This is a genomic window from Marinoscillum furvescens DSM 4134, assembly GCF_003386095.1.
Classification (GTDB): domain Bacteria; phylum Bacteroidota; class Bacteroidia; order Cytophagales; family Cyclobacteriaceae; genus Marinoscillum; species Marinoscillum furvescens.
The window spans coordinates 1-57,671 of sequence record NZ_QREG01000027.1; the positions used below are offsets into that span (position 1 = coordinate 1).

General features: G+C 46.7%; 42 protein-coding genes (1 of these 42 running past the window's edge). 20 read left to right on the forward strand and 22 right to left on the reverse strand.

All coding sequences use genetic code 11. The annotated features are described in order from the left end of the window. Nucleotides 1-446 precede the first annotated feature (446 nt). Nucleotides 447-785 carry a hypothetical protein gene (locus C7460_RS23885; RefSeq protein ID WP_170148120.1) on the forward strand — a complete coding sequence of 113 codons (339 nt, stop codon included), beginning with the start codon at nucleotides 447-449 and terminating at the stop codon, nucleotides 783-785. Here the strand turns inward: C7460_RS23885 and C7460_RS20530 are convergent. From C7460_RS20530 to C7460_RS20555, 5 genes are all read right to left on the reverse strand, one after another. Next, on the reverse strand, nucleotides 778-1,176 hold the full coding sequence (locus tag C7460_RS20530; RefSeq protein ID WP_221409596.1) for a hypothetical protein: 399 nt from the start codon (nucleotides 1,174-1,176) through the stop codon (nucleotides 778-780). The two genes, C7460_RS23885 and C7460_RS20530, sit on opposite strands and share 8 nt — an antisense overlap. 35 nt (nucleotides 1,177-1,211) lie before the next feature. Further along, nucleotides 1,212-1,934: a DUF6090 family protein gene (locus tag C7460_RS20535; protein ID WP_115870022.1), complete on the reverse strand. Its 723-nt coding sequence runs from the start codon at nucleotides 1,932-1,934 to the stop codon at nucleotides 1,212-1,214. A 198-nt stretch (nucleotides 1,935-2,132) separates the two neighbouring features. Further along, nucleotides 2,133-2,972, reverse strand: a complete 840-nt coding sequence (locus C7460_RS20540; protein ID WP_147303036.1) for an energy transducer TonB — start codon at nucleotides 2,970-2,972, stop codon at nucleotides 2,133-2,135. A 438-nt stretch (nucleotides 2,973-3,410) separates the two neighbouring features. Then, nucleotides 3,411-3,872: a hypothetical protein gene (locus C7460_RS20550; protein ID WP_115870025.1), complete on the reverse strand. Its 462-nt coding sequence runs from the start codon at nucleotides 3,870-3,872 to the stop codon at nucleotides 3,411-3,413. Nucleotides 3,873-3,995: 123 nt separating this feature from the next. Further along, the gene (locus tag C7460_RS20555; protein ID WP_115870026.1) at nucleotides 3,996-5,462 is read right to left on the reverse strand and encodes a helix-turn-helix domain-containing protein; all 1,467 of its coding nucleotides are present in this window, start codon (nucleotides 5,460-5,462) and stop codon (nucleotides 3,996-3,998) included. Between the two features lie 108 nt (nucleotides 5,463-5,570). Between C7460_RS20555 and C7460_RS20560 the strand changes: the two genes are divergently transcribed. Continuing rightward, nucleotides 5,571-7,466, forward strand: a complete 1,896-nt coding sequence (locus C7460_RS20560) for an aldolase/citrate lyase/malate synthase family protein (protein ID WP_115870027.1) — start codon at nucleotides 5,571-5,573, stop codon at nucleotides 7,464-7,466. An 11-nt stretch (nucleotides 7,467-7,477) separates the two neighbouring features. Further along, the gene (locus C7460_RS20565) at nucleotides 7,478-9,763 is read left to right on the forward strand and encodes an isocitrate lyase/phosphoenolpyruvate mutase family protein (RefSeq protein WP_115870028.1); all 2,286 of its coding nucleotides are present in this window, start codon (nucleotides 7,478-7,480) and stop codon (nucleotides 9,761-9,763) included. 174 nt (nucleotides 9,764-9,937) lie between these two features. Here the strand turns inward: C7460_RS20565 and C7460_RS20570 are convergent, their stop codons facing one another. Further along, nucleotides 9,938-10,648 carry an FAD-binding oxidoreductase gene (locus C7460_RS20570; protein ID WP_115870029.1) on the reverse strand — a complete coding sequence of 237 codons (711 nt, stop codon included), beginning with the start codon at nucleotides 10,646-10,648 and terminating at the stop codon, nucleotides 9,938-9,940. Nucleotides 10,649-10,653: 5 nt separating this feature from the next. Next, nucleotides 10,654-11,400 carry an SDR family oxidoreductase gene (locus C7460_RS20575; RefSeq protein ID WP_115870030.1) on the reverse strand — a complete coding sequence of 249 codons (747 nt, stop codon included), beginning with the start codon at nucleotides 11,398-11,400 and terminating at the stop codon, nucleotides 10,654-10,656. 20 nt (nucleotides 11,401-11,420) lie between these two features. On the opposite strand from C7460_RS20575, the gene C7460_RS20580 reads away from it, so the two are divergent. Beyond that, nucleotides 11,421-11,693 (forward strand): hypothetical protein, encoded by a 273-nt coding sequence (locus C7460_RS20580; protein WP_221409597.1) that lies wholly within the window; start codon nucleotides 11,421-11,423, stop codon nucleotides 11,691-11,693. Here the strand turns inward: C7460_RS20580 and C7460_RS20585 are convergent. From C7460_RS20585 to C7460_RS20625, 8 genes are all read right to left on the reverse strand, one after another. Continuing rightward, the gene (locus C7460_RS20585) at nucleotides 11,671-12,228 is read right to left on the reverse strand and encodes a Crp/Fnr family transcriptional regulator (RefSeq protein WP_115870032.1); all 558 of its coding nucleotides are present in this window, start codon (nucleotides 12,226-12,228) and stop codon (nucleotides 11,671-11,673) included. The genes C7460_RS20580 and C7460_RS20585 overlap by 23 nt on opposite strands. A 145-nt stretch (nucleotides 12,229-12,373) precedes the next feature. Beyond that, entirely contained in the window at nucleotides 12,374-12,844 is a 471-nt protein-coding gene (locus C7460_RS20590) for a hypothetical protein (protein WP_115870033.1), read from the reverse strand. Nucleotides 12,845-12,921: 77 nt separating this feature from the next. Then, a complete protein-coding gene (locus C7460_RS20595) occupies nucleotides 12,922-13,290 on the reverse strand; it encodes a helix-turn-helix domain-containing protein (protein WP_115870034.1) in 369 nt (122 codons plus the stop codon). Between the two features lie 3 nt (nucleotides 13,291-13,293). Further along, nucleotides 13,294-13,590 carry a type II toxin-antitoxin system HigB family toxin gene (locus C7460_RS20600; RefSeq protein ID WP_115870035.1) on the reverse strand — a complete coding sequence of 99 codons (297 nt, stop codon included), beginning with the start codon at nucleotides 13,588-13,590 and terminating at the stop codon, nucleotides 13,294-13,296. 233 nt (nucleotides 13,591-13,823) lie between these two features. After that, complete coding sequence (locus C7460_RS20605) at nucleotides 13,824-14,363, reverse strand: hypothetical protein (RefSeq protein ID WP_147303037.1); 540 nt, start codon at nucleotides 14,361-14,363, stop codon at nucleotides 13,824-13,826. Between the two features lie 768 nt (nucleotides 14,364-15,131). Next, complete coding sequence (locus tag C7460_RS20610) at nucleotides 15,132-15,797, reverse strand: hypothetical protein (RefSeq protein WP_115870037.1); 666 nt, start codon at nucleotides 15,795-15,797, stop codon at nucleotides 15,132-15,134. Nucleotides 15,798-16,888: 1,091 nt separating this feature from the next. Then, on the reverse strand, nucleotides 16,889-17,497 hold the full coding sequence (locus tag C7460_RS20620) for a hypothetical protein (RefSeq protein WP_115870039.1): 609 nt from the start codon (nucleotides 17,495-17,497) through the stop codon (nucleotides 16,889-16,891). Continuing rightward, a complete protein-coding gene (locus C7460_RS20625) occupies nucleotides 17,487-18,032 on the reverse strand; it encodes a hypothetical protein (RefSeq protein ID WP_115870040.1) in 546 nt (181 codons plus the stop codon). Before C7460_RS20625 ends, C7460_RS20620 begins: the two co-directional genes overlap by 11 nt. A gap of 326 nt (nucleotides 18,033-18,358) precedes the next feature. On the opposite strand from C7460_RS20625, the gene C7460_RS20630 reads away from it, so the two are divergent. Continuing rightward, nucleotides 18,359-18,667, forward strand: coding sequence for a hypothetical protein (locus C7460_RS20630; protein ID WP_147303038.1), 309 nt, complete (start codon nucleotides 18,359-18,361; stop codon nucleotides 18,665-18,667). 830 nt (nucleotides 18,668-19,497) lie between these two features. On the opposite strand, the gene C7460_RS20640 is transcribed toward C7460_RS20630, so the two are convergent. Next, nucleotides 19,498-20,118 carry a hypothetical protein gene (locus C7460_RS20640; protein WP_115870043.1) on the reverse strand — a complete coding sequence of 207 codons (621 nt, stop codon included), beginning with the start codon at nucleotides 20,116-20,118 and terminating at the stop codon, nucleotides 19,498-19,500. Nucleotides 20,119-20,636: 518 nt separating this feature from the next. Between C7460_RS20640 and C7460_RS20645 the strand changes: the two genes are divergently transcribed. Then, nucleotides 20,637-21,332, forward strand: coding sequence for an AraC family transcriptional regulator (locus tag C7460_RS20645; RefSeq protein WP_115870044.1), 696 nt, complete (start codon nucleotides 20,637-20,639; stop codon nucleotides 21,330-21,332). A 77-nt stretch (nucleotides 21,333-21,409) separates the two neighbouring features. Here C7460_RS20645 and C7460_RS20650 read toward each other — a convergent pair whose 3' ends face one another. Continuing rightward, nucleotides 21,410-23,194, reverse strand: coding sequence for a carbohydrate-binding protein (locus C7460_RS20650; protein ID WP_115870045.1), 1,785 nt, complete (start codon nucleotides 23,192-23,194; stop codon nucleotides 21,410-21,412). 806 nt (nucleotides 23,195-24,000) lie between these two features. Between C7460_RS20650 and C7460_RS20655 the strand changes: the two genes are divergently transcribed. The 13 genes from C7460_RS20655 to C7460_RS20715 all read left to right on the forward strand — a co-directional run bounded on the left by C7460_RS20655 (nucleotide 24,001) and on the right by C7460_RS20715 (nucleotide 49,558). Further along, the gene (locus C7460_RS20655; protein ID WP_115870046.1) at nucleotides 24,001-25,755 is read left to right on the forward strand and encodes a DUF5060 domain-containing protein; all 1,755 of its coding nucleotides are present in this window, start codon (nucleotides 24,001-24,003) and stop codon (nucleotides 25,753-25,755) included. A 6-nt stretch (nucleotides 25,756-25,761) separates the two neighbouring features. After that, the gene (locus C7460_RS20660) at nucleotides 25,762-27,867 is read left to right on the forward strand and encodes a hypothetical protein (protein WP_115870047.1); all 2,106 of its coding nucleotides are present in this window, start codon (nucleotides 25,762-25,764) and stop codon (nucleotides 27,865-27,867) included. A gap of 348 nt (nucleotides 27,868-28,215) precedes the next feature. Then, nucleotides 28,216-30,060: a family 16 glycoside hydrolase gene (locus tag C7460_RS20665; RefSeq protein WP_170148121.1), complete on the forward strand. Its 1,845-nt coding sequence runs from the start codon at nucleotides 28,216-28,218 to the stop codon at nucleotides 30,058-30,060. 56 nt (nucleotides 30,061-30,116) lie between these two features. Then, nucleotides 30,117-32,030 (forward strand): plastocyanin/azurin family copper-binding protein, encoded by a 1,914-nt coding sequence (locus C7460_RS20670; RefSeq protein ID WP_115870049.1) that lies wholly within the window; start codon nucleotides 30,117-30,119, stop codon nucleotides 32,028-32,030. An 18-nt stretch (nucleotides 32,031-32,048) separates the two neighbouring features. Next, entirely contained in the window at nucleotides 32,049-33,584 is a 1,536-nt protein-coding gene (locus C7460_RS23890; protein ID WP_170148122.1) for a ThuA domain-containing protein, read from the forward strand. A gap of 18 nt (nucleotides 33,585-33,602) precedes the next feature. Beyond that, entirely contained in the window at nucleotides 33,603-35,231 is a 1,629-nt protein-coding gene (locus C7460_RS20680) for a glycoside hydrolase family 43 protein (protein WP_115870050.1), read from the forward strand. A 105-nt stretch (nucleotides 35,232-35,336) separates the two neighbouring features. After that, a complete protein-coding gene (locus C7460_RS20685; RefSeq protein WP_115870051.1) occupies nucleotides 35,337-36,473 on the forward strand; it encodes a glycoside hydrolase family protein in 1,137 nt (378 codons plus the stop codon). Nucleotides 36,474-36,801: 328 nt separating this feature from the next. After that, a complete protein-coding gene (locus C7460_RS20690; RefSeq protein ID WP_115870052.1) occupies nucleotides 36,802-39,213 on the forward strand; it encodes an Ig-like domain-containing protein in 2,412 nt (803 codons plus the stop codon). A gap of 193 nt (nucleotides 39,214-39,406) precedes the next feature. Then, nucleotides 39,407-40,003 carry an RNA polymerase sigma-70 factor gene (locus C7460_RS20695; RefSeq protein WP_170148123.1) on the forward strand — a complete coding sequence of 199 codons (597 nt, stop codon included), beginning with the start codon at nucleotides 39,407-39,409 and terminating at the stop codon, nucleotides 40,001-40,003. A 105-nt stretch (nucleotides 40,004-40,108) separates the two neighbouring features. Next, nucleotides 40,109-41,122: a FecR family protein gene (locus C7460_RS20700; RefSeq protein WP_115870054.1), complete on the forward strand. Its 1,014-nt coding sequence runs from the start codon at nucleotides 40,109-40,111 to the stop codon at nucleotides 41,120-41,122. Between the two features lie 127 nt (nucleotides 41,123-41,249). Further along, nucleotides 41,250-44,642: a SusC/RagA family TonB-linked outer membrane protein gene (locus tag C7460_RS20705; protein WP_245986501.1), complete on the forward strand. Its 3,393-nt coding sequence runs from the start codon at nucleotides 41,250-41,252 to the stop codon at nucleotides 44,640-44,642. Between the two features lie 20 nt (nucleotides 44,643-44,662). Continuing rightward, nucleotides 44,663-46,219 carry a RagB/SusD family nutrient uptake outer membrane protein gene (locus tag C7460_RS20710; RefSeq protein ID WP_115870055.1) on the forward strand — a complete coding sequence of 519 codons (1,557 nt, stop codon included), beginning with the start codon at nucleotides 44,663-44,665 and terminating at the stop codon, nucleotides 46,217-46,219. A gap of 87 nt (nucleotides 46,220-46,306) precedes the next feature. Next, entirely contained in the window at nucleotides 46,307-49,558 is a 3,252-nt protein-coding gene (locus tag C7460_RS20715; RefSeq protein WP_115870056.1) for a VCBS repeat-containing protein, read from the forward strand. On the opposite strand, the gene C7460_RS20720 is transcribed toward C7460_RS20715, so the two are convergent. The 3 genes from C7460_RS20720 to C7460_RS20730 form a co-directional block, all read right to left on the reverse strand. Further along, entirely contained in the window at nucleotides 49,545-50,891 is a 1,347-nt protein-coding gene (locus tag C7460_RS20720) for a M28 family peptidase (protein WP_115870057.1), read from the reverse strand. The genes C7460_RS20715 and C7460_RS20720 overlap by 14 nt on opposite strands. 172 nt (nucleotides 50,892-51,063) lie before the next feature. Further along, nucleotides 51,064-53,952, reverse strand: coding sequence for a glycoside hydrolase family 2 protein (locus C7460_RS20725; protein ID WP_245986503.1), 2,889 nt, complete (start codon nucleotides 53,950-53,952; stop codon nucleotides 51,064-51,066). A 92-nt stretch (nucleotides 53,953-54,044) separates the two neighbouring features. Further along, nucleotides 54,045-55,103 (reverse strand): LacI family DNA-binding transcriptional regulator, encoded by a 1,059-nt coding sequence (locus C7460_RS20730; RefSeq protein WP_115870058.1) that lies wholly within the window; start codon nucleotides 55,101-55,103, stop codon nucleotides 54,045-54,047. A 221-nt stretch (nucleotides 55,104-55,324) separates the two neighbouring features. Between C7460_RS20730 and C7460_RS20735 the strand changes: the two genes are divergently transcribed. Beyond that, nucleotides 55,325-56,017 (forward strand): TVP38/TMEM64 family protein, encoded by a 693-nt coding sequence (locus C7460_RS20735; RefSeq protein WP_115870079.1) that lies wholly within the window; start codon nucleotides 55,325-55,327, stop codon nucleotides 56,015-56,017. On the opposite strand, the gene C7460_RS20740 is transcribed toward C7460_RS20735, so the two are convergent. Further along, nucleotides 56,018-57,289: a TRAP transporter large permease gene (locus C7460_RS20740; RefSeq protein WP_115870059.1), complete on the reverse strand. Its 1,272-nt coding sequence runs from the start codon at nucleotides 57,287-57,289 to the stop codon at nucleotides 56,018-56,020. After that, nucleotides 57,286-57,671, reverse strand: partial view of a TRAP transporter small permease gene (locus C7460_RS20745; RefSeq protein WP_115870060.1) — the 3' portion only. The gene runs 64 nt beyond the window's last position; 386 of the gene's 450 nt are visible here — the last part of the coding sequence; its start codon lies off the right edge, out of view; it ends in the stop codon at nucleotides 57,286-57,288. Before C7460_RS20745 ends, C7460_RS20740 begins: the two co-directional genes overlap by 4 nt.

Below are 57,671 nucleotides of genomic sequence, written 5' to 3' on the forward strand. Positions count from 1 at the left end.
AGCTTGCAAGGTATGACACCACAACAGGTACACACCTCTGTAGCCATGGAAAAACCGACAAAAACAAACAGGACTACAAGACAGAGTGTGAAGAGCGGATAGGATTAGCATCTGAACCGTCAAATTCTGTTAGGACTAATGTATTGGTAGTAAAGCACCAACGGGATTAGTCGATAGCATGTAAAGAAGATTTAGTACAACCATTTAAACCGTAAAGCCAATGAAGGATTAATCAATCAACAGTAAAACCAAAGCAGGACATTATCCTGGCCTGTATACTTCATCTGGGATTACCGTAATCCAGGTAAAGTACAATTAGGATTATCACTTATTGATGTAAACAATTATTAGAATTAAGTAAAAACCTGTCAAGTAATTTTAGGACGGGTCCCCAACATCAGCAACCCTGTCAAGTAATTTTAGGACGGGTCCATCCGCTCACGGCAATGACCCATCCGCACGCGACAACCATCCATCCGCACCCGGCAATCACTCATCCGCATCCGGCAATCATCCATCCGCACGCGGCAAACACTCATCCGCACCCGAAAATCATTCATCCGCTCCCGGCAATGACTCATCCGCATAAGAAAATCATTCATCCGCACTCGGCAATCATCCATCCGCTGATTTTGGATACGGAAGAAACAACATGTGACCTTTTGCTCACCCCATCACTTTTCATTCATTTACCACCGTACTTCGCAGGTATGGCTGCACTATCAGATTCGATGGTCCATAGCAGGCTGACGATCCACCACCGGCCATCATATTGGGTCAGCTGATAGCTATTGATGCCGGTTTCCTCCACCCCTCCGAGTCCTTGCCATAAAACGTCTGAAACACCTGAGCAATGCCATTGTATTGATCTACCACCTTATGGAGTTCTTTTTCCAGATACCCTTGTTCGTAGTAAGGATTTTTCAGCAGCACGAGAAACTCATCGAGAGATACCGTTTCTGCCTGTGCAGGATCAGCTACGGTGAATATGGCAGCCGGATGAAACAAATTCCGAATGGCTGCTGTATCCATTTGCTCCCCCTGCTCTATGGTGATTTGATCAAGCAGCTCATCGATTATGCCATCAATAGATGCTTCTGGAGCTTCAGCTGTGTCCTGAGCCCAGACACGTATGGCCAGACTCAAGAAAAGCAGGGTGTAGAGGATGTATTTCATTTTGTTATGGGTTGTATAAGTGCTCCTTTTGTGCATCAGTTGATCCCTAGTTCTTTTTCAATCATGCGTATCAAGTGGCTTATTCTGCTGTTGGCGTTCTTCGAATTGTTCCCCACATAGCCCATCGTAATGCCTCGAAAACGCACCGTTTCTTGAAAAACCCGATCTTCCATCAAAGCATCATAGTCATAAGGAACGGCATGAAACCACCGGTCCATTTTTAGTCTGGAAGTTAGCACAGGCAAGACCATTTGGTTGTGATTGTCTATTGCAAACTCTTTTTCAGTCTTTTGAATAAGCTCATAGGAAATGGCATGGAGATTTGTCAAGGCAATTCGAATGCTATCATTGCTGATTAAGTCAAACCCAATTGATTTAAGGTTTTCGAATGCCGAGGTGTTGAAGGTGGCAAATCCATGGGTATAAAGATTTCCGAAATGAACAGCGAGCGAATCATTCCAGGGAATCTTTCTTTCTAGGGATGCATTGATGATGGCCGCAGATCTTTCCACCCGTTGATACCACGCTACGTTTACCGCATTATCCAACGAGTCATTGCGTAGGTTTATTAGCAATTCGCGAAGGACTTGTTTTTCTTGAGCTGCCCTGGAGACGGATTCATGCCAATTATTGATTTGAAGGGCTATGAGTATCCCAATCACTACCAGGATAATCTCCCCAATAGCATAAATCACATACTGACTGAGTTTATTTTCAGCGAGTAGTTTGTGTCTAATTTTTCGAAAGAATTTGATCATTAGCAGATGAAAGATGGAAATAATGAAACGCCACAGCAATATCAAATGAGCATCGCTTCAGGCCATATATCTAAACTAATGAAATCTACAACTCGCAGCAAGTGGGTATCTCACAGCATTCAAAGCGGCCGAAAATGGGAGGTCTGGCGTGGTGGTGTACTCCTTCGTGTTTAGAGAGGCAGTATATCCTTCATCTAGTTATATTGCTTTATTCTTAAAGTATACTCTAAATTCGTATGTTGTATTGACCGGTTCGCCACGAATGATTCCGGGTTTCCATCGACTATAGTTCTTTTTGATTTCCCCAACAGCCAATGGAAAAAGTTTATCATACAAGACCTTGTCAGACTCCAGCCTTCTTAAAGAGTCTATTTCAAATTTTGTCACATCACCATTCTTATCTATTGTAATATCAACGTCCACAAATGTTGGATACTTGTCGCTTGGAAACATTGATTCAATTTTATTCTCTGGGACTTGTACATCCGTTTCTATAATAATTCCGAGGAACATAATCCCACCGCCAATTTCCCTTTCTATGACTGAATGATCAGGCAGCAGTTCTGGTTCTTCATCGCAATACCAATGCCAAATGGTATCATTTCTTACTTCTTCGAAATAGAGGCTATCAGCACGTTCATGGATTCGTTTTTTAAAGTCAGCCCCAAACTGTTCAGCAATTAGCCTATCCATGTACAGGCTGTAGCACCCTTGAGTTTGCCCGCCATAGACAACACAATATTCACCTTCTGGTCTAAATATTAAGCCTTGCTCCTCGATCAGGTTTTTAAGTTGCCTTGAGTACCGCCTGTTACCTTGATCCAAGCCTAAAAGGTCATTCATTGCTATTTTCCCTTCCTCTGCATCCCGTTTAGCTCTTGCAAGGTCGCTTAAACAAACTGTGTCTGTTGGTTTTGGATTCTCAATGTAGTTTATCATTTCCAGATAGACCGAACCCAATTCAGTTCGTTCGAGAGTATTCGTTGAAGTCTTGCAGGATACAATGGATAAAAAGAAGATTAATGTGAAATACCTCATAATGCTTCAGACAAATTAAATGAGTGCGCTTCACACTTGCAATCTTAGCAATAGCTAAGCCTTTACCGTCCACCTCCCGAGCCAGAAAGCCAGCTGGAGAGCTAATAGAAGGGCCAGCACCAAGGATAGGTCGTGCTTCAGCATTTTTCTCTCTACTTTTTCTTGATAAAAAGTAGCAAAAATCAAGGGCTGAGTCCATTTTTTAACGCTTTTCCAAATGAAAATCAGCAAATAAATAAACTCGCATTTACGTTTGCGAAATGGTTTTGACATTGGGTAAGTGCTCAGACAGTATTTATTTGTAATCTGATTTCCATCCGGAAAACCTAAAATGGACCAATGCCCGTCCTTCTATTAAACCCTATTGCACCACAGGTTTTCGGATTGCCCCATAGTATTTTATGTTTGAAAGCTTCCTCTTGAGGAAACACTTCTTAACTAGAGATCCTTTACAATAGGTTTATCTTTATTTAGAAGTACGACTTTTCCATCAATCTTCTCATATATATAAGTAAAAATTTTATGGATATCGAGGAGTTTATTATCAACTTTCACATTAATACAGTCTGCATCTCCATCAGGTAAGTGAGCAGTGCCATCCCAAGCCATTAAGAATAAAATGTTTTTAGGTTCAGCATACTTCTTTTGGATAATATTCTGAATAGTGGTCGCATGTTCACGATGATCAATAGTTGTTTTGTTAGGATCATGATAAACTACCAATTCAAAATTGTTGCTAGAGGTAAGAATGCCTCCAAAAGGAAGAAATGAGTCAGTGGTTTCTATTTCTGACGCTGCTAATTGTATAGCCTGATGAGAGAATAATGTTATTTTCTCAAGTTCAGCTGCTAATCGCACTTCTTTATCCTTACGTTTTCTCGAAAAATTGAATATTCCCATTTTCTATTTTCTATTGCCGTTAACACCCAAACATAACGCACCTATACCCTCCATCCAATTAGACTCTTCCAAAATAATGGTTTAATCAACACACATCAACCCTTGTGGCACCACTCCTCCCACCTACAGCTTCCCTAGCTCTGCCTCCAGCTGTGCCTGATGGTTTTGCTCCTCAATGTAACGCGGCGGAGCCACGCGGTTGTCACAGTCGGCCAGCGAGCACCGCTCACAGGTAGTGTTAACCACCTTCTTTTTGAGGGCTGGGTCTTTCATAAAATTAAATGTACCCCGCAGTTTTTCATTCATGAGCATCCCGAGGGTGATGCTCCCCGCCTGCTCACCAAAATTGCCATCGGAGTTGGCTACCGTAATACAGAAATAGGACTTATTGGTGCCCCAGTACTCCGATATTTGCGAGTCGATCAGGTAGTCTTGCTTAAGGTTTTTGATGCTTTTGATCGCGCTGATCGACATCCATCGGTGACACAGGTGCTCTCCCAGCTCTGTATGATATGGCTGGTGCAGCTGCGAGAGGTGCAACTCTTTGGTGATATTGTACCGAATAAGGTCATCGGTGCTGCCCAGGCGAATAAAAAACAGGTCGTTGAGCCCAAAATGGTGAGGCAGGATATTGGTAAATCGCTGCAGCAGGGTCTCTGGCGTCACCTGATACTTGCTCAGGAGTTTGCCAATGAGGTCCGGAGACCACTCCGTAGCCCGACTGATAAGCTCTATATCTTTCACCAGCTCTACTGCGTCCATGATCAGCGCCGCAGCGAAATAAGACGCCTTAAAATTGCCCAGCAGTTTATCGAAGGAAGCCTCCTTATTGAGTAAGGTCTCCATCGGGCGCTCAGTGATCTTCAGGTAGTGAAACCCGATCTCTTTGCAGAGTATAAACAGCTCCTGCCCTTCACTCAGTCCCTCGTTGAGGTACAGCACCTTTTTGGCTGGTTGATAGTACGACCGAAAATTCCTAAGACGCTTGTTTTTAGACAGCCCCACCCGATCGATGGTCACATCATAGTCCTTTTGCAGGATATCTGCCAGCGCATCATAGGTAACCGGCTGTCGGCTAGGCAGCCCCTTTTCCGTTCGCAGCTGACTGGCAGCAGCTTCCAGTTCTGGAAAGTAATTGTCGTGCATGTCCTGATACGAGCGCAGTGCAATCCTAAAAAAGTCCTCCTTCTCAATCTGGTAGCTCCGAATCATCTTCAGGATGGTGCTGATAAATGCCCCAAATCGGTCTGGCGAAGTACTGAACACATCGATGAGTTTCTCCAGGCTGATGCCAAACTCATTGAGTGGAAATACCTTGAAAAAACCGGAATTGAGCAGCTCAATCACCGGCTGCAAGCGCTTGTCCGTGCGGGTGCTCACCAGCTCATCGTACTCCAGGTCAAACACCCGGGCCAGGGACGTAAGCTTATCTGGCTTGGGGTACTTCTTGCCCTTCTCTATGTCATTGAGATAGGAAACCGACAGCCCGGTCTCCGCCGAAAGCTGCTGGTACGAAATCTTTTTGCTGAGCCGCAAATACCTGAGCTTAAAGCCCAAAATGAGTTTTACTACATCACTATCACTGATCATAAGCGCTTTATCTGAAGTCCAGCAAAAATAGAAGAAAAAAAGTAAAATAAATTATTAGCGGAATTTCCGCTATTGGATAATATTTCTATATTTGACAAAAATTCTCTTATGTCACAACTATCTATCCCCCCCGAACTACTGATGTCTTACCAGGACATCTACAGCGATGAAGTGCTACAAGCACTGGAAGCTCTAGCTCCATTGGATGCCCAGCAAAAGCAGCTAATGGATACGCGAAACCAGCGTCGTGCCTTACGTATTGCTCATGGCGATGCCCCCGATTTTCTCAGCCCGGAGGCGGTCATTGGCCCCAAAAAGCTTAAGGTCTCAGCCATTAGGGCCGGAGATTTTGAGTCTAGCCCCATCCCTGCGGACCTTCAGCGCCAATGGATACAGGGTACCGGACCGGCAGCCCGCCCCCATGCGCCGCTGGCTTCCAGCCTGCGCAACGTGGCCTATGCTCTCCTGTCGGGAGCTGATGGCTGGATGTTTGATGGTGAGGATGCCCTGGGCCAAATCCAGGCCATGTCGCTGGCCAACCAGCGCAACCTCAAGCTGGCCATAGCGCGTGATGAGCAGTTTTTGGCTGTAGCCGAAAAGGTCGCCATAGAGATGAATAGCTGGGCTGAGGACTTTCTGGGCAGGCGCATCATTACCGACTGGAAGCGCCAGCTGGATTTTACCACCCTGATTTTCCGGGCACGCGGCCTCCACCTCGACGACCGACACATTACCTGTGCAGATGGCAGCTCTTTTTCGGCATCCATCACCGACGTGGTGTTGTTCATCGTCAACAATTACCAGAAACTCCAGCAGCGGGGCGCCTCACTGGTCTTGTATTTGCCCAAAATTCAAACTGCGGAAGAGGCTGCCTTTTGGAATCAAATCCTGGAAACGCTGGAAGACCACCTGGGCATGGGCCACGGCACGATCAAGACATACGTACTGGTAGAGCAGCTGGAGGCAGCCTTCCAACTGCTGGAAATCAGAGCAGCACTGGGACCGCATTTTGTGGGCTTCAACACTGGCCGCTGGGACTATATCAACAGCGTGGCTGATGCCATGGCCGGTGATCCTGAGTTTATCAACCCCAACATTGAGTCCATCGGGATGACCTATGCCTACATGGCTGCCTATGAAGACCGGGTGCGCAAGGCTGTAAACACTCCGGATCGCCACGGCAACTACAGCTTGTGGCAAGGTGGTATGGAGCCAAACATCCCTGTAGGCTCTGCTGCAGGTGTGGAGCAAAGCATGGACAAAGCGATGGCCGGCGCCCAACGCGAGCAAGCAGCCGGTGCCTCGGGCAAGTGGGTAGCACACTGGAAGATGGTACACATCATCCGCCCCGTATGGGAAAAACACGGACAAAACAACCAGCTGGGTCGCTCTTTTGGTGCGCTGACACATACCCCAGAAGACCGCCAGCAGCTCATACGCCTGGAGGATGCGCCGCTCACCATCCGGGGAGCACGCAACCTGATCAGCGTGGCCCTACAGTATGGCAATGCCTTTCTGAGGGGATACCAGGCTGCAGCACTCAAGCCGGCAGATTTCTTCGGCAATGAAGACATCCTGTACCTCATGGAGGACATGGCTACTGGCGAAATCCGCGTGAGCGTACTCTGGGAATGGATCCAAAAAGGTGCCCGATTGACGGCAACAGATACCGCCTTTCAGCTGGCCCCGGGAGCACCCTTTACCGAAGAGCTGTTTTTGACACTGCTGGAAGAAGAATATGACAAACTCCTGCTAGCCGGGGATAAAGACGTACACGAGTCGTCCAAAACCACGAGTCTGCCCATTGCCAGGGAAATCGTCAAGGTGTTTGTCACCAGCAGAACGAAAGCACCCTGGTACATCGACCTCCTCAACCTAAACCTAAACAATGAGGACCTGATGACGGCCAAAGAACGGATCAGCTACTACTACAGTGAGCTGCTTTCCGGCAAACGGATCACCGAAAATCTAGACTTAAAAATCAATACAACGAATGCCATCTAAATCCAAAAATCATGAATCACGAGAAAAAAGCGATCGCAGAGGCTACTACCTCCATGCAGGAATTCTTTGACCTACCCCGTTTCAAAGGTATCAAGCGCCTCTATGGCCCCAAGCAGGTCATCGAGCAGCAAGGCACCATCCCCAACGACTATACGGTGGCAAAATCTGCTGCGGTCTCGTTTTACAACCGCCTCAGGGCCCTTTTTGAAACCAAAAAACAGATCACCACTTTTGGTCCGTATACCCCCAGCCAGGCAGTGATGATGAAGCGCGCAGGCATAGAGGGCATCTATCTGGGCGGATGGGCTACATCGGCCAAAGGCTCCGCAGATGAGGATCCGGGTGCCGACCTGGCCAGCTATCCGCTAAGTCAGGTACCGAACGAAGCGGCAGGAATCGTACGTGCCCTGCTCACTGCAGACAAAAATCAGCAGTACCACCGCATGAAAATGACGGAGCAAGAGCTGGAAGCAACGCCTGCCATTGACTTTCAGCCCTACATCATTGCGGATGCGGACACCGGCCATGGAGGTGATGCGCACGTGCGCAACCTTATCCGCAGGTTTGTAGAGGTAGGCGTTACCGGCTACCACATCGAAGACCAAAAGCCCGGCACCAAAAAATGTGGCCACCAGGGTGGAAAGGTACTGGTATCCTGCGACGAACAAATCAAAAGAATCAATGCCGCCCGCCTGCAGCTGGACATCATGCGTGTGCAGGGCCTCATCGTAGCGCGTACCGATGCAGAGGCTGCTTCCCTGATCGAAAGCATCGCTGATGAGCGTGATCAACCGTTCGTTTTGGGGGCTACCAACCTGGACATCCCCTCCTATAAGACGGCATTTCTACGGTTGCAGCAGTTTCTCCATGCGCTGGGAGCTGCGGATATCAAAGGCCACGAGCTGTATGACATCAGCACTGAGGAGCAGTCCAAAGCCCGCAGCTGGCTGCATACATCCGGGATATTGGATTTTGCCAGGGAGCTAAAAGATGAGCTCACCAGTGAAGAGCTGGGGACTTTCGAAAAAGCCTACAACCAGATCTATGACCGATTTGTGAAGCAATGGGAAGAAGATGCCGCCGTAATGACCTACCGCAGCGCAGTAGCCAACCTGCTGGAAGAGCTGGGCAAAGAGGGTGAAGAGCTGGGCATGTGCCATCAGGAGTGGTTGCAGTTTGCTAAAACTGCGTCTTTGGCAGCTGTGCGCCAGAAAGCCATGGAGCTGGGCGTAGACGTAACCTGGGACTGTGACCTGGCACGGACACCGGAAGGTTATTATCAGGTGAAAGGGGGCATTCCGTTTGCTATCGCCAAATCACTGGCCGTGGCACCGTATGCAGATTTCCTTTGGATGGAAACCAAAACCGCAGACCTGAAAGATGCGGAGACTTTTGCCCGAGCCATACACAAGGTATACCCTGACAAAATGCTGGCCTACAACCTGTCGCCATCGTTTAACTGGGATACCACCGGCATGACGGAAGAAGAAATGAAGCAGTTTCCCGAGGAACTGGGCAAGCTGGGTTTTGTCTTCAACTTTATCACCTATGGAGGCCACCAGATAGACGGGCTGGCATCGGATGAGTTTGCCAATTCGCTGCAAACGGAGGGGATGCTGGCACTGGCCAAAGTACAGCGCAAGCTAAGGCTGCTGGATTCGCCTTACAAAACGCCGCAAACCCATGTGGGTGGTCCACGCCTGGATGGGGCGCTGGCCTCCAGTTCTGGGCGCACGGCCACTACCCGCGCGATGGGCAAAGGGTCTACGCAGTTTCAACACCTAAAGCATACGGAGCTACCGACCAGCATGCTGCAAGACTGGATCAACCGCTGGAGAGCACATCACCAGATCGCTGACGACCTCACGGTACGTTTGCGGCCGCTGGTGCCGGGCTCTTCCCTACTGGAGCTGAGCGTTATGGAGGGCTTGCAAAAGGTTGCCAATGTGATCTTTGCGCCAGTAGCGGACAGAAACAGGAAGCAAATCCTTTCCATCAGAGACCAAAATCTCTACCGGAAAGAGCTGCGCCAAAAGCGACTGATGACGCTCCTGCACCTGTACCTGCTCAACCGCTACGGGTCCGACATCATTCACTATCTCACCCCTACGGAAGACAACCTCCGACAGTGTGAGGGCATGAAACAGATGCAGCTATTTGGTAACTACAGCGATGATATCGATCAGATTATCGTTGCTGAAGTAAACACAGCGGCCGTGAGCGAATTTGTGTCGGACGGCACGCTGGCCAGTGCGCTAATTCAAAAACGCGACATCTCCCTGGCGCAGGCAGTGTAAATCTTCACAGCAGGGTGTACTCACTTTCAATCTTCCGCTTCCCTTGGATTGAAGGTAGTCTCCCTGCTTTTTTCATCGCTTAGACCAGGCAATCTTCTTATGCTTAAAGCTTAAAATCAGCACTTTAACGGCTATTGCATGGGCGCATAGGATGAAACCATTTACAAAACTCCCTTACAACCCCTTCTTTCCTTCCAGCCAGTAGCCTTTGCTATAGATCTCACCGGCAAATCGGTTTGCTTTCAGCAGGCTTCTTACCAACTGAACCGATCTTCCGTTTCCTGTGAGTAGGCATCTCGTATTTTTAATATGCTGACGCTCCACCTGAGGTAGAATTAATGCAGCGGTATTTCTCTCAACAGCTCCTTTGGAAAACACCTCAAAATTATCCAGCCCCAATGCCTCGGGAATATGCTTGTTTTCCTCATCAAGCTCGAGGTAAAACTGATACTGGTGGTGATTGCATCTATAGCGTGAATGCAACGAACATGCCAGCCCCAGGGACGTTTCGTCACCAAAGAATAGCTGATTTTTGATGGCTTTGCTGTAGCAGGTCTTTCCGCGCGGAAAGTCCATGAAGAGCACATCTCCTTTCGACAAAGAACTGATCAATTTACTGCCCACACCCAGATTGTTTAGGTAATAAAGCACCATAAACTCACCATTTTCCTTGTCATAATTGAACACCGTATAGTTTCTTAGGTCCGTTTTACTCACCCGTATAGCATTGCCATTACCCGGTTGGAAATCCATAGATCCAACATCACCCCGAAACTGGCACAACCTGAGATTAGCACTCAGTTTTTCATCCTGGACCAACTCTATAGGCTTAAGTATCCTGCCTTCAGCTATGTCACCTACCCATTTGGGAATTTTAGAAATCATAGCTCCTATTTTTCGTTTGTGATTTCATTTACTTTTTTGAAAGCAAACCCCGGTGCTACCCTGGAGATCACATAGAGGAGCTTTGCACCGCCAACACGGATTTCTGACTTTCCCTTTACCAACCCTTTTATCATTTTCGTCACGGCCTCTTCACAGGATATGGCAATCTTTGGCGGGCTGCCTTTATGCCAGGGAGTTTTGACTGCAGGAAACATCACTTCGATTACCTCCACATTAGATGCTTCCGTCTGTTTTCTCAAGACTTGCGTAAAGGAATGCAAGGCAGCTTTGGTGGCATTGTAAAAAGGGTAGTCGGCGCGTGGAGTGTATATTAAGCCGGTAGTGACATTGATGATGGATGCCTGCTCGTTTTGCTGAAGCATGGGGTACAACAAATGAATCAATCGGATGGGAGCAAGAAAATTTGTACGCATTTCCTGCTCTGCCTTCTCAGTGATATTAGCTGTTTGGAGAAATGGCTCTTTGTGTACGATGGCAGCATTGTTGATCAATACATTCAATGTAGGATGCTCCTTTTGTATCCATTTCACCATCTGGTCACATTGATTTTCATCAGAGAGATCACATGGATACACCACTAGTTTGGGTAGCTCAGCCTGAGCTTTGAGCAATGCCTTCTCCGACCGACCGCAGATGATGACTTTGTTTTTGGCTACCAACTGTCTACTTAGCTCCAGACCTATGCCCGAACTGCCCCCGGTTATTAAAATCGTATTATTCGTTAAGTCCATTTGTATGGTTTTATAGTAATGTGATGATTGAATTTGAGCGGTTTCAGCACCAGCCAGAAGTCCGTATTCCAATAGCTGGAAATCTATTCAAGGCACGTCTGGAAATACCCACCAAATCTGCTCGCCGGTTTATTCTGGAGAAGGAGACCCTCAGGGCCTTTTGGGAGATCGAAGTAGACGGGTCCTTCTTGCTTTTTACTGACATAATAACTTTTGATGATGCTGTATCACAAAAGTATTTTCACCAAAAAGCCTGTGCATTGACCTATGTTAAGTCTGCAGTTTTTTTCTGATCCTGCTCAGTGATTCGGGTTTGATACCCAGGTAGGAAGCGATGATGGTTTGCTTTATCCGTTGGTCCAGACCGGGATAATCCTTTAAAAAGTTGAGGTAGCGCTGCTCAGCACTCAAGAGCAACAACTCACGCTCTCGCTGCTCCTTGACCATAAAGCCTTTTTCTATAAACCGAAGGCAAAACTGCACCCAGTATGGATCACTAGCCAGTAAGTCTTTCAGCTTGCTGTAGGGTATACTCAGTATCCTGGAAGGCTCTAGAGCCTGTATGAAAAAATGAGAAGGAGACGAGGAAATCATCGCTGAATAGGAGCTAATGAAATTGTTTTCAAGAATCAGCCCTTTGGTGTATTCATCACCCTGATGAGACAAATAGTAGTACCTGAACAGGCCTGAAAGCACAAAGCCCATCTTTTTGGGGATATCGCCTTTACTGATATAATGTTCACCCGGTGTGACATCCACAATCTGCCCGATGTGGATCAGTTCTTCTGCCCTCTCAGGAGGCGCTATATTATAGAGTGATTCGAGCATGGCACAGTAAAAATAACTTCCAAATCAGAGAAAGTGAGCATATCTGAATTGAATAGCAGGCACTATGCTAGCGAAACCATCAAGCATGCTCTAAGAATCACAAAGAATTTAATGAGAGTACTTATTGAAAGTTTGATTGCGTTCTTCAGATGTTTAACTCTTTCTTTTTTCGTCTGATAAAGGATCCCATAAATGATAAGTCAGCAGTTCCGATTCCTGTATCCATATATGTTGGCTGTGTGGTAAAAAGGTAATACCCTTCTTCATTCTTTATCTTGAGCTTATACAGAGGGGGAAATACAAACCAAAATTTGCGTATAGATTCGACATTTGTCCAATTAACTAGTTTTTCAGGCTCATAATCTAGAATAGTAATGTTTTGCCCTCCGAGCTTTACACTCAAAAAGTGTGGAGAAAAAAGTAAATAACGAATTACACTGAGTATACAAACACCTCCTAATTTCACATAGTCGTACATTTCAAAGTTGGCAGGTTTCCCGTTTACAGTTACGCTTTCGGGGAATAGGTACCCCATCGCACCACCAAAAACTGACAGCATTGCAAACAGTAAAAAGAAATTTTTGAAAAAGAAGGTATACCCAGAATTGCTTTTCATTTACATAAGAGATTACAGCAAAGAGTGCGCCTGGTTTTAATTAAAAGGCTACGGGCGGCGGCATGGATTGGGTTGCCCTATTTTACTATTTGATAATCTCTAATTAAAAGACTTGCCGACAGGTTCAGCCTTTTGGTGAGATACCGAATCATATCCAGTGTCAGTTTTCTTTTTCTACTCAGCATTTCAGACACTCTACTTTTCCCTCCAAATTCTTTTACAATATCAACTTGTTTAAGGTGCAATTCCTCCATTCTGATTTTAATAGCTTCGATGGGATCAGGCGCATCAATAGGGAAATGTTTTTTTTCATACTCATCAATCAGAAGCCCAAGTATGTCAGCTTCATCACTTTCTGGAGTTCCCGCTTTGGCATCAAAAATTTCATCTAGTCTATCAAGAGCTTGTTGATAATCATTTTCTGATTTAATAGGTCTAATAGTCATGATTCAAATAGTGTTAGCATCAATTTTCTCGTATTCGGCATGTGTGCCTATAAACCGAACGAAAAGCCATTGTTTTTCAAAATTAATTTTAGCTACAAGTCGATAGTCATTTCCTTTGATGTTAAAGACAACTCTACCACTTTTTAATATTGAAGCATTCGCATACGTTTTCTTCACTTCATTGGGACTATCCCAGCTTGAACTCATTGCAGTATCATACCATGTTTTGAGGTATTGTTCCGTTTCGGCATGCTTCTCCCAAAATTTCCGTAGCGTACGTTTAGCAAATATCCTTTCCAAGCCACATTGTTTAACACAAAGGTAGAAAACAAAGTTCTATAAATCAGAACCTGCATTAATCTTTTACTTACACACATTTCCAAACAACCATCCTCCAGCGACAAAGCCATACACCAACAGCTATTTTCCGATTGGTTGACCCGATTTTAATATTTGATAATCTCTAAAGCTATAATACAAGGACCCAGTCAAAGAGTGAGTTATTGAATTCACTCCGTTATCCCGATTGACATCTACTCCTTGCAAGGTTTTCCATACCCCGGCCAGATAGCGCAATTACCATCACGATACCCACCCACATAAAGCCATCGACCTTGCTCTCTAACTAAAAAATCGCTCCATCGAGTGCGAATAGTTGTTTGATCTCCTTTTTTCACGATTGCTCCGGTAGAAGCAGTAAATGGCTCGCCTATCCACTCTACCCGTGCCTCCACAAGATAATGAACTGCGCAAAACCCATTATCGAATACTTCCATGTCTATAAGCGATAGTTCAAAACTTACGTAACGCTCATCCTTCTGCCATTCGTCAAAAAAATTTCTCAAATCTTTTACTTCCAAAAGACCGGAACTGCTAAACCCCCACCGTTTCCATTCTGGATGATGCTGCCCAATAAAACCTTCCGCATCAACCTCACTCCATGCTGTCCACCGATCATGCACTGCAGCCCAAACTGAATCATTTTGGTTGGTAAGCACTGAATCATTTTGCGCAACACCTACTGATCGAATGAAAATGAACACAATAAAAAGAAGAATACAAGGATATTTCATATGCTTAGAATTGGTTGTTTAACGGTAAGTAATATAATTAAACTTAACCCTTTTATCAGAATAATGAAGATCCCAGCAAAGTCTGGAAGCGGTGTGACTATTTAAAGATTCGAATTCATGCCCCTCCCACCTCAACAATGCAATGTGCGCTTAATAATTGTACGGAGCTTGGCCTTTGTTGGTCTTGTAACCTATAAAAATTCGATCCCCGTGCCTTTGTTGGTCTGGTGACCAACAAACAGGATGAAACGAATTTACCCCAGCGAAACAGCTGCTATCAAAGTGAAAATCCGCATTAAGTCGTGAATCGACTCTGCCAGACCCCACTTCCGAAGTGGGGAGGGGTACTTCCGAAGTACCCCCTCTCACCTCAGAAGTACCCCCTCCCACCTCAAACATGCAACGATGTACCTAATAGGTGCAAGTGCGGAGCTAAAAGGTGCAAGCTTTCAGTAAAAAGGTGCATCGTCGGACCAAAAAGGTGCAAGCTCGAGGTAAATAGGTGCAACGCCGGAGCTCTGAGGTGCGAGCGCGGAGCTAAAAGGTGGGGCAATGCGCTTTTGAAGTGGGGCCATGTGCCTGAAAGGCTTGGCTCCAAAAGTAGTAGGTAGTCCAAGGTAAGCCTACAGCTGACGTTTCATGGTCATTTTTTTTGAACGTTACGCGAGCTAAAGTGCACATATATTGCTCCAGAAAAACTAATCTAGTCACCTGCCCCGCCCGCACAACTTAACCATTGGGTAAAGACATCCTCGAGTCCAACAAACCTTACCTACTGGCAGTGCTTTCCAAGCGGTTGACCAAGTCCATAATCCTTTGCTTTCTAGTAATTAATTCGCTTCCACTAGTACTCACCGTAGAGATGGTCCTCAAATTAGGAAACGTCAATTTGCCGTTTGTCAGCGAGTACATCCAAATCAAATCCAGATAGTTTAAGGCGATGTTCAATTTCTCCAGTAAGGAAGCATTACTTACTTTAAAACCTAATTTCTCCCCACTTCGCTGACTCAAAAAGTAAGAGCTCCCCCTAATCGTGGTATGATTCGATAAGCCTTCATGCTCCATTTGATGAATGATTTTGAGAAGAGCGCTCAGGTAATTATGAAGCATTTTATTTCTCCAGGCGATACCCGGTTTTACGTGCGACATATCCATTAGGTAGTCAAATGAGGTGCCGTTGTGCAAGTCAATATATCGCTTGTTATTTCCAAACGAAACCACCATCGGTGAATAGTAGGTATAAAGGTTCAAAACTGTAAAGAGCGGTGTAATAAGAAATTGGATGATTGGCACCATTAGAAAAATCAAGACCATCCAGATTTTTGACTCACTTACGGTCTGTATCCAATAAAAGGAGAGCAGCAGCAGGAGTATTCCAAATGACAGGGACACAAACCATTGAAGAACTACATTGAGTTGATTAAATCGTTTCATTGATCAAGCTTAAAAGTGACGAAGGATTGGGATGTGCGTCCCGCTGAGTAAAAACAGTAAAATAGTGAAATCTGCCGCGCCCGCCAAGGGGGCGCTCCCGAAGTATCCAAGTGGCTCCGCGCCTGGGTCGGCATAGGCAGCTTCTGAAAGTCAAAAAATCCTGCGAACTGAGCTTTGTAGAAAGCAAATTGGTTTCCTCAGTGGCAGATTCTCGGTCGAGTTTCACCGAAACTGGCTAGAAGCACGTTCGCACATGCGGCTATACACCATGTTAGCGAGATGTTAAAATTTTGCTAGAATTGAGACGATCACCATAGTCACGACACCTCCGATAAATTTCAACTTCAACCCATAGGCGTGCAAATCCACAATATCTCCTTCTTGATGTCTGTCCTTTCCCTCCAATACCTCTTTGAAAGTTGGTCTTTTCGTGTCGTTCACAGAGTTCCAGATGTTCAGCCAAACCCAAAAGTAAAAAGCTCCTAGATAGTCAAAAAAGTACATGGTTAGAAAGGTATGCTGCGTAATATAGTGTTGACAAGAAATATGGAATCAATTACAATTATCGTCATCAAGGAGGATCTTAGGTATTTCTGGTTGTAAGTTAATCCACGATATGGTATAAGAGACACCAATGTTCCGAGAATGAATCCAAGAATAGGTATTGAGAATAGTAAAGTTGTTAGTGCAGCTGAGTTGACGGACTGCTTGTCGACATATTCACCAGCCAAGTTCACCGACCCTTGATTAAGGATTGAGGTTAGGGCGAATGTTAACACGCTTAAAACAGCTATGATCATCAAATGCTTGTTCCTCTGTACTTTTGTATACATCTTTCTGCGTTTCGGGAATTCTCGCTAACGCTCAACTATCGGTTTGTGTGCCCACAGTTGGCAAGTACAGCTAAAATAGCGGAAGTGCACCAGAAGCACAACGGTAACTACAAGGCACTGCGTTCAGAAAGTAAAATTCCAGAACCACAGACCTTTAGACCTTTCCAAAAGTGATGAAGTATCAGAAGGTGCACTTCCGTGGACAAGTCCCGATGAGGTTGGCAAAGAAGCCGTTTGGCACATAACCGATAGTGTCTGTTAGATGCCGACTTTGCCTTTAAATACCCCGTTTCGGTAATCAGTAAGCACTTTTTCTAGAGATTTAGCGATATTGGAAGCAGATGCAAAATAATACTTGATAATTGCCCATTTGTGAGTGGTTACCTGTTCAAAGAAATATCTTGATTCAACAAAAGTATTGCTTATCGCTTCTAAAGAGCTTTTAAAGCTGTCAAAATCTACGGAGTTAAATGGAGGTGTTTCCGGTGGTTCTGGAACTGAATCCGAGGTTAGAAATCCAGTTTCTAAAAGAATAGAATCGTCCTTTTTAATCGATGCATATTCTTGTTCGATTGCCGCTTTAAGAAATTCAGGAAAATCATTATAAAGGTCTGTTAGTTGATGACCGAATTTTATTCCTTTTTCTCGCCCTGCTAACATGAAAGCCTTTAGGTAAATCTCAATAGAAAGGCCAATCAAAATGTTAGCTGTAATTATTTTTCCAATAGGAACTTCATGATTTTCTTTTTTCAGGATTGACTGAATTTTCATGTCCAATTGCATGGCATAGTTGTGCAGTTCCTCTGCTTCTTCAATTGCTATTGGAAGAGAGTTTCTATTTATTGATTTTTTTGCATTACCAGTCATCTGTTAATGCAGTTTGATTTTTGGCACATCTATTAAATCCATCAGTTACGAATACTTTGTATCCGTTCTTGGCGAGATTTATGAGTCTGTTGAAAAAGCCATTTATTTCTCCTTCTTCATTATACAAGTTGTTCATGCAATCTTGAAGTGTAAATGCCTGTGGATCGTAGAGTTTCGAGCCATCATATACAAATAAGACTTCTAACATTGTTATACGATACTTATTGTCTTTGATATCAATAACAAATTCGAAGCTAGTAACCTCATGAGGAAAAACCCAAGTTGGTTCAGGGTTCTCAATACTCAACTTGACTTTTATTTTCGATTCTGTATCAAGAGTCAGATGTTCTGATAGTTCAAGCTCGTTTAGGACGCAAGATTTTAATCTTTTATAGATTTCTTTTTGACTCGTTTGAGTAATGCTGATAGTTTCTTGGATGTAGGCTCCAATTGTTTCATCAGTTTGAATCTCCTGAGCACTAATGAGTTGCTGTGATAGTACAAAAATGATGGTTAAAGCAGTTAGAGATTTCATACAAAAGTATTTTCGGGAGGTGTTGGCATCTAACATCTAGAATAAAGTGCACTTATGCACTATATCCGCATTGTACCCTTCGAAGATAATGGTTTTTAAGCAATTGCAAGCACCGATACTGCTTAACCAAAGCAAGACTAAATTCTTGCTGAAAGACAGCAATCCATAGATGTGATAGCGGGTCATACTGAGCTTGTCGAAGTATGAGCCTATCGAAGCATAAGACACGCCCTATTGCCTGTATAAGCCAACATCAGCTACCCTGTCAAGTAATTTTAGGACGGGTCCGCGGAAGCCTTCAACCAACGGACGGGAGCGTCCAACCAATGCACGGAAGACTCCAACCAATAGGCGGAAGACTCCAACCAACGGACGGAAGACTCCAACCAATAGACGGAAGCCTCCAACTAACGGGCGGAAGCCTCCAACCAATAGACGGAAGCGCCCAACCAACGGATGGAAGCGCCCAACCAACGCACGGAAGCCTTCAACCAACGCAGGGAAGCCTTCAACCAACGCAGGGAAGACTCCAACCAACGGACGGGAGACTCCAACCAACGGACGGAAGACTCCAAACCACGGGCGGAAGACTCCAACCAATAGACGGAAGCCTTCAACCAACGCCGGAGCTCTGAGGTGCAAGTGCGGAGCTAAAAGGTGGGGCAATGTGCTTTTGAAGTGGGTTGGAGCACTATTGAAGTGGGGTGTCTATAGTTACTAAAATCACTTTTTGGTAGGGGTTGTGGGGCAGCTATGTATGTTACAATCCGTTTTATTCAATTAGCTGGAAGAGGTTCGCATAAAAGACAATTACCAGTAAAAATCCGAACCCTGCTGTTAGCAAAACCCGTCTAGTTCGTTGGGAAGGGGTTTCGTTATCAAATCGGTCTATTATTCTGTCATAACGTTTTTTAGATATGATGTTAAGAATGACAATTAGACTTACCGAAATCATGCTTACTTCTAGAGTCCAATCTAATTCAGAAGTTTGAAACTCATAAAGTTGGTTGATGAGCAGTAATGAGAAAGCTGTTAGAAAGTTGAAAAGCAGTAGCGCCCCCAAAACTCCTAGATATATTGCGAAAGAGCGTTGCTTAAAATGCCTAGTGTTCGGTTTGTAGAAGAAGTAAAATATCAGATTAATCGGGTTCCAAATCATATGCGGCTATCCAGCATGGATTCTAACGCCTACCTAGTAGGAGTGCGCCTACGCGGCCCGGCCCCAAGCTTGGCAAGTTCCGATAAAACTAATGAATCTGTCTGCACCCGGCAAGGGGGTGCTTCCAAAGTATCAAGAATGCACTGCGCCTGCCGGCATAGGCAGGTTATGAAAGATAAAAATCCTGCGAGCAGAAGTAGGTAGTGCCGAAGGCATGCCTATGGCAAAAGCTCTGACCTTTCTCAGCGGCAAATTCATGGTGATAGGCGCTCTGAAGCTTGTAAAGTGGCAGTTGGCGCATTCGTGCTAGCGCTTGTTACCAGCTTTAACTTTTGCAATATCCAGCCTGTTCAGAAACGCAGTGATTAGTTGTTGCATTTCGTTGCTCAATTGTCCAGAATTAGCTCGTAGTTCAGGTAGTCGGACTGGCTCATCTTGTTCATTAGAACCGATTTCTTTCCAGATGATTTCGTTGTATCCGTATTCCCATAGTTGCCTAATGTTAGGTTTGTTCCTAAGTGTTCTGATTTCCAGATCGCCAGTTTGCTCGTCGAAATCACCGCATAAATTAATGAAATTGATGGCTTCAGTAATTGTCCTTTTATTGAAGGTTCTGGTTTGAATAGAATCCTCAAGAACCTCCAATTCAAAAAGTGTTGAGCTACAATCCATTTCACATACCTTGTTCAGCCAAGTTAAAGTGTTCACCGGATCTGGAAGAGTGGGTTTTACTTTCAAGGTTACTTCCAGTAGAGTTTCATAATCTTCTGAGGCAATGATTTTGTTTTGTTGATTAACCACGAATTTGTCCTGATCTTGGTCTGTTGAGTCAGTTAGCCAGATAACAAAGACAGGTTGAGAAAGTGAATTTGATGAAATGCAAATTACCCATGTTAAGTGTTGTTGGCATATGTCGTCAAAGTTCATGAGTAAGTTTCTCTATGGAGTATTGCTACTAACAAAAGTGTCTAGCACACTTAGTGCACTAAAACCTATTCTATCTTCCCAAATCTAATCGGTTTTTACTAATCCAAACCATTTCTTGCCACACATGCATGAAACCCCTAAGGATTTGTATCCCAAGCCTGTACATCACGTGAATCCGTGCTATTTCCCACCAAATGCCAAGTGAACGAACAGCAAAGCTTCCGACGCACATTTAGGGTCTCCCCAACCCTGTCAAGTAATTTTCGGCTGTAGCCACGAAAAACAAGCACTTCGCCAGCGCCTCAACTTTCATATGCTATATTGTACTTAAATTTAAGCACACAAGCGCCATACACACAACATAGCATACTATAGAAGCAATTCTCGAACATATCGCCTATTCGGATCGGGAGGCCGTACACGCCTTTATCTATCAAGACAAGGACTTTGACGCTCCCTGGCATTTCCACCCGGAGTATGAGCTTACGTTTATCCTGGAGAGCTCGGGCATCCGCTATGTGGGCAACAACATCTCAGATTTCAAACCCGGAGACCTGGTCATGCTCGGGGCCAACTTGCCCCACTGCTGGAAAAACCTACAGGGATATCACGCTGGCGCCTCCTCCATAGTGATCCAGTGGCGCGGAGACATCTTTCCGGACATACCTGCATTTGCAGGCATCCAAAAGCTACAGCAGCAGGCCCAGCGTGGCTTGTACCTGGCACCGAAGCATCGTACAGCAGTCAGTGAGCAGATGAAAGCGGTGGTCAGCAGCGAAAACCTCACTCAGTACCTGCGGTTTGTCGAGCTGTTGGATTTTATCGCTGAGCAAGTCACCTACACACCCATAGCCGGAGCGAGCTATACGTACGACTTTTCCAGCCGCACTACCTCACGCATAGAGCAGGTACAGACTTACGTCAAAGAGCACTTTGCCCGCAAGATCAAACTCAGCGAAGTAGCCGACCACCTCAACATGAGCGAGCAGTCCTTTTCGCGCTTTTTCAGCAAAGCCATGCAGCGGCCGTTTTTTGTGTTTCTCAACGAATACCGCGTCAATATGGCCAGCCGACTGATACTGGAAACAGACTTTCAGATGGCACAGATTGCCTACCAGTGTGGCTACGAAAGCCTCCCCTTTTTCTACAAACAGTTCAAAAAATTCAAAGGCTACTCCCCACTGGAGTTCCGAAAAATGTATCAAAAAATTTAAGGCATAAAAAAGCCATCTCGCAAAGCACCTGGCAGCACCTCTCTACGAGACGGCCTCATCGGAAAAATCCCTACACCCTATGGTGTCACCATCAGCTTTTGCTGATAGGTCCCTTCGCTATTTTGCAAAACCACGTGATACATCCCGGGCCTTAGTCCTTCTACACTGATGGCCCCTTCCTTGTATTCAGGCAGCGTGATTACCACTGCGCCTGCTGCATTGTACAAGCGCACATGCAGTGGCTGGTCCGTAGCTATGGCAAACTGCCCAGCAGCGGGGTTTGGAAACAGCTTTGGCTGCGGAGGTCGCTCCTCCTCTAGCACATCAGTCGTGCGAGACGTCATAGGTCCTACCCTCGTGAGCGTGATCTTATCCATATTCCACTGCCAGGCTGCCGTACCTGCAGTGAGCTTGAGCTGGTGATTGCCCGCCGTGAAGTTGGCCGTCTGGCTGGCGACCAAATCCTGGTAAGTACCCCATCCTCCTGTGGCAGGTAAGCTCGTCGTAAAAAATGGAATGCCCGACACCTCAAAGGCCACGGAAGTCCCCGTGACGGGAGTAGCGTAGCGGTATTTCACTTCGTAGGCACCCTCCTCTGGTATCGTGATCGGGTAAGTCACCCAGTCGCCCCCATTTACAAAGTTGATGATGGTGCCAGCATCATTTACTCCATATCCAGGGCCACCACTGCTACTGTCGTCATAAGTGCCACCTGTACTTCCAAACGACTCAGCTTGTATGATCACCTCACTGCCTGTACCTCCTCCAGTGTTAGGCACTGGCTTGTATACTCTGAGCCAGTCTACTTTCATTCGATTTTTGGTAGGATCATTCAGCTCAGCTGTGGTCGGCGTTCTTCCGGCTTGTACATGCCAGTCTTGCGATTCTACATTGATAATGATGTCCAGGTCTTTGGTAAATCCATTGCCATTCTGGTAGTTGTAAGGGTCTATGACACTTACGCTGGATGTATTGCTCGCTGCCTGGAGGGTGTTAAAAGAATACGTGGATCCCGTCGCATATTGCACCACTTTTTGGTATCCATTCTCAAAGTCCAGCTGACCATTGGTCATGGTAGGGTACGTGTAGTACCAGGTGCCATTCACTTTGGATGCAAAGGCCTTGTCATACAGCACGCGCACCAGCTCACCGTCTACGTAATACTCAAAATGCTTCGGTCCTACCCAGTACACTCCCACACGCACATACTTTCGATTGCCTCCATTCCAGCAGTAGTCCCCCCAGCTGCTCACACCGGCTTTTTCCCACCAGCTGTTAAAATCCCGCGGCTGGTAGTCCTGGAAAGGATTGCGCACAAATGAGTGATGGCTGATGTGTATAAACTTGGCAAAGAAGGCATTGCCATTGGAAGCCCCGCCATAGCATTCGATAATGTCGATCTCCTGCGTATCGTCCGGGCTGAGCAGCCACACATCAGAGGCCAGCGTAATGTTGGCCACACTCACACTGGCCTCCACATACACGGGGTAGTTTACGCGGTGGTTTCCAGTGATGCACCCCGCATTCACACCTTCCACTCCCATTTTGGCCGTACTGGGATTGCGCGAGGCGCGCAGCACCAGATCGCTACCATCTACAGACACATGATCGTACTGCCAGTAGGTAGTTCCAGGCCCATCCCACTGGTTGTGGTAAAAATTATACCATTTTCCACTCCCAAAGTTGGACCACTGGTTGGTGGCATTGAAGGTATAGTTAAAATCATCCGACGGATCCGACTGCAGCTGCCATTGGTTGCCCACTCCGGGGTAGGCCGGCACGGGTATTCCAGCCCAGTCCTGAGCCTTCAGGTAGCTGGAGCTAAAAAGCAGCACATAGATAATTGCTAGTAGTTTTTTCATTGGTAAACATGATTTAGGTTATAAAAATTGACTTTAGGGTACTCCGTCCCAAACAGGAAACCATGCGCTTCCTGCCATCCGAAGTACCTTACTAAAGATCACCCACCTCATTTGCATCACGATAGCTAGCCACTAGACACTAACTCAACAAAAATCACACAGCCATCAACCACATTCCAATATCACTAAACACCACCCCGGGATAGTATGCATTTTTACAACATTTCCAATACACCACACTAGACGCTATCATTTTCACAACAAAGCACACTACAGCACCTCACCACACACCATTTGCGCAATGAGTTTCTATATTATCTTCATAACTTTTGATTTTTGTTTAATGAAGATCCTCTATTGAAGAGTTAGGCTAGTAATAGTTGTTGATTTAGGTATCTTGAATTGATTTTTCAAAACAGGAGCGGCATTGAAGGTTTTCCGTAAAGATTTGTGAGCGAATTTGTGGGTTAAGACAAAAATCTGTTTGAAATCCTGTTGTAAACAGGATGAGTTATTTTTGTCTCCCAAATTTGCTTGTAAATCTCGGTAAAAGCTTCACAGCCTTGGGTTTTTGGTACTTTTGGGCTAAGCCAAAAGTACGAAAGATAATAATTAAGAACTTTCTTTTCGAATATTGATCATAGGGAGTCTCAGTGTGAAAATCAGGAAGCTCTATCATTTTTACAACAAAGCACACTACAGCACCTCACCGCACACCATTTGCGCAATGGGTTTCTTTTGATTTCATAAATATGTGATTCAAATTGGGGCCGTTAGATTCAGATTTTTTAAATATTCCCAATTTCATGAAGAAACTCCTGACCCTTTTACTGGTGCTATACATCAGCCTTGGAGCTGACGCTCAAAGCATCACTGGCACCCTGCAGACCTGGCACAAAGTCACCCTGACGTTCGATGGCCCCCAAACCAGCGAATACGACACGCTCAACCCCTTTCTACACTACAGATTGGAAGCTACTTTTTCCAATGGAGAGCAATCGATCCGCATTCCGGGCTTTTATGCTGCCGATGGCAATGCTGCCGAAACGAGCGCCAAAGCGGGCAACAAGTGGCAAGTGCGCTTCGCTGCCCCTTCCGCCGGTCAGTGGACCTATACCATCTCTTTCCGCAAGGGAAAACACATCGCCATCATTGCAAACCCTACCTATGGCACTCCGGTAGCATTTGATGGTGCCACAGGCACACTCACCATCGCACCTTCAGACAAACCCGAAACGGATCTGCGCCGCAAAGGTCGGCTCGTATATACAGGTGAGCCCTACTTTCGTTTTGCAGGCACCAACGAGCTGTACCTAAAAGGTGGAGCCAATAGCCCCGAAAACCTGCTGGGCTACTATGAATTTGACGATACACCCGCCAGTCACCGCTTTGAAGCGCATGCTGGAGACTACAAGCCCGGAGACCCTACCTGGAAAAATGGAAAAGGCAAAAACCTGATAGGTGCACTCAACTACCTCTCCACCACAGGCATGAATGCCGTGTATTTCCTCACCATGAATGTAATGGGCGATGGCAAGGATGTGTGGCCCTGGACGGATCAGCACGAGCGCTACCGATTTGACTGCTCCAAGCTCGACCAGTGGGAAGTCATCTTTGACCACATGGACAATCTTGGCCTGATAAAGCACGTGATCACTCAGGAGACCGAAAATGAAAACCTGCTGGACATAGGCCAAACGGGCATACAGCGAAAGCTCTACTACCGGGAGCTGGTGGCCAGGTTTGCGCACCACCCGGGCATCGTGTGGAACATGGGCGAGGAAAACGGCATCACTCACTGGTCGCCTATCGGCCAAACCGACAAGCTCCGAAAAGACATGATCGGCTACATGCGCCAACTAGACACCTATGGCAACCCGGTGGTGATCCACACCCTCCCATCGCTCAAAGACCATGACCGCACTATGACACCACTACTCGGTGACAAATCTGCACTGGAGGGTGTATCCTTTCAGATTCATCACCTGCACGACGCATACGCCACTACCAAAAAGTGGCGCCAACTGTCTGCCGACTCTTCCAGGCAATGGGTGATTTGGATCGATGAAATAGGCCCTGCGGGCAAAGGAGTTTTACCAGATGATTTTCCCGGCCAGCAAGACACCGTACGCAAATACGTCATCTGGGCCAACCTCATGGCCGGAGGTGCTGGCGTAGAGCATTACTTTGGCTACAAATACGCCCACAACGACCTCAAGTGCGAAGACTGGCGAAGTAGAGACCGCATCTGGCAGCACACAGCACATGCACTTGGCTTCTTTAAAAAACTGCCTCTGAAAGACATGCAACCAAACACCACAGTACTTGCCGATCACAAGGGCTGGTGCTTAAGTGGTGATGGCAGCTTTGTTATTTACCTGCCCAATGGAGGAAACCCTACAGCCAAACTGCCAGAAGGACGCTACCACATGCAGTGGTACAATCCCAGAACGGGAGCGTTTACAGGCAAAAAAGCTCGAATCAAAAGCGATGGAGAAGTCTTACTCACTCCACCTGCAGACCAGTCTGCTGATTGGGCAGTCTTATTCACTAAAGATTAAGCGATCATGAGTTATCTCCAGCATACCAAAGTTTTAAATGCTCTGTGTACATTGGCCATTATCGTGTGGAGCTGTGCTTGTGAGCAGTCAGAGGGTCACAAAGAAAGTTTTGCAGACTATTCACCATACCTGGATAGCCTATTGACTTCAAACCTTTCTAGCCACGATTTGGACCAGCTGAGCCTTGCCTTAGATAGTAGCATGGCTCCTGGAGCTTTTGACCTGAATACTCAGGAAAACCGAACGCTGCTCAAGGCTGGAGATTTGGGTGGACTGATCTATGGTAGTCATGAGCTCATTTCCCAATTGAAAAACAGTAAGGAGATCACAGCTACCCATGAACAACCCGAGGTAGTATTTAGAGCTATAAAGTTTAACCTGCCCTGGGACTCCTACCGAAGAGGAGAATCCCTACAGCTCCACATGGAAACGTGCAAAGACCTGAACTACTGGAGGGCTTTTCTAGACATGATGGCCGCCAACCGGTTCAATGCACTCACACTTTGGAACCTCCACCCCTTCAACTTTATGATTCAGGCGAAGGGATTTCCGGCAGCTCACACCTTTAGCGATGAAGAATATGCCAGGTGGAAAAGGCTCTACAAAGGAATCTTTGCGATGGCCAAAGAGCGTGGGATTGAGACGTATATTGTCAACTGGAACATTTATGCTCCCAATGAATTTTTGAACAAACATGGACTGAAACTCATCAAAAACAAACACGCTACACTGGGCGATGCGGATCAGTCTCCTATCATTAAGGCATACACCAAACAGTGCGTCACACAGGTGATCAACGAATACCCAAACCTTACAGGCCTCGGGTTTAGCCTTGGTGAATTTATGGGAGGCATGAACCCTGCTGAGCGCGAACAATGGATTCTGGACACTTTCATCGCTGGCATAAATGAGGCTGACAGAAAAGTAAAGCTCATACACAGAGTGCCCTTTTCCGCAAATGAAGGCTCCGAGGGCAGTACAGATGCAGATACTGAACTGATGACTCGAGAGGCCATAGAAAGTATCGAGGGAGTGATCCCACCTATTTGGGTGGAAGTAAAGTTTAACTGGTCCCATGCTCACAGCACCCCAAAACTGATCAAAACACATGGCGGACCTCTCCATGACAAATATTGGAACCCTGCTCCTACCAATTACCGAATAGCATGGATGATGCGCAATGAAGACTTTTTCTGCTTGCGCTGGGGCAGCACCGATTTCATCAAAAAACACCTTCAGCTCAACAACCAACCTTACGCGGGAGGATACTTCATAGGTTCGGAGAGTTATATCCCCGCAAAGGACTATTTTACTAAGCCAGGTGATAAAGTCCCATGGAACTATGCATTCGAAAGGCAATGGCTCTATTACATGGTTTGGGGCAGACTCCTGTACAATCCCAACACACCTGACAGCACCTTTCAGCAAGCATTCAAGCATGAATTTGGGCCAGAAGCGATTCACTTGTTTGAGGCATACCAAAACGCCAGTCAGATTCCATTGGAAATTATCTCAGCATTTGATATTGGCTGGGATTTTACCATGCACGCAGAAACGTTCTCCAGGCTCTTTCAGTGGCCAGATGCGCATTTGATAGATATCAACACACTCATTGCTCATCCTGTGCTCGATCCACAGTACATGAACACCCGCACGTATGTTCAGCACATGCTGGCAAACACTCCGATCTCCTCTGACAAGATTACACCTGTAAAACTTGCCCAAAGAATTGAAGAGCTCGCCACCGCCACACTTGATCAGCTCGATAAAATAGGCCCCACAGATGAGCATATGAAACAAGAAGTAGGTGACGCACGTGCCTGGGCGCTACTCGGCAAGTATTATTCTCACAAACTCAAAGCAGCCATTGCTCTGGAACTGTTTAGAAACACCGGAACAGAGGAGTACCAACACCAGGCACTCGTGGAAATCGAACAGGCCATAGCCTGGTGGGATCAGCTGGCAGCAGTCACTAGTAACCTCTACCAGCCATTCCCGATTATGATCTATATGCCCAAAGGTGATCCCAAATTCCACTGGGCCAACATCAAAGAAGAGGTGCACAAAGACAAAGAAATCATCGCAGCAACCGTCCCGTTGGCATTGCAATGAAACATTCTTGTGCAAACAGTTGCGCAATGGATTTCCATTGAAATGTCTCAAAATTTTAAGAAATTAAGGACCCAATGTCATTCATCGAAAATTTAACAGATCAATTATGTCTTCATTCACAGTTAGTACTTGCCAAAATCCACCCGGATACAGGCAACCCCGTTGGTTTCAAAAAACCATTCATAAAAGAACGCTTATTTGGCAGTCTTTTTCTGGGTAAATCCCCCTTTGCTCTCATAGACTAGTCTAAGCACTGGTCCGAACTTTTTTAACAAACGCATGATCCATAGGCCAAGTCCCTTCGCATTGGATAAGGCTACTGGCAACCATACAAACGTCTCAACATTCATGAAACAAAAAATCATTCTTGGTCTCATTTTTTGCCAACTGCTCTACAGCTGTAGTCAGGACACCACACAAAGTGAAGAAAAAGCACAAACAAAAGCCGCTCCTGCAGCTAAAAAGCCACTGAGTATCCCCTACAGCGAAATCAAGGACCTGAGTGGGTTTAAGCCCACCGGTGACAACTGGCAGGAAGTAGGTGGAGTAAAGGCCAACTACACCGAAAAACATCACATTGAAATTCAGGAGGGTACAGGAATCATCGTGAATACCAATGACCAGGAAAAAAACAAACACCTACTTACTGATTGGGAGCATGGTGATCTGGAGCTCGACATTGAGTTTTTGATACCTAAAGGCTCCAACTCCGGGCTTTACTTTATGGGCAGGTACGAAATCCAACTGCTAGATAGCTGGGGGGTAAAAAAGATGAAGTACAGCGACTGTGGATCGGTCTATCAACGCTGGGACACCTCACGCCCAAAAGGTCAGGAAGGCTACGAAGGCACACCTGCCAACGTAAATGCCAGCAAAGCACCCGGCCTATGGCAGCATTTCAACATCCTGTTTAGAGCCCCAAGGTTCGACGAAAATGGCAACAAAATTGCCAATGCCAAATTTGAACGCGTGATCCACAATGGCACCCTCATCCACGAAAACGTAGAAGTAACCGGCCCTACCCGTGCAGCCAGATTTGGAGACGAAAAACCCACGGGTCCGCTTTTGATTCAGGGCGATCACGGTCCTGTAGCCTTTAGAAACATCCGCTACAAAAAGTACCACCAGCAAGAACTCAAGCTGACAGACCTAACCTATGACTACTACGAAGGTGAATTCAGAAAAGTACCTCACTTTGATACACTCACGCCGGTAAAATCAGCCAAAGCCGAAGGCTTTTATCCACAGAAACACACCAACAGCAAAAACTACTTTGCCATAGACTATCAGGGCACAGTAGAGGTACCTGTCACTGGAGACTACATCTTTCATATCAAAGCAGACGAAGGAGCTATGTTTTACATAGACGATTCCTTAGTAGTAGACAACAACGGCCCGCATGGCTATCGGACCAGATCTGGCAGCATCAAACTAACCAAAGGATCCCATAGCCTTCGTTTAGGTTTTATGCAGTATAAATGGGTCATGGGGCTCAGCGTGAAGGTAGAAGGCCCAGGCATTCCGCTCCAGTATTTTTATTCGGAAAAGATCGACGATCACAACATCCCTCCGCACCCCATGGTGATCAACCCTGAAAACGAACCTCGCATGCAGCGCGGGTTTATGGAAGTCAATGGCAATAAACACACGCATGTGATAGCCGTAGGCCACCCAGAGAATTTGCATTATGCCATAGACCTGCAGGACGCCAGCATCCTACATGTTTGGCGTGGAGACTTTGCAGATGTGGCAGGCATGTGGCACTCCCGCGGGCACAGCCAGCTGATGGCCACAGCCGGACCAGGCGTAGCTCTGGGCAACACCCCCGACCTGGCCCAATACGAGGGTGACGACTGGCCTTCAGCAAGTCAAATTGAATACAAAGCGTATCAACTCAATGAGAACCGCCAGCCAGTATTTGAATACATGCTGGAGGGCAAGGTAATCACAGACCACCTAATGCCCGCAGACCAAAAACTCACCAGAATGCTCTCAGCCCCAGGTCTGGACGATCTCTGGGTGCGCATCGCCGCAGGGACCAACATAGAACCTATCAGCGAGGGTGTCTACCGCATAGATGGCAACTACTATATAGAATGCTCCAGTAGCGACATCAAACAAATGAGTGAAGGCGACCTACAGCAGCTAATGATCCCTGTTTCTCCAAAAGCTGAATATTCACTGATATGGTAAGTATTGGCACTAAATCAAACGGTAAACTGGCTAACAGAATTTTAACAAACAAAAGCATGAAAGTTTCATTTTTTCTGATTGGTGTGTTGCTCAGCATGGTAAGCGTGGGCCAGTCCATGAGCGACTTTTACAAAATAGAAACCCTACACATTCCCGAAGAAATCGCATTGGAAGTGGGTGGTGTGGCTTTCAACGACCAGGGACAAATCGGTGTATGTACGCGCCGTGGAGAGGTCTGGCTCGTATCCAACCCCCAATCCCCAAAACCCGACTACAAACTAATAGGTCATGGTCTGCACGAAGCACTCGGCCTCAACTACCGCAATGGCATATGGTATGTGACCCAGCGCAGCGAGATCACCAAGCTCATCGATCTGGATGGAGATCAGGTAGCGGACAGGTACGAGCAGCTGGCCGGCTGGCCTCTGTCTGGCAACTATCACGAGTACTCTTACGGACCAGAGTTTTTGCCCAATGGAGATATGATCGTTACCCTAAATGTGGCCTGGCATGGTGGCGGCAGAAGCTTTGTGAAGTGGCGCGGCTGGATGCTTCGCATCACACCACAGGGCGAGATTTTTCCTTTTGCTGCAGGGTTTCGCTCACCAGCAGGGTTTGGAGTAAACGATCAGGGCGACATCTTCTATGCCGAAAACCAGGGCGACTGGGTAGGCTCTGGGCGTGTCACCCATGTGGAGCGCGGAGATTTTGTGGGACATACGGCCAGCCTTAAGTGGACCGACGACCCTAAATCACCTCTGAGGCTGAAGCCTGAAAACATCCAGCCTAATTCTGAGCTTACCCTCTACCAGTATGCCAAACTCGTGCCTGAAATCAAGCCTCCAAGTGTATGGTTTCCTCATGGTCTGATGGGAGTATCCACTTCCGACATCAAGCAAATCCCCGACGGTTTTGGTCCGTACACCGGACAAATGCTCGTGGGTGATCAGGGCCATAGCAAAATCATGCGTATGGTACAGGAAAAAGTAAATGGCGTCTATCAGGGTGCATGCTTCCCATTTGTCAATGGCTTTGCTTCCGGAATCCTTCGTTTTCGGTTTGATCAGCACAATGACCTTTACGTAGGGCAAACAGCACGTGGCTGGTGGGCCATTGGTGGAGAACTATTTGCGCTCCAGCGCCTAAAATGGACGGGCAAGACCCCGTTTGACATTAAAGGGATCTATGCCAAACCGGACGGTTTCGAAATCGAGTTTACTAAACCTATCGATGCTCAGCAGGCCGCAGATGCCTCCAGCTATCAGATCGCAGACTTTACCTACAAGTACCATCAAACCTACGGTAGCCCGGTGATCGAGCACGAAAAGCGCTCCATCAATCAGGTAATTGTATCAGAGGATGCCCGCAAAGTGAGGGTCTACATAGACAAACTCCGAAGAGGCTTTATCTACGAAGTGAAAACCCCGGGAATTACCGCTGCCAATGGCGAAAAGCTCGTAAATGACTTTGGCTTCTACACCCTGAATGAGATACCAAAAGGGTCCAAAGCCGTATTTGCATCGCGCAAAAGCGAATCAACTACTGGCACTAAAAGAGCTTCTAAACGTAAAACCGTACTACCGGAAGGCTGGGACGCCAATGAACTCGTTAACCTGGAAATCTCAACCATTCCGGGATTGAAGTTTAATAAAAACCTTCTCACAGTAAAGCGTGGGGCTAAAGTGCGTCTGACCTTTGTGAACCCTGACGACATGCTACACAACTTTGTACTGGTAAAACCCGGCACGGCAGATGATGTAGTGCAGCAAGCACTAAACCTCGGCCTCAACGGACAGGAAATGAACTATGTTCCTACTAGTGATGCTGTGCTTACCCACACCAACCTGCTACAGCCTGAGTCGTCTGAAACCATCTACTTTGAGGCTCCCGGTCAGCCCGGAAACTACACCTTCGTGTGTACTTTCCCAGGTCACGGACCAGTCATGAGAGGCACTTTCAAAGTAGAATAACACATCAAAACTTCATTTATGAACAAGTACATTTTTATACTATGCACCATCCTTTTGAGCTTGCAACTACAGGCTCAAAAGGAGGTTGCTGTTTTGGTTTTTTCAAAAACCAATGCCTTTCGGCACGGAGCCATAGAAACAGGCAAAGAAACGATAGCGTCACTTGGAGAGCGGAACAACTGGCGCATTCAATTCTCCGAAGACTCCCTTGACATAAGCAGTGAAGTACTAAGCGAAACCGATGTACTTATCTTTCTCAACACCACCGGAGATATCCTCGGTGATGCCCAGCAAGCCGCCATGGAGGACTATATCCAAAACGGGGGTGGTTTCGTAGGCATCCATGCAGCCTCAGATACAGAATATAGCTGGCCATGGTACCACCAGTTGGTAGGTGCACATTTCAAAAACCACCCCAAAACACAGGAAGCCAAACTGACAGTACATCAGTGCAACAACCATCCTGCCACTGAGCACATGCCGGAAGAATTTCGAATTACCGATGAATGGTACAACTTCACAGCTCCAGTAGAGAAGCACGTAAATGTGCTTTTGTCGTTAGATGAAAACTCTTATGAAGGTGGTGAAATGGACGGAAACCACCCGATAGCGTGGTACCATCACTATGATGGAGGGCGCGCCTTCTACACCGGCCTGGGCCACACAAAAGCCATTTATCAAAATGAAATGTATCAAAAGCACCTGGAGCAAGCGATACTGTGGGCTGCAGGATTGCGCGATGTGGAGCTGGATAAAAAATGGAAAAACCTGCTGGACAAGGACCTTACGCAATGGGACGTATACATGGGCGTACCTCACGTCACCGTGGAAGGACTGCCCGGAGTACCCAAAAGCGAAAATGTACACGATGGAGTAGCACTCGGCCTCAACAATGACCCCAAAAATGTATTTAGCACCATAGAAGAAAATGGAGAGGTACAGCTAAAAATCACTGGAGAAATCTATGGAGGGCTGACCTCCAAGGCCGCTTACCAAAATTACCACTTCAAGGCGGAGTTTAAATGGGGAACCAAAAAATGGGAGCCGCGACTGGACCAGAAAAGAGACAATGGCATCCTGTATCATTGCCGTGGTTCGCACGGCAGTTTCTGGGATGTATGGATGAGCAGCCTCGAATGCCAGGTGCAGGAGACAGACTGTGGAGATTTTATTGGCCTGGCCGGTGCCAGTGGCGAAGTGCGGTTTACAGAAGTAGCCACTGATGGTGGCAAAAAAAGAAAGCAATACGACCCAGATGCTACAAAACAACGGGCCACTTATGTACACAAAAGCACACTCCACGAAAAGCCCAACGGAGAGTGGAACACCATCGAAGTACTCTGTGTAGGTACCACCAGCATACATGTAGTCAATGGCCATGTGGTCAATGTGATTGAAAATGCTACCTATAAGAAACCCAATGGTGAAATCATACCGCTGGACCAGGGGCAAATCCAAATACAATCGGAAGCTGCTGAAACTTACTACCGCAACATCCAAATACGAAGTATTACGGACTTCCCTCGCAAGTATAGACGCCAGATGAACTTATAATTCCCTGAAAACAAACCTATGAATCGTCTTCTAATAGCTGTTTTTTCTCTATTTTATTTTTCCGCTATTTGCCAGGAAACACCGGAAACATTCAAAAACCCGATACTGCCAGGCTTCTACCCTGACCCTTCCATTTGCAGAGTTGGTGACACCTACTACATGGTCAACTCCAGCTTCGAATGGTTTCCGGGCTTGCCCATCCATCGGAGCAAGGACCTGGTCAATTGGGAGAAAATAGGACATGGCCTGCATCGACCAGACCAGATCGTATACAAAGACGGCCTGGACAATTCTCATGGCATTTTTGCCCCAACCATTCGCCATCACGAAGGCACTTTCTATATCATCACCACTATGGTGGGCCAAAAAGGAAACTTTATCATCACGGCGAAAGATCCCGCAGGACCATGGAGCGACCCGATCTGGATCGATGATGCGCCGGGAATTGACCCTTCGCTGTTTTGGGACGATGATGGTAGGTGCTACTACACCGGAGCAGGAATAGTGGATGGCACTCGTGGAGAATGGCCCGGGAAAAATGGCATCTGGATGCAGGAAATTGATCCAGACAAAGGAATCCTTCTGGGTGAGAAAAAGCAACTCACCTACGGACATGCCTCCAACGCACGATGGGCAGAGGGACCTCATTTATATAAAATCGATGGGGAGTACCTATTGCTGATTGGCGAAGGTGGCACAGGTGAATACCACGCGGTGACGGTTTTCAATAGTAAAAACTTGTGGGGCCCTTATATCCCCAACCATGCCAATCCGGCAATGACCCATCGCCACCTCGGCAAGTCCTACCCCATTGGCCAAACGGGACATGCAGACCTGGTCCAAACACAAAATGGCGATTGGTGGAGTGTGATGCTAGCCAAAAGACACCACGAAGGCTTTGTATTCCTAGCCCGAGAAACATTTTTGGCTGAGGTAAAAATGACCCGGCAGGAAAGCGGCATCACCCCTATATTCAATCCGGGCATTGGTCTATTGCAAGCTGAGCAGGTGCGACCAGACCTACCATGGACACCTGTAGAGCCTATTCCTCAAAAATTTGAATTCGACGATCCTGAACTAAGCCTACAATGGAACTTCCTAAGATCACCCCGCTATGAGTGGTATAGCATAACCAATGGCAAACTGAAATTAGAGCTCAGACCTGAACAAGTCACTGAGCTGGTGAACCCATCCTTTATCGCACAGCGCACCAGACATTTCGACTATACGGTGGCCACTTCACTGGATTTCAAAACCAAAGCCGAAAATGAAAAAGCAGGGCTGGTGATCTACCGTAGGCATGGCAATAATTATCAACTCGTAAAGACAAAAAATGAAATACAACTTTTCAAATGCTTGCAAAAAGGCAATAAAGGACCTTTCGAGCCACAGCTTGTAGCAAAAGTGCCTTACTCAGGTAAGACTGTAGAATTGATGGCACAGGTATCCGGCCAAACTGTACAGTTCTTCTACAGTAAGAGCGGAGGACAAAGGCAGGCCATCGGTACACCGCAAGACTACACCATCGTATCAGATGAAGTGGCCCAGCGTTTCAATGGAGTATATGCTGGAATCTACGCCACCTCTTCTGGAGCAAAGAGCAAAAACGAAGCAAGTTTTGACTGGTACGAATACAAAGGAAAGTGAAATAAGACCATTAATAATAAACTCAATTCTGCCCCTAAGCAAACCAATTGATCAAGGCATTATCAAGTAAGAGAATACATCATTATAAAATGCTCAAATACTGACATGTTGAAACAGCTAATTACACTTTTCATTTTTGTACTTGCCACGGGCATTACTTTCGCTCAGTCGGGCGAAATGAATCTAGGGGAAAGAGTGATTCCCGTCTCCCCCGCCGACAAGTTCATAGATCCTGATTATCACATTTGGGGAGCCTCTGTGATCAAAGGTGATGATGGCAAATACCACATGTATTACTCCAGATGGCCCTACGAACTAGGCCATATGGCGTGGGTTACACACTCGGAGATTGCCCATGCTGTAGCTGATAGTGCTTCAGGTGCATTTAGGCATGTGGACGTAGCTTTACCAGCCCGGGGCAAAGCATACTGGGATGGCAGCACTACTCATAACCCAACAGTCTTTAAAAAAGATGGTGTCTACTACCTGTACTATATGGGTACTACTTTTAGTCAGGAAGCCGAGCAACCTACCAGTATGAAAAACAAAGACTGGTGGGGATACCGCAATAACCAGCGGATAGGAGTAGCCTGGTCTGATACCCCCTATGGCCCATGGAAGCGATTGGACAGACCCGTATTGGATGTGAGTACATCTCCTACCGCACCAGATGCTTTGATGGTCTCCAACCCGGCTATCAACGTGGCTCCTGACGGCAAAATCTTCGCTGTATACAAAGCTGTAGGTAAACAGAAAGGATGGAAACCGGTGGATATGGCTTCCAGTGACAGCTATCGGGAATCCAAAGGAAGCCGAGTGAGGTACATGGTAGCATTTGCAGATAGTCCATTTGGCCCATTTGAAAAACACAACGAAACCATCTTTGAGCTGAAAGACTCAGAAAACGAACACATGATCGCTGAAGACCCCTTTGTTTGGGCTGATGATCAAAACTACTACGCGATCGTGACAGACATCAAAGGCAGGTTTACCGGAGATGCCGGAGCACTAGCGCTCATGCAATCATCCAATGGGTATGATTGGGTTCAGGCAAAACACCCCCTGGTTCTTCCCAGTAAAATACCGAAACAGGACGGCACTTTCACCGAATACAAGGTGGAACGCCCACAACTCCTCATTGAGAATGGCACACCCACCCACATTTTTGGAGCTTTAGGTATTACAGTGAATGGCGTACATCGTGGACATGCTTGTAATCTTAGAATTCCACTGGCTCCATAAGTGATATGGGCAAGTAATTCTGCAGGTAAAAATTACGTTTTACTAGATTACTGTGCCGGACATATGCCATCATTATTCAAAATCAAAAGGCTGCTTCCATCATAAAGCGGCCTTTTTTATTATACCTACATGTAACCTTGAGTTCCTACTTCCACGTGCGCAAACGTTTTGCTTTCAACTGAGTCTCAATAGGTATAGCTTCGAAAAACCCAATTAAAACGGTTTGAGCTCCCAGTACACTGATTAGTTCCTAACCAGTAGCCGCTGACGTGTATCGCTTCTAACATCATGGTATTTCATTTCATACTTCGAACACCAAACTTTTAACATGAAGAAAATTTTACTGTGTAGTTTTATTATCATCTCATCATTCGCAAATGCCACTGAGTATCATGTGGCAAAAGATGGCAACGACTCAAATGCTGGCACTGAGTCAGCTCCTTTTCTGACCATCAGCAAAGCAGCAAGTATCGCTGTAGCAGGTGATGTGGTCACGATCCACGAGGGAACCTACAGAGAAACGGTTTCCCCGGCAAACTCGGGCACCGAGGGCAGCAAAATCACTTTTCAAGGGGCTCCCGGTGAGAAAGTAATCATCTCAGCCATGGAAGTCATAGATGGCTTCACACTCGATCAGGGTAGTATTTATAAAGCATCAGTCAATTGGAATTTGGGCCAAAGAATGTTTGTACTCCACAATAATAGCCCATTAGATTTGGCTCGCTGGCCCAATAATGTAGACGGAGATAGATTTACTCTAGATGCCGAAAACAATACTGGAGGTAGTGACCAGAACAGTACGAGCTCAGGTTATTTACTAAGTGACAAAATCCCTGATTTACCCTGGGAAAAAGGAGGCACACTATTCTTTTTTGGCCATAGCAGATGGTATGGATGGAAGTTTCCTGTGACAGCAACTTCCAGTGGAAGGGTAGACTGGCAGAGTACGCATGCAACCAATGCAGGCTGGATAGTGGCAGCTCATGCTCCAGGTGCTTACAGCAAGGTTCCTGGTGAGTTTTTCCTGGAAGGGATAAAAGAAGCGCTAGACTTTCAAAATGAGTGGTACTATGATGAGACAACCAAAGAATTATTCGTTCAGCTTCCCGGAGGCATAAAACCTGCAGATGGTTCCATAGAAGTATCCAAAAGGGAAAATACCATCAACATTGATAAAAAAAGCCACATTGAATTTCGCAATTTGGCAGTCATTGGAGGCTCTATTCAAATGAATGGTGATAACAATAAGTTGTATCAGATTTCCAGTTTTTATGGGGCCATGACCAGAGGCAGCAACCTCTCTGGACTCTTTTCGAATGTAGCAGCCGTAAATATCGGCTGGCGATCGGCAAACAATCAATACGCTAACAATGTCATTGAGAAATGTGAGATCGCCTTCAATGATGGTACAGGCATACGAGCCATTGGTCAAAATACACTCATTAAGAATAATTATATCCACGATTGTGGATACCTCGGCACTTATGATGCTCCTGTACTGCCCCGCGATGGCACCACAACTACCGTCACACAAAACACGATAAATCGAGCCGGTCGGGATTGCATCCAAATCATCAACAAAGGTTCGGAAGTATCCTACAACGACATCTCGCAAAGCAACCTCATCGCTGATGACTGTGGACTACTCTACACCATCAACAAGAACCTGAACATCGACATCCATCACAACTGGTTTCACGATACATTTGGACGTGGAGATCTCTACAAAGCCACCGGCATCTACCTCGACAATGATGCTTCAGACGTACGCGTATACCGAAATGTAGTCTGGAATGTAGAATGGACCAACATCCAAATAAACTGGGACGGTCAAAACATTGACATCTTTAACAATACTTTTATTGAAGGATCTGCCACGATGGGTGCATGGCACAAGGAAGGCACCTCCTTTACCAATGTAAAAGTATGGAACAATCTTTCAGACAAAAGCGATTGGGAACCACAGTCAGACAAGCAAAACAATGTGACCTATACCACCGACCCATTCATAGATAAAGCGGCTGGAAATTTCATTCCTAAAGAAGGGTCGGTAGCCGTAGATGCTGGAAGAGAAATAAGTGGATATACAGAAGGATACGCAGGAAGTGCACCAGACGCCGGCGCATATGAGACGAACGACAATTGGGTCGCGGGAGTAGACTGGGACCTAAAATCAGGCCCAAATGGTATTTGCTATGGATTGCCTGGAGAAATTTGCAACCAAATAGAAGTCACCAACATCACTCTTGAGCCTACAAGCATGGTACTTAATGCTATCGGTGAAACAGCAACCATATCCGCCACAATTGAACCAGAAAACGCGACCAACAAACAACTCAAATGGACATCTTCTGATCCCAATGTGGCGACCGTTGATGCCAATGGAATGGTGACCGCAGTAGCTGTTGGAACTACGGCAATTTCTGCAAGTACTGACGATGGAAGCGTATCAGCACAAGCAAACGTAACGGTGGATATCATAGCAACAAGCCATGAGCTAAAAGTGGATGCAGCCGCATTCCCTAACCCCCAACGAGCTGGCGAAATAGTCACGATAGACCTGGGACACAAAAACACCCAGGCGAAGGTGACGATCTACGATGCTTCTGGCAAAATGATGGATAAGGTAGAAATGACCGGCCAACACAACATCAAAAACCTCTACAAAAAAGGTCTTTACCTTTTAGACATCAGGTTTAATAACGGCACTTCCATTACCCGACGGATTGTCATACATTGACATGATGTACTTCATCATATAAACTGCAAAACCAGCTCAATCAAGCTGGTTTTTTCATGTCTGACAGTTTCATTTTGAATCCAGCTCTCCATTGTTGCGCAAAGCTTTTCGCTACCTAACCAGCACTCCAGCGCCTATATTGGGATATGCTTCAGATAGGTCTACCTATCCGAAAGCACCAATCTAAACGATCTTGGAGCCCTCTATCAACATAGCACACATCATTGAGCGATTTGCCCGGGATGACGATCAGGCAGCATTTAAAGTGTTTTTTGATCATTACTATCCCAGGCTGATCAAATACGCGCTCTATGTGCTAGAATCTCAGGCCAATGCTGAAGATGTAGTAGCCAACGCCTTTGTGAAATGGTGGACCGGACGTAAAAAACTTCTCCTCGTAAACCGTGTAGAACCCTACCTCTTTACTGCACTAAAGCACGACTGCTACAACTTCCTTCGTGACAACAAGCAACATTTTATGGTAGCTCACCAGGAAGAGCACTCGCAGCACTCCATAGAAAATGGTCATCCGGAGCAGCTGATGATGGATCAGGAAATCAATCTGGTAGTGGCAAGCGCTATTAATCTGTTGCCCCCAAGATGTAAGATGGTATTTGAGCTGGTAAGAAATGATGGCCTTAAATACGCAGAAGTAGCCCAGCTGATGGATGTCTCCGTAAAAACAGTGGACACTCAAATGGCACGGGCAGTCGCCAAAATTCGTGAAGCAATAAATTCCTACCAATCAGTTAATAATTCGCAATCAAACTCAATAAAAATTGCGAAATAACTCACAAACCACCCCTTCACTTTATTTAAATTAAAAATTTTAAAATTCCTTGTAGGGAACATCTCTAGTATCTGTGTCCTTCTGGTGATTTGACAAAAATCACCAATGACAGAAGAACAAAAATATAAACTGGAAGCCCGAGTCCTTTCGGGCAATGCAACGGAAGACGACCAGCGCCGATGGGAGGCTTGGTTGATGGCTAACCCACAAGAGCAGGAACCTCACGAGCTGCTCACTCAAAACTGGTCAGCAACGAATTCCCCGGCCCCGAATCAAAAGGCTGTTTTTGAACGAATCAGCAAACGTCTCCCCTTTACCCCTACGGAAGAGCACCCTAGAATCAAACACTGGTACCGTGCCGCTAACCTGGCAGCATGTGTGCTGGCACTCTTCGCCTTATGGGTGGGTCTTTCTCCCGTAAATCCGCCTGAGGCCCCACCCGGGGTAACCCTGATCACCAAGACCAATCCTGTAGGTCAAAAAATGAAGACCTACCTACCCGATGGCACGGTGGTCGTTCTAAACTCCGAAAGTACACTTTCGTATCCAAGCAAATTTCTAGGAACTGAACGATTGGTAGAACTCTCCGGTGAAGCCTATTTTGATGTGGCCGAGGACAAAAACATGCCCTTTCGGGTCGTTACCCAAAACATAACTACCACGGCACTAGGCACCTCCTTCAATATCCGTGCATTTAAGCATGAATCCAGCATAGAAGTAGACCTGGAAAGCGGGTTAGTAGATGTGGAATATCGGGAGGAACAAACGCAAAGTGAACAGCACTATAAGCTAACACCCGGACAAGCCATTATCTATGACCGCACATCTAACCAAGTGCACAAGGGAACCTTTGACCCAAAAGCCAGACTAAGCTGGAAAGATGGCATCATCTATTTCCAAAAAGCCTCTCAAAATGAAGTAATAGAAACTTTGGAGCGCTGGTATGGTGTGACATTTCATGTAGAAAATCAGACTGGTTCTTCGTGGCATTATTCCGGATCTTTTAAAAATCAAAACCTACAGCAGGTGCTAAATAGCATCAGTTTTACCAAAAAATTCACCTACCGAATAGAAAACGAAACAGTATATATCACCTTTCAAAAACCAAAGCCTATGTAACATCCCGTCACAACCTAAACACAGACTTAAGTAAACAAGCATTCAGAGGGCGTGACTAAGCTCCTACACCAGACACGCCACTCCGAATGTGATAAAATTGATTTTTTATGAAAAACCAACTTCAATTATGAAAGATAAACGATTACGACTATTTATCATGACATCTAAGTACGTCATTTATGGACTCATACTGCAGGCCTTTTTGAGCGGCATGCTCCTGGCATCCGAAACGAAGGCCCAAAAGGCCAGCAGTGTGAAGGAAGTACGCCTTTCACTTCATGTCTCTAACGAAGAGCTTCACGAAGTTTTCAAGCGCATAGAAGCTAAAACCTCTTTTGGATTTGGATATGATGAGAAGGACCAGGCATTGAGCCAAAAAGTGAGCCTCTCCTATGAAAACACTCCTTTGGCAGACATACTCCTGGACCTGTCCTCCAAGGCTAGTGTGAAGTTTCGTCAGGTAGACCACACCATCAATGTCAGCCAAAAAGACAGTCAAAAGAGTGAACCACTGGAAATCATCATTCAGGGTATCAAAGTAAGTGGACGCGTAATTTCTGCCGAAGATGGCGAGGGACTCCCCGGAGTAAACGTCACTATCAAAGGCACCGCCTCGGGGACCATCACAGATATCGAAGGAGCCTTCTCGCTGGAAGTACCCTCGGAAGACGCTGTGCTCGTTTTCAGTTATGTAGGCTTTGAGCCACAGGAAGTACTGGTCGGCGACCAAACCAATTTTGAGATTCAGCTCTCACCGGATTATACCTCCCTCGAAGAAGTAGTGGTCATCGGCTATGGCACACAGAAAGAATCGGATCTCACCGGAGCTGTAGGCCAGGTAAAATCAGACGATATAGACAAGTACACCTATCCGGATGCAGCTCAGGCTATACAAGGGCGTATGGCAGGTGTGCGCGTAGAAGCCAATGGAGGAGCACCCGGTGCCAATACGCTGGTAACTGTGCGAGGTAACAGTACCCTTTCAGACCAGGGGCCTCTATATGTTATCGATGGTATGTTTACCAACAGCATGGACATGCTCAACCCTTCTGATATCGAGTCGATTTCAGTACTAAAAGACGCATCAGCCAGTGCCATCTATGGGTCAAGAGCTGCAAATGGAGTAGTCATCGTCACCACCAAAAAAGGTGTGAAAGGACGTACCACTATAGATGTAGACGTAAGCCATGGCATACAAGAGACGGTAAGCACGCTAGACTGGGCCAATGCCCGCCAATATGCAGACATTGTAAACCGTGCGCGTGACAATGATGGAAACCCCAGATTTCCAGCCAATGACTCTAAGTTCAATCCGAACATCGATAGTGACATTCAGGCTGCCTCACTTCGTACAGCACCAGTCACCAATGCAAACATCCGATTTGCCGGCGGCAATGAAAACGCTACGTTTAGCATATCGGCCAACCACTACGATCAGGAAGGCATCCTTAAAGAGTCGAGCTTTCAGCGCTCCAGCGTCAGGTCATTTCTTACGTTTACCAAAAATCGATTTAAGTTGGAAAACACCATTGGACTTACCCGTACGGTAAACAACCCAAACAACTACTTCAACAAAGAACGTGACCTACTGCCGACAATTTCCATCTATGATGCCGCAGGTAATTTCAGTGCCTCCGACATTCCTGATACAGTAGGCGCTCCATCTATAGGCACGCACTATGGAGTGGGCAACATCACCAACTCGCTGGGTCTGGCCACACTCGAAGATCGAACCATTACTAAAAACCTCCTCATAGGAAGTATGAATGGCTCCTACGAAATCATCAATGGTCTTACGTACAAGCTCAACCTTGCACTGGAAGCATCCGCTCAAAACAACTACACCTTCAGACCGTCATTTTCATTTAACGGATCAGAAGTAGGCAATCAGCCCTTTGCTGAACTTAAAGAAACCAATACCAACTACCTCTCGACATTGGTGGAGCATACGTTGAACTACAACAAAAGCTTTGGCACACACAATCTGGACGTCATTGCTGGATATACCAACCAGCTGGCCAACACCCGTTTCCTCGGAGCTGTAGCTCGCAGGTTCCCATCTAATGATATCCGTGTAGCTTCTGCAGCTGAAGAATTGTCTTCCATGCCCTCAGCTGATCTCACCAAAGCTATACAGTCAGTTTTTGGACGGGTAAATTACACCATAGATAACAAGTATCTGTTCACAGCTACGGTTCGTAGAGATGGTTCTTCCCTGTTCAAAGAGGGCTTGCGATGGGGTACCTTCCCATCTTTTGCTTTAGGCTGGAATCTTAGCAACGAACCCTTCATGGCAGGAGTAACAGCTATAAAGAACCTCAAGCTGCGCGCCAGCTACGGGCAGGTGGGATCCGACAATGTGCCTATTTATGCCATCAATCCGGAGCTTAACCTTTTTAGTGAATACCCTATCGGCGTAGGTCAGGATAGAGCTACAGGCTATAGCATCACCAAAGGTGTAAATGAAAACATTACCTGGGAAACCACTAAGACCACTGATATAGGTGCGGAGTTTAGCACCCTGCAGGGAAGACTAAAGGTTACCATGGACTATTTCATCAAAAACTCTGAAGACGTTTTGGTGGAGCTGCAGCTTCCACTGTATACTGGTTTTGGCAACCGTGTACCTTTCAATACGGCTAGTATTACCAACAGAGGATTTGAGTTCTTAGCCAGCTATTCAGAGTCAAAGGGTAACTTTGTCTACAATGTAACTGGAAACTTCACCTTGCTAGACAATGAGGTTACAGCACTCGGAGATGCCACACCAATCATCGAAGGGCAGTTTACGAGCAATGGCCTCAAAGGCACCAAAACAGATGTTGGTCAACCGGTTTCTTCGTTCTTTGGATATGTGGTAGACGGCATTTACCAAACGGACGCAGAGGCTACGGCAGCCAATGACGCTAACAGCCCTCAGGCTGGCGATCTAAAGTTTAAAGACATAGCTGGACCTGAAGGAAGTGGCCCCGATGGCATGATTGATGAAAACGATCAAACTTACCTCGGCAGTCCTATTCCAAAAGTGGAGTATGGCTTAAACTTCTCTGCAGAATACAAAGGGTTTGACGTTAGCTTGTTTTTCAATGGCGTAGCTGGCAACAAAATCCTCAACGGAAACCGCTACCGTGGCTACTTCGATACGGAAGGCAACTACCTGGCCGATGCGCTCAATGCCTGGACACCAGAAAACACCAACACAGACATTCCGCGTAATACGCTCAGCGATCCCGGGTTCAATAGAAGAATGTCAGATTTCTACCTGGAAGATGGTGGGTATTTCCGTTTGAGAAACTTTCAGTTTGGATACACCCTACCTGGCACTCAGAATGAGTACCTGAAAAAAGTACGAGTGTACACCTCTATCCAAAACTTATTTACACTCACAGAATATACAGGCTACTATCCTGAAGTAGGAAGAAATACCCGAGGCAATCGCCGCATCTTCAATATGGGTGTGGACGAAGGAGCCTACCCTACAGCGCGCACTTATCGCCTGGGAGTACAAGTTTCATTTTAAGCTCTAAAAAGATCTGAATCATGAAAAATACATTCAATAAATACTTATATATCAAGTTCGCATTCCTGATCTTCTTTGCAGCAGGGTGTAGTACGAATATGCTCGATCAGGAAAATCCGAATGCGATTACTCCTGACACCTTTTGGAGAAACGAAGAAGACGCTACCAAAGCGATCATGGGTGCATACAGTCCATTTACTCACATCTGGTACTATAGCCGATTCGAAATATTTTTATCGGATTATCGTGATGATGTAGTCAACGCTTTTGGTACTTCTGAGCGTACGAGCATCGGTAGCTTCAATGGTGTATCTACCGGAAATGGCACCAAGTGGGTTTGGAGTGCTATGTACATGTGTGTAACCCGTGCCAACGAAATACTGGCCAATGTACCCGACATTGAAATGGATGAGCAAGTGAAAAACAACATTCTGGGGGAAGCCTATTTCATTCGAGCATTCAACTACTTCAACCTGGTAAATAACTGGAGAAATGTTCCACTCATTACCACACCGATTGGAGACATAGAAAGTCCAAATGAAATAACCCAGGCTGATCCCGAGCTGGTTTGGCAGCAAATCATAGCTGACCTGCAAGAAGCCCAAAAACTCCTCCCGCCGGAGTGGTCTTCGGATTATCGAGGCAGGGTAACCACTGGCACCGCCAATGCCATGCTTGGCAAGGTTTACCTCTACCGCCAGGAGTATGCCAAAGCCAAAGCGGAATTTCAAAAAGTAATCGATGATTCGCGCTACAACCTCGTAGACAATTATGCAGATAACTTCACTGAGGCCGCCGAAAACAATCAGGAGTCACTGTTCGAAATCCAGTTTGTAGCTGATGGAAACAGTGCCTGGGGTGGAGATGCGCCTAACAGAGGAAAAGGAGCTGCCTTTCACCCAGACATTGCACCAAGAGGCTTTACTGGGCAAGATGGTATGCGGATCAACGACTGGGTGCTGGACCTTTTTATGGACGAGCGCACGGTAGATGGCCAGGTAGACCCGAGAGCATTTGTTACACTCTTTTTCGATTCCAACGAATACACGGTATATGAGGGAGACACGCTTCGTTCTGTAACCTACGAAGGCAAAACCTATCAGGATGTGTTCCCAGGAGAATCCAACGTTTGGGGCAACAAACACCTGGACATCCAACACGGTGGATACGAGAGCTCTCAAGCCAATGGCTGGCACCAGTCAGGCAACAACCTAAGACTGCTGCGCTATGCTGATGTACTCCTCATGTACGCAGAGGCGGAGTTTATGCTCAATGGCTCATCGGCTGCTGCCCTCAATGCGATCAATGAAGTACGAGCGCGTGTAGATATGCCGGCATTTACTACCATTACCCTGCAAGACATAGAAGATGAGCGTGTGAAAGAACTGTCACTTGAGCGCACCAGATACTTCGACCTGCTCAGATGGGGTAAGGTAAAAGAACGTATCGTGGACAATCCTCAGTTTAAGTCAGAAAGTGCTGGCACTGGGGCCTATAAGCCGGGACGTGAATACATAGACATTCCACAAAGTGAAATCGATGCAAACCCTAACATCGACCACAACCCCGGATACTAATATCCATTAACATAGGAAAGGTGACTGACCTACTGAGAGTAGAAGGTCAGTCACCTTTTACCAATTCGAAAATCCAACCATTATTGTATGCTAAACAACGTCTGCTACTCAGTTTTATTTTGTTTGCTACTAGCGTGCAGCACCCCACAATCACAGCACGGTTTTGAATTACTGCCACCTCACACAACGGGCATTCATTTCCAAAACAATATTTTAGAAAACGACACCCTAAACTACCACGTGTTTCCTTACCTGTATATGGGTGGGGGCGTGTCTGCAGCAGACTTTAACAATGACGGCCTGGATGACCTCTACTTTACGTCCAACCTATACCCAAACAAGCTTTACCTAAACAAAGGAAACTTTGAATTTGAAGACGTTACCCAATCTGCTGGTGTGGCTGGAGATAACCGCTGGTATACCGGCACCACAGTGCTCGACATCAATGCTGATGGACTGCTAGATCTCTATCTGTGCGTAGCAGGCAAATTCACCACTACCGAAAACCAACTCTTCGTCAATCAGGGAAATGGAGCATTTGTGGAAGAAGCCAAAAAATACGGCATCAATGACCCTTCCGCTTCTATTCAGGCTACTGCATTTGACTACAATCAGGATGGACTGCAAGATCTGTTTGTAGCCAACTACCCGATAGTACCAGTAAGCATGGGCAACCACTACTATAAGATGAAAATGGAAGAAAACCAGGCAACCGAATCTGGACATCTTTTTCATAACAATGGGAATGGCACTTTTACTGACGTAACAAAAGTGGCCGGTGTGCAAAACTTTGGGCTCACACTGGGTGTGGTAGCCGCCGACCTCAACGATGATGGCCTCACCGATCTGTACCTTTCCAACGACTTCAATGTGCCCGATTACCTCTACCTCAATAATGGCAATGGCACCTTTTCCGAATCTTTACAACAAGCTACCAACCAGACCTCCATGTTTGGCATGGGGCTAGACATAGCAGATTTCAACAATGACCTGCACCCTGATATCTTGCAGGTAGACATGACCCCAGAAGATCACTTTCGGTCCAAAACCAACATGGCCAGCATGAGTCCTTCATCATTTTACACCGCTGTAGACTATGGTTTTCACTACCAGTACATGCAAAACAGCCTCCAGCTGCATCAGGGGGTAAAAAACAACATTCCTTACTATGGAAACATTGCCCGACTGACCGGGCTGGCTACCACCGACTGGAGCTGGACAGGGCTATTTGCAGATGTAAACAACGACGGGCTTCGTGACATCTACATCACCAACGGCATGAAACGTGACGTCAATAACAATGATGTAAACCAGCAGCTGAAAGAACAGTCTTTTTTTGGGCAAATCGATAATTATGACCCGGAAATCTATCCCAGCAACCCCATCGCCAACTATCTCTACATCAATCAGGGTGACCTTCAACTATCTAATGAAACTTCGAGCTGGAATGTAAATCAACCAGGTTTTTCGAACGGTGCCACCTACACTGATCTGGACAATGACGGAGATCTTGACCTGGTAGTCAACAACATTGACGCGCCAGCTTTTATCTATAAAAATTTATCAGAAGGTAACGCCATCCAAATCCGCCTCACTGGCCCCTCCACAAACCCCATAGGGCTCAATGCAAAAGTGAAGGTAACTCAAGGTAAGCTACAGCAAGTACAAGAGCTTACGCTGAGCAGAGGATTTCAGTCTAGTGTTAGCACTACACTCCATTACGGTCTGCCTGACGAATCTCCTGTAGAAATTACCGTGACTTGGCCAGACGGCAACATTTCCAGTTGCTCTGCCATACCACCCAACCAGATATTTCGCATAAGCTACGCGGATAGCGAACCTGCACTATTGCCGCCAGCTACCATACACCCCTACCGCGAGCGTACTTTAGAAAAAGGCCTTAAGTTTTCTCACCAGGAAGATGAATACGATGATTTCAAAAATGAACCACTCCTTCCACATAAAAACTCACAAGTAGGTCCGGCGCTGGCTCAGGGTGACCTCAATAGTGACGGCCTGGAGGATCTCTATTTTGGAAATGCGGCAGGCGCCAGCTCGGAGGTATTCTTGCAGCAGCCAGACGGAAGTTGGAAACTTTTGCCAGGGCCCTGGCAAAAGGATGCCGACCAGGAAGATACTGGCGCACTTATTTTTGATGCTGACGGAGATGGAGACATGGACCTGTATGTGGCTTGTGGTGGAAACGACCCAGGTAAGCCTGCGAGCTATTACAGAGATCGTATCTATGTAAACAGCAATGGTCGTTTTGAACTGGTTACCGAAAACCTCCCGGACTTCATCACCAGCGGCAAGGTGGTAAAAGCCGCCGACTATGATCAGGATGGAGACATGGACCTGCTGGTGGCCGGCAGAATAGTACCTGGAAAATATCCCCAGCCCGCCCTGAGCGCCATACTGAGAAACGACAGTAAGCCCGACAAACTACTTTTTACAGATATTACTGATGAAATAGCTCCCGACCTAAGACGCGCCGGACTTATTACTGATGCTAGCTGGGAAGATATCGATCGTGATGGGGATCCAGACCTTTTGATGGTAGGTGAGTGGATGGCCATCAACATCTATGAAAACAAAGCCGGCACGCTTATCAACAAAACGGAGACCTATGAGCTGGAAACCTCTCGCGGATGGTGGAACAGCATTTACCCTACAGATGTAGATGGAGATGGAGATCAGGACTACCTGCTGGGCAACCTCGGCCTCAACTACAAATACAAAGCATCTCTCGAGCAGCCCTTTGAGATCTTTAGCAATGACTTTGACGAAAACAATCAGCTGGATATCGTCATCGCGTATGAAAAGAAAGGCAAAATGTTGCCTTTGCGCGGACGCGAATGCTCCTCTCAGCAAATCCCGGCCATTAAATCCCGGTTTAAAACCTACGAAGCCTTTGCGGGTGCCACGCTCGACGAAATCTATGGAAAGTATATGCTCGAATCCTCCCTGCACTATGAGGCACACACCTTTGCCAATAGCTGGATGGAAAACACTGGAGATGGCTGGCAACTACACGAACTTCCACGGGAAGCTCAGCTATCATCCATCAATGCATTCGTGCAACTGAGCCCCAACACCTGGCTAGCCGCTGGCAACAAATACCCGGCAGAGGTAGAAACACCCCGCAATGATGCCAGCTACGGAGTGGTCTTGAAATATGATCAACAGCAAAAGGAGTTTATCATACTTTCTCCAAAACAATCGGGCATTTACCTGGAGGGAGAATGCAAAGCACTCACCAAAATAAAGCCTGTTGAAGGCCCTGCACAAATTATTGCTGCCATGAATGATGATCAGGCGCAGTTGCTTACTCGCGAATGATTTTTTGAGGGTAGCTCACCACGCTTTCGTTGCCCTCGGCATCTATGGCCACCACCCCAAAAAGGTAGTTGTCCAACACAATGCCGGTAAGCGTATAAGAGGTAGCTGACGCACTCAGTAGCTTGCTATACTCCCAGGTAGGCGCCGTAGTAGAGCGCCAGTAGATTTTATACCCGGCGGCCTCTTCCACAGGCTGCCAGCTCAACTTGGCGGCAGGCTCCACTATGCCACCGATGGCTACCTCTTGCGGAGCGGGTGGAGCCCACGCAAGGCTCGCCACAGCTGCGGCATTTACACCGGTCAGCTTGGCACAGTAGTCGAAATCTACTCCCTCTACTACATCTCCATAGGCGATTCCGTCTTCCTGTCGAAGGTCCTGATGCTGCCGATTGTAATTTTCGTGTGCTTCCATGATCCGAACCCCTGCAAAGCCCAGCTCATTAAAAGGGCGATGGTGCCCTCCCCTGCCAAACCGGTCTAGCCGATAGATAAGCATGGGTTTCATTTCCGGGAGGTAAGTTTTAGTGGTCTCGTAGATATAGCGGGCCAGCTGACGCGAAACCCCATCATTTTCCCCGCCATAAAAGCGCATGAGTTTGAGCTGCCGCTCGGTCAATACAGACGAAAAGGGCTCAGAAAATATGCGAAAGGTACGGTTGTCTATGACGCCATCCACCCCTTCGATATTGCCAATCATATCATTGTTGAGCACGCCTACGACCTCCCAGTCTTCCTCTTTTGCCTTTTCGGCTAAAAACCGGCCACCATATAGCCCCTGTTCTTCTCCACTGAGTCCAGCTAACACTATGCTATTGTCAAACGAATAACCAGACAATACCCTGGCCAGCTCCAGGGCTGCAGCCATTCCCGTGGCATTGTCATTCGCTCCGGGAGCGTCTATGGTGTAGTTTTTCACATCTGACGCACGGCTATCGATATCCCCCGACATGACCACATAGCGATCCGGATACTTCTGCCCTCTCAATACGGCATATACATTCACCACCCAGGTATCCTTAGTGATGCGAGTGGCTTCATCGCCTTTTACCAGTGTGCGCTGCTCGTAGACTTCCAGGCATCCGCCACATGTTTCAGCTATAGCTTCAAACTCAGATTTGATCCACCGACGCGCGGCTCCTATGCCTCTCACTTCACTGGTGGTATCAGACATGGTATGTCGGGTGCCGAAGCCCGCCAGTGTACGCACATCAGCTTCGAGTCGTGAGGCGCTCACATTGGCCAGGATCTCCTGTACGGCAGGGTTTTGCCTGATCTGTTGACTATACCCCTTTAAAGCGACCATACAAGCGACGAAAAGTATTAGGTTTTTCATGGGTTTGCTGTTTTATGGTCAGAAATTTAACACATATCTACCGGAAAGGCTGCACCATGCACCTGATGCCACCTATCAGGCCAGCAGCCTATAAAAAAAGCAGCTCCTGGAGCTGCTTTAATTGCAGGCCTCGATATCGAAGCCTGCTGCCTTAGTGTTATTAGTGTCGCTATCAATCGAGCATACGTTTCGTACGCACGAGCTCAAAGCCATTAAACCATATACCTTTCTCTCGCTGCTGGTCAGTAATCTTCACCACTACATCGTCTGCGCCATTGCAAGAGAACGATAGCTGAGCAAAAGCTCCTCCTTCATGAGGCAGCATCTTGCCATTGCTAATACTCACAGTGGTAGCACCCTGACTACCAGCCACCTCCAGCTTGCCAGCATGGGCTATATCGAAAACATTGAGTTTCTTTAACCGGTCCTTATTGGGATCCATAGAGTCTGTATTGGAGCGAGGGGCATGATGAAACGTTCGCAAGGTATACTCACCGGCAGACAGCCCTTTGAGCCGTAGCTCGAGCCCTTCACCATCTACTACCAGGAGCCCTTCACCAAATGCATATCCATACTTACCCATCACGTTCATTTCTCCGAGCGAGCGCATGACACCATCTCCTGCAGGGCTGAGGGTAGCCGTAAAACCACCCAGCTCATCAAAAGACTGCTCAGCTTCTGACTGGTTATCTGCTATCGTCCAGGGAGTCCAGTCATACTGCACCAGCTGACCTTCTCCACCTACATCAACGCGTACTTTCGACACTTCCACAAAAGGAGCAGCTACAGTTACTTCCGGACTTACAGGCACTGATTCAAACTTCACTTTATTGCTTTTCAAACTTCCTGAGCGTGCCGTAAGGGTAATTTCACCAGCATCCAATGTAGATTTGATCAATACGGGAGCATGCCCTTTAAAAAGGCTTACGGGGTTGGCATTGATTCCTGCTCCTTCACCTACTATACTGGCAGCTCCTTTCACATCAAATTTTATGGGTTCCTCCCAGTCGGTCAAGATGGTTCCATTCTTGTCTACCACATAAGCATAAGCCGGCACAATATCTGCGCCGCTGGCTTTGAGGTCGCGCCCTTTCAGGTCTACCCAAAGCTGGATTCGCTCAGCTTCGTCTGGAGTATAAATGGAGCTTTTCACAAACTCCTCACCTTCCTGATAGCCGATGGCAGTCAGCTTGCCTGCTTCATAGGTATGCACCCGAAATTTAAACGGTGGATGTGCCAAAGCTTTTAGTACCCCCGAGCGATCCGGTCGCTTTCTGGCAATGGTTTTGCCATTGAGCTGAAGCTCTATTTCCTCAGCATTGCTATAGATGACAACTTCTTCCACATCAGGGTTCCACTGCGTGGCAAAATGCAAGTAAGGCGTTTTGCGTTGCTCGGCGGGAAACCAATGTGCATTTCCATAGGGATGGCGAAAAATCGTCATCAAACCACCCGGTCTTACACGGTCTTTCCAGCGCCCATTTGACGGATGAAAAGTATAATAATCGTGACCATTCCAGGCGATCAACCCCGTTTGTAAAGGGTCCAGCTTTTGTCGCGCTACTACATCGATACTTTCCGGGCCTTCCATGCCCAGCATAGGCTCGTGTCGGTACCACTCCACCGGCCCGTAGATCATCTGACCATAGATGTCGGTTAGTCCGGAGGTTTGCCATCCGGTCCAGCGGCTGCTTTGTGAGGCCGTAAGTCTGGTGGGGTCTTCTTGCTTGATCGCCAAATGCACCTGAGGGACATATCCTCTATGATTTAGTCCTCCACCCCAGATTACCACTGATGGATGGTTGCGGTGATTGCGAACCATTACTCGTGCAGCCTTTTCCAGGTTATCAAACCAGGCTTCATTGCCTATACTGATCCAGGTGGGTGCTTCTTCGTAAACCAGTATGCCCAGTTCGTCACACGCCTCCACAAGGGCATCATCCTGAGGATAATGTGCAGTTCGCACCACGTTAAAGCCTAGCTCCTTAAACTGCAGCATGTCTTTGCTGTGAAGGGAGTTGGGCAGGGCATCACCTATATATCCAAAGTGCTGATGGCGGTTGGCACCAATGAGCTCTATGGGCTCACCATTGAGCAAAAAGCCCTCTCGAGGGTGATGCTCAAATTTTCGCATACCCACTTTGCACTCTACTACATCTACTAGCTTTTCAGACTCATAAATGCTCGTTTGCAATCGGTAGAGGTATGGGTCCTCTGTAGACCAAAGTCTAAGGTCGTCTTCTATGGCCCCAATCTGCGGCACAAGTGCGTCTGAGCTTGCGAGCACACTCACAGCATTCTCCATTTTCAGAGCTACCATACCACTTGCATCTATGACACGGTTTACTACCGTCAGCTCCCGACTTTTGGCAGTCTCATTCACCACATGGGTTTTTACATCAATGGTAGCATTGAGATTGACTGCATCTACCGAAGGAGTAGTAAAAGTGACACCAGCGTTCATCGCTTCCCAATTGAAGGAAATGCGAACCGGCTCGGTAGTAACCAGATAAACGTCCCGGTACAACCCGCTGAATTTGATGTAATCAAATGGGCCTGGATCTGGAGGCACATCTTCTCTTCGTCTGTTATCTACCAGAAGTGTGATTTGGTTGGAAGCACCTTTTTGTACGTAATCAGTAATATCAAAATGAAAAGGAGTGTAACCGCCTACACTATGCTGGCCCACATGCTTGCCATTGACCCAGAGGTCTGTCACCTGGTGGGCTCCTTCAAACTCTAAGAATACTTTCTTTGCGTCAGCAGCTACTTCCAGGTCTTTTCGGTACCAGCCTACTTTACGCTGAAAGGTGGTCTGAAATTTATCATCCTCATAATCATTGAGGTTATTGGAAGTAAGTTCTAATGTATGAGGAACATGAACCGTTTCCCAGCTGGAATCATCCGTGGCTGGCTCATAAAAAGTGCCATCAGGCATTCCTAGCTTAAACTTCCATCCAGAGTTTATGCGGGTTTTGGTACGTGGCAGGTCTGCGGCATTTAGTCCGTAGCTTACCATCCATAGGCAGATCAACACTGCTATGCTAGATTTTTTGATCATGTGAAAAAGTAGATTTTTATGCGATATGGTTATGATTTAGGTAAACAAACTAGATAGCTAAGCTTAGATTGGTTGGAACAAACGGTTGATCACTAACTGGCACTTTTTAGTACTGAGATCAGTTCATCAAACGATCTCTGTGGCCTGGTCTGCAAAGTAGAACCCCGCTCGATCATGGCCGTAGGCAAACATTCGCTATGTACCTCTGGTGAATCTGGGTTTTCGATATGCCAGAGCAGCAACTCTGCGGCACGTCGCCCCATGGCTTCTGCGGGCTGTACCACCGTGGTGAGTGCTGGTGTCATATATGTAGCCACGGGCTCATCAGCGAAACCTACTACAGAGACATCATTTGGCACCGACTTGCCATAGCGTTTCAATATCTCTACGGCCTCAAACGCCAAATAATCTGTGAAGCACGTAATAGCATCCACATCATTTTCTGCTATCAAAAACTCCAATGATTCCTTCCAGTTGGGATCTTCGCTTTTCAGGATGTACTTGTCTTGTACGAGCACTCCCTCCTGCTTGAGACCTTCCTTATAGCCTGTGAGTCGATTAAAGCTGGTAGACAGGTTTTCAGGGCCAGCGATATGCACAATTTTCTGACATCCGGTATTCACCAAATGCCTCACAGACTCCACACTTCCCGGAAAGTCGTCCGTCACCACATAGGAAGTGTCCAGGTCTTCACACATTCGATCTACAAACACCACGGGTACATTGTCTTCGATGGCATCCAAAAAATGATTGAAATCAGAAGTACCACGAGCATACGAAGCAATGATGCCATCTACACGCATGTTGTTGAGCATGTTTACTGCTTTTACCTCTTTGTGGTAGTCACCTTCATGTGTATTGATAAACAGGTGATAACCGTGTTCATTGACCACCCGGTTAACTCCATCCAAAACTTTCGAAAAGTAATGATGGGTAAATTCCGGCAATATGAGCCCAATATTTCTGGACTGTTTTTTCAGCAGGTTTACGGCAAAGGGATTGGGCTTGTACCCCCACTTCTCTGCCAAATCAAGCACCGCCTGTCGTGTTTGCTGGCTAATGCGACCTCCATTGCTAAGCGCTCTAGAAACCGTGGAGGGAGAAACCCCCAGTTCTGTAGCGATATCAGTAATTTTCACTCGTCCACGCATCTTGGTATCAGTTTAGGTTTTACATCAACCTAAAGCTAGAAAGCTCCAGAATGGACCTACGGTGGTGAAAAATATTTAAAACAGGGGGTATATTTTACCAAAATTGCAAGCGGGTGAATTCACACGGCAAATAGGTGGGCAAAATTTTGCGCAACTTTCCACGGTTCGTTCTTCCTGGACTTCAACCAAACCAAAAGCTAGAGGCGTGGTTACGAAACTATATGAAAACACCTCACCTCAGCAAACTCATTCCCACGCTGGTCACTGCCATACTTTTGACTATCGTAGGAGGGCTTTACATTTGGAATGAAGACTTTCGAGCATTCGCCAATGAAGGCTGGCAGGTACTGACAAGCAACAATGAGCAGCTAGTCAATGAGTGGGTGAGCGACCTTTCGTTTTGGGGGCCTGTGATCATTATTGCAGGGTTTATTATTCAGATGTTTGCTTTTGTGATTCCCTCCTGGCTGTTGATCGTGGTAAGCATCCTCACCTATGGTCCATGGAAAGGCAGCGCGCTCGCACTATGTGGCGTGCTGGTAGCCTCCAGTCTGGCGTATGCCATTGGCAGCTGGCTGAGCGAGTACACCTTACAAAAACTCCTGGGACAAATAACCGAAAAGAAAATGAAAGCCTACCTTGAGCGTTATGGGTTTTGGCTAATCGCCATTTTCCGACTTGCCCCGTTTTTATCCAACGACACGATCAGTTTTGCTGCCGGACTTTCCTCCATGCGATTTTGGCGATTTATAAGTGCAACAGCCTTAGGAATCACTCCACTGATTGGATTTGTGGCCTATTTGGGAGAATCTACCGAGCGACTCAAAACTGGCTTTCTCTGGGTATCTGTAATTAGTCTCGTAGGTTTTGGGCTATACATCTGGTGGGACCAAAACAATCGCCGCAGCGATTAATTAATCCAAAAGGCCAGGCAGCCACAGCGTGAGCTGAGGAAACAAGGTAAGCAGAGCCAGCACCAGTAGGGATATGCCAAGAAATGGCCAGCTAGCACGACTTACAGAAATGAGTGGCACCTTCCCGATACTAGACGACACAAACAAGCACACACCAATAGGTGGTGTGGTCAGCCCTATCATTAAGTTGAGCAGCACAATCACCGAAAAATGAATAGGATCTATCTCCACTGCTACAGCTACTTTCAGCAGGATAGGAAACAGGATCATCAATGCAGCGATGGTCTCCATAAAAGACCCCACAAAAATGAGCAGTAGGTTTATCAGCAACAATACCATGTACTTGTTGGAAGTGAATCCAAGTATACCTCCAGCTATTTCCTGAGGCAGGCGCTCGGTAAGCAGTATCCACCCAAACAAATTGGCAAAGCCGATCAGCACCATCAGTGCCGCTGAAGTCTTCATGGCATTGAGCGTCACCTGCATAATTTTCTTTACCGATAATCTACGATACACCAGCGCTCCAACAGCCAGTGCATAGACCACCGCTACTATAGAGGCCTCAGTAGGAGTAAAAACTCCACCGATGATACCAAAGAGGATAATGAACGTCATGAGCAAGGCCCAAAACGTATCCAAAAACCCTTTGGCTACCTGTGGTAGGGAACTCTTCGGATGCCTGGGGTACGCTTTCTTTTGAGCAATAAAATAGGTAAGCCCCATCATAAACAACCCCAGCAACAGGCCTGGAATAACAGCCGCGATAAACAGCTTGCCCACAGACAGCCCACTCAGCGTAGCAAGAATGATCATGGGCACACTAGGCGGGATAATCGGCCCCACGGTGGATGATGCAGCTGTCACCGCACACGAAAAACCGGGATCATAACCTTCTTTTTTCATGGCTGGAATCATCACGGCCCCAATACTCGCCGTGTCTGAAACCGCAGTGCCCGAAATCCCGGCAAACAGCATGGAAGCACCAATATTTGCCAGCGCCAGCCCTCCTCTTATATGCCCCAGCAGATGATTGCAAAAAGTAATAATACGCTCCGTAAGGCCACCTTCGTTCATCAGGTTGCCCGCAAGAATAAAGCCCGGCACACTGAGCAAAACGAACACATCAATACCAGAATACATCTTGGCCGGCAGTACCACCAAAGGGATATCCGCCAACAGCGCATAAAGCAAACATGACAATCCCAAAGCAAATGCAATGGGTATCCGTACTATCAAAAACACCAAAAAACTTATCAGAAGGACAGCTGTCATGAGCCTGATTTTTTGAAGAGTGTGACCAATGAAAAAATAAACAGCCCTTCGGCCATCACGATAATGCTACCAAACGCCACCGCCATTGGAATTCTCATACTGGGAGATTGCTCTGACAAGCCTAAGATGAAAAATTCCACTCCATAACCTGCCATTACCAAAAACAACATACTGATAAGCAACGCTACCACGTGATCTAGCCAAACCCTGGCGACCTTGCTGAGCCGGCGGTACAGTATGTCTAAAAAGACGTACTCCTGATCTTTCAATGCCAAGCCAGCAGCAAATCCCATGGCGTAGAGAAAAAACAAGCGAGAGGCTTCTTCAGTCCAGGGTGGAGCGCTGGCCAGCAAAAACCGCGCATAGATTTGGTAAAGCACAG

Coding starts and splice junctions, on each gene's coding strand:
- C7460_RS23885 (WP_170148120.1), top strand. CDS start 447: ATGACCCATCCGCACGCGACAACCATCCATCCGCACCCGGCAATCACT.
- C7460_RS20530 (WP_221409596.1), bottom strand. CDS start 1,176: ATGAAATACATCCTCTACACCCTGCTTTTCTTGAGTCTGGCCATACGT.
- C7460_RS20535 (WP_115870022.1), bottom strand. CDS start 1,934: ATGATCAAATTCTTTCGAAAAATTAGACACAAACTACTCGCTGAAAAT.
- C7460_RS20540 (WP_147303036.1), bottom strand. CDS start 2,972: ATGAGGTATTTCACATTAATCTTCTTTTTATCCATTGTATCCTGCAAG.
- C7460_RS20550 (WP_115870025.1), bottom strand. CDS start 3,872: ATGGGAATATTCAATTTTTCGAGAAAACGTAAGGATAAAGAAGTGCGA.
- C7460_RS20555 (WP_115870026.1), bottom strand. CDS start 5,462: ATGATCAGTGATAGTGATGTAGTAAAACTCATTTTGGGCTTTAAGCTC.
- C7460_RS20560 (WP_115870027.1), top strand. CDS start 5,571: ATGTCACAACTATCTATCCCCCCCGAACTACTGATGTCTTACCAGGAC.
- C7460_RS20565 (WP_115870028.1), top strand. CDS start 7,478: ATGAATCACGAGAAAAAAGCGATCGCAGAGGCTACTACCTCCATGCAG.
- C7460_RS20570 (WP_115870029.1), bottom strand. CDS start 10,648: ATGATTTCTAAAATTCCCAAATGGGTAGGTGACATAGCTGAAGGCAGG.
- C7460_RS20575 (WP_115870030.1), bottom strand. CDS start 11,400: ATGGACTTAACGAATAATACGATTTTAATAACCGGGGGCAGTTCGGGC.
- C7460_RS20585 (WP_115870032.1), bottom strand. CDS start 12,228: ATGCTCGAATCACTCTATAATATAGCGCCTCCTGAGAGGGCAGAAGAA.
- C7460_RS20590 (WP_115870033.1), bottom strand. CDS start 12,844: ATGAAAAGCAATTCTGGGTATACCTTCTTTTTCAAAAATTTCTTTTTA.
- C7460_RS20595 (WP_115870034.1), bottom strand. CDS start 13,290: ATGACTATTAGACCTATTAAATCAGAAAATGATTATCAACAAGCTCTT.
- C7460_RS20605 (WP_147303037.1), bottom strand. CDS start 14,363: ATGAAATATCCTTGTATTCTTCTTTTTATTGTGTTCATTTTCATTCGA.
- C7460_RS20610 (WP_115870037.1), bottom strand. CDS start 15,797: ATGAAACGATTTAATCAACTCAATGTAGTTCTTCAATGGTTTGTGTCC.
- C7460_RS20620 (WP_115870039.1), bottom strand. CDS start 17,497: ATGACTGGTAATGCAAAAAAATCAATAAATAGAAACTCTCTTCCAATA.
- C7460_RS20625 (WP_115870040.1), bottom strand. CDS start 18,032: ATGAAATCTCTAACTGCTTTAACCATCATTTTTGTACTATCACAGCAA.
- C7460_RS20630 (WP_147303038.1), top strand. CDS start 18,359: ATGCACGGAAGACTCCAACCAATAGGCGGAAGACTCCAACCAACGGAC.
- C7460_RS20640 (WP_115870043.1), bottom strand. CDS start 20,118: ATGAACTTTGACGACATATGCCAACAACACTTAACATGGGTAATTTGC.
- C7460_RS20650 (WP_115870045.1), bottom strand. CDS start 23,194: ATGAAAAAACTACTAGCAATTATCTATGTGCTGCTTTTTAGCTCCAGC.
- C7460_RS20655 (WP_115870046.1), top strand. CDS start 24,001: ATGAAGAAACTCCTGACCCTTTTACTGGTGCTATACATCAGCCTTGGA.
- C7460_RS20660 (WP_115870047.1), top strand. CDS start 25,762: ATGAGTTATCTCCAGCATACCAAAGTTTTAAATGCTCTGTGTACATTG.
- C7460_RS20665 (WP_170148121.1), top strand. CDS start 28,216: ATGAAACAAAAAATCATTCTTGGTCTCATTTTTTGCCAACTGCTCTAC.
- C7460_RS20670 (WP_115870049.1), top strand. CDS start 30,117: ATGAAAGTTTCATTTTTTCTGATTGGTGTGTTGCTCAGCATGGTAAGC.
- C7460_RS23890 (WP_170148122.1), top strand. CDS start 32,049: ATGAACAAGTACATTTTTATACTATGCACCATCCTTTTGAGCTTGCAA.
- C7460_RS20680 (WP_115870050.1), top strand. CDS start 33,603: ATGAATCGTCTTCTAATAGCTGTTTTTTCTCTATTTTATTTTTCCGCT.
- C7460_RS20685 (WP_115870051.1), top strand. CDS start 35,337: ATGTTGAAACAGCTAATTACACTTTTCATTTTTGTACTTGCCACGGGC.
- C7460_RS20690 (WP_115870052.1), top strand. CDS start 36,802: ATGAAGAAAATTTTACTGTGTAGTTTTATTATCATCTCATCATTCGCA.
- C7460_RS20700 (WP_115870054.1), top strand. CDS start 40,109: ATGACAGAAGAACAAAAATATAAACTGGAAGCCCGAGTCCTTTCGGGC.
- C7460_RS20705 (WP_245986501.1), top strand. CDS start 41,250: ATGAAAGATAAACGATTACGACTATTTATCATGACATCTAAGTACGTC.
- C7460_RS20710 (WP_115870055.1), top strand. CDS start 44,663: ATGAAAAATACATTCAATAAATACTTATATATCAAGTTCGCATTCCTG.
- C7460_RS20715 (WP_115870056.1), top strand. CDS start 46,307: ATGCTAAACAACGTCTGCTACTCAGTTTTATTTTGTTTGCTACTAGCG.
- C7460_RS20720 (WP_115870057.1), bottom strand. CDS start 50,891: ATGAAAAACCTAATACTTTTCGTCGCTTGTATGGTCGCTTTAAAGGGG.
- C7460_RS20725 (WP_245986503.1), bottom strand. CDS start 53,952: ATGATCAAAAAATCTAGCATAGCAGTGTTGATCTGCCTATGGATGGTA.
- C7460_RS20730 (WP_115870058.1), bottom strand. CDS start 55,103: ATGCGTGGACGAGTGAAAATTACTGATATCGCTACAGAACTGGGGGTT.
- C7460_RS20735 (WP_115870079.1), top strand. CDS start 55,325: ATGAAAACACCTCACCTCAGCAAACTCATTCCCACGCTGGTCACTGCC.
- C7460_RS20740 (WP_115870059.1), bottom strand. CDS start 57,289: ATGACAGCTGTCCTTCTGATAAGTTTTTTGGTGTTTTTGATAGTACGG.